57 protein-coding genes and 1 tRNA gene (2 of these 58 running past the window's edge) are annotated in these 54891 nt (G+C 64.6%); 36 read left to right on the top strand and 22 right to left on the bottom strand.

Annotation, left to right across the window (positions count from 1 at the left end):
* The 3 genes from BRA471DRAFT_RS33630 to BRA471DRAFT_RS33620 form a co-directional block, all read left to right on the top strand.
* A protein-coding gene (locus tag BRA471DRAFT_RS33630) for a TRAP transporter permease (RefSeq protein WP_007615408.1) crosses the window boundary here: on the top strand, window positions 1–899 show its final stretch. Its footprint begins 1213 nt before the window's first position; the window shows 899 of its 2112 coding nt (coding positions 1214–2112); its start codon lies off the left edge, out of view; its stop codon occupies window positions 897–899.
* Window positions 896–1273: a DUF1850 domain-containing protein gene (locus BRA471DRAFT_RS33625; protein WP_007615406.1), complete on the top strand. Its 378-nt coding sequence runs from the start codon at window positions 896–898 to the stop codon at window positions 1271–1273. Before BRA471DRAFT_RS33630 ends, BRA471DRAFT_RS33625 begins: the two co-directional genes overlap by 4 nt.
* A 94-nt stretch (window positions 1274–1367) precedes the next feature.
* Window positions 1368–2174 (top strand): SDR family NAD(P)-dependent oxidoreductase, encoded by an 807-nt coding sequence (locus BRA471DRAFT_RS33620; protein WP_007615404.1) that lies wholly within the window; start codon window positions 1368–1370, stop codon window positions 2172–2174.
* Between the two features lie 132 nt (window positions 2175–2306).
* Here the strand turns inward: BRA471DRAFT_RS33620 and BRA471DRAFT_RS33615 are convergent, their stop codons facing one another.
* Both BRA471DRAFT_RS33615 and BRA471DRAFT_RS33610 read right to left on the bottom strand, forming a co-directional pair.
* Entirely contained in the window at window positions 2307–3077 is a 771-nt protein-coding gene (locus BRA471DRAFT_RS33615; RefSeq protein WP_007615402.1) for a hypothetical protein, read from the bottom strand.
* Window positions 3078–3155: 78 nt separating this feature from the next.
* Window positions 3156–4733 carry a sodium:proton antiporter gene (locus tag BRA471DRAFT_RS33610; RefSeq protein ID WP_088931262.1) on the bottom strand — a complete coding sequence of 526 codons (1578 nt, stop codon included), beginning with the start codon at window positions 4731–4733 and terminating at the stop codon, window positions 3156–3158.
* Window positions 4734–4828: 95 nt separating this feature from the next.
* Here BRA471DRAFT_RS33610 and BRA471DRAFT_RS33605 point away from each other — a divergent pair, with 95 nt between their 5' ends.
* The 5 genes from BRA471DRAFT_RS33605 to BRA471DRAFT_RS33585 all read left to right on the top strand — a co-directional run bounded on the left by BRA471DRAFT_RS33605 (window position 4829) and on the right by BRA471DRAFT_RS33585 (window position 10535).
* On the top strand, window positions 4829–5587 hold the full coding sequence (locus BRA471DRAFT_RS33605; RefSeq protein WP_007615398.1) for a tetratricopeptide repeat protein: 759 nt from the start codon (window positions 4829–4831) through the stop codon (window positions 5585–5587).
* Window positions 5588–5732: 145 nt separating this feature from the next.
* Complete coding sequence (locus tag BRA471DRAFT_RS33600) at window positions 5733–7118, top strand: tetratricopeptide repeat protein (protein WP_007615397.1); 1386 nt, start codon at window positions 5733–5735, stop codon at window positions 7116–7118.
* A gap of 144 nt (window positions 7119–7262) precedes the next feature.
* On the top strand, window positions 7263–9197 hold the full coding sequence (locus BRA471DRAFT_RS33595; RefSeq protein WP_007615396.1) for a propionyl-CoA synthetase: 1935 nt from the start codon (window positions 7263–7265) through the stop codon (window positions 9195–9197).
* 169 nt (window positions 9198–9366) lie between these two features.
* Window positions 9367–9627 (top strand): hypothetical protein, encoded by a 261-nt coding sequence (locus BRA471DRAFT_RS33590; RefSeq protein WP_007597509.1) that lies wholly within the window; start codon window positions 9367–9369, stop codon window positions 9625–9627.
* Window positions 9628–9788: 161 nt separating this feature from the next.
* A complete protein-coding gene (locus BRA471DRAFT_RS33585; RefSeq protein ID WP_007615395.1) occupies window positions 9789–10535 on the top strand; it encodes an OmpW family protein in 747 nt (248 codons plus the stop codon).
* Between the two features lie 87 nt (window positions 10536–10622).
* Here the strand turns inward: BRA471DRAFT_RS33585 and BRA471DRAFT_RS33580 are convergent, their stop codons facing one another.
* The gene (locus tag BRA471DRAFT_RS33580; RefSeq protein WP_007597507.1) at window positions 10623–11318 is read right to left on the bottom strand and encodes a DUF1013 domain-containing protein; all 696 of its coding nucleotides are present in this window, start codon (window positions 11316–11318) and stop codon (window positions 10623–10625) included.
* Window positions 11319–11571: 253 nt separating this feature from the next.
* Between BRA471DRAFT_RS33580 and ispH the strand changes: the two genes are divergently transcribed.
* From ispH to rnhA, 3 genes are read left to right on the top strand one after another with little or no spacing between them, the layout of a single operon-like run.
* Window positions 11572–12540 carry a 4-hydroxy-3-methylbut-2-enyl diphosphate reductase gene (gene ispH / locus BRA471DRAFT_RS33575; RefSeq protein WP_007597506.1) on the top strand — a complete coding sequence of 323 codons (969 nt, stop codon included), beginning with the start codon at window positions 11572–11574 and terminating at the stop codon, window positions 12538–12540.
* A gap of 6 nt (window positions 12541–12546) precedes the next feature.
* Window positions 12547–13530 (top strand): homoserine kinase, encoded by a 984-nt coding sequence (locus BRA471DRAFT_RS33570; protein ID WP_007615394.1) that lies wholly within the window; start codon window positions 12547–12549, stop codon window positions 13528–13530.
* Window positions 13527–13991, top strand: coding sequence for a ribonuclease HI (gene rnhA, locus BRA471DRAFT_RS33565; protein WP_007615393.1), 465 nt, complete (start codon window positions 13527–13529; stop codon window positions 13989–13991). The genes BRA471DRAFT_RS33570 and rnhA overlap by 4 nt, the downstream gene beginning before the upstream one ends.
* A gap of 163 nt (window positions 13992–14154) precedes the next feature.
* On the opposite strand, the gene BRA471DRAFT_RS33560 is transcribed toward rnhA, so the two are convergent.
* The 6 genes from BRA471DRAFT_RS33560 to BRA471DRAFT_RS33535 form a co-directional block, all read right to left on the bottom strand.
* Window positions 14155–14640, bottom strand: a complete 486-nt coding sequence (locus tag BRA471DRAFT_RS33560) for a peroxiredoxin (protein WP_007597501.1) — start codon at window positions 14638–14640, stop codon at window positions 14155–14157.
* A gap of 118 nt (window positions 14641–14758) precedes the next feature.
* A complete protein-coding gene (locus tag BRA471DRAFT_RS33555) occupies window positions 14759–15313 on the bottom strand; it encodes a DUF924 family protein (protein ID WP_007615392.1) in 555 nt (184 codons plus the stop codon).
* Between the two features lie 15 nt (window positions 15314–15328).
* Window positions 15329–17014: a long-chain fatty acid--CoA ligase gene (locus BRA471DRAFT_RS33550; RefSeq protein WP_007615391.1), complete on the bottom strand. Its 1686-nt coding sequence runs from the start codon at window positions 17012–17014 to the stop codon at window positions 15329–15331.
* A 190-nt stretch (window positions 17015–17204) separates the two neighbouring features.
* Complete coding sequence (locus tag BRA471DRAFT_RS33545; protein WP_007615390.1) at window positions 17205–18662, bottom strand: D-alanyl-D-alanine carboxypeptidase family protein; 1458 nt, start codon at window positions 18660–18662, stop codon at window positions 17205–17207.
* A gap of 214 nt (window positions 18663–18876) precedes the next feature.
* Window positions 18877–20673 carry a glucan ABC transporter ATP-binding protein/ permease gene (locus BRA471DRAFT_RS33540; protein WP_007615389.1) on the bottom strand — a complete coding sequence of 599 codons (1797 nt, stop codon included), beginning with the start codon at window positions 20671–20673 and terminating at the stop codon, window positions 18877–18879.
* Window positions 20674–20762: 89 nt separating this feature from the next.
* Window positions 20763–21809 carry an ABC transporter substrate-binding protein gene (locus tag BRA471DRAFT_RS33535; RefSeq protein WP_007615388.1) on the bottom strand — a complete coding sequence of 349 codons (1047 nt, stop codon included), beginning with the start codon at window positions 21807–21809 and terminating at the stop codon, window positions 20763–20765.
* Window positions 21810–22035: 226 nt separating this feature from the next.
* Between BRA471DRAFT_RS33535 and BRA471DRAFT_RS33530 the strand changes: the two genes are divergently transcribed.
* The 7 genes from BRA471DRAFT_RS33530 to BRA471DRAFT_RS33500 all read left to right on the top strand — a co-directional run bounded on the left by BRA471DRAFT_RS33530 (window position 22036) and on the right by BRA471DRAFT_RS33500 (window position 27512).
* The gene (locus tag BRA471DRAFT_RS33530) at window positions 22036–22392 is read left to right on the top strand and encodes a hypothetical protein (RefSeq protein ID WP_007615387.1); all 357 of its coding nucleotides are present in this window, start codon (window positions 22036–22038) and stop codon (window positions 22390–22392) included.
* Between the two features lie 117 nt (window positions 22393–22509).
* The gene (gene hisE, locus BRA471DRAFT_RS33525) at window positions 22510–22914 is read left to right on the top strand and encodes a phosphoribosyl-ATP diphosphatase (RefSeq protein WP_007615386.1); all 405 of its coding nucleotides are present in this window, start codon (window positions 22510–22512) and stop codon (window positions 22912–22914) included.
* 45 nt (window positions 22915–22959) lie between these two features.
* The gene (locus tag BRA471DRAFT_RS33520) at window positions 22960–23562 is read left to right on the top strand and encodes a YqaA family protein (RefSeq protein WP_007615385.1); all 603 of its coding nucleotides are present in this window, start codon (window positions 22960–22962) and stop codon (window positions 23560–23562) included.
* A 47-nt stretch (window positions 23563–23609) separates the two neighbouring features.
* A complete protein-coding gene (locus tag BRA471DRAFT_RS33515; protein WP_007615383.1) occupies window positions 23610–24146 on the top strand; it encodes a hypothetical protein in 537 nt (178 codons plus the stop codon).
* Window positions 24147–24177: 31 nt separating this feature from the next.
* Entirely contained in the window at window positions 24178–25578 is a 1401-nt protein-coding gene (locus BRA471DRAFT_RS33510; RefSeq protein ID WP_007615381.1) for an aspartate ammonia-lyase, read from the top strand.
* Between the two features lie 149 nt (window positions 25579–25727).
* Window positions 25728–26696, top strand: coding sequence for a nitronate monooxygenase family protein (locus BRA471DRAFT_RS33505; protein WP_007615379.1), 969 nt, complete (start codon window positions 25728–25730; stop codon window positions 26694–26696).
* A 42-nt stretch (window positions 26697–26738) separates the two neighbouring features.
* Entirely contained in the window at window positions 26739–27512 is a 774-nt protein-coding gene (locus BRA471DRAFT_RS33500; RefSeq protein WP_007615377.1) for a thioesterase family protein, read from the top strand.
* 37 nt (window positions 27513–27549) lie between these two features.
* Here BRA471DRAFT_RS33500 and BRA471DRAFT_RS33495 read toward each other — a convergent pair whose 3' ends face one another.
* Complete coding sequence (locus BRA471DRAFT_RS33495) at window positions 27550–29112, bottom strand: AMP-binding protein (protein WP_007615375.1); 1563 nt, start codon at window positions 29110–29112, stop codon at window positions 27550–27552.
* Window positions 29113–29220: 108 nt separating this feature from the next.
* Here BRA471DRAFT_RS33495 and BRA471DRAFT_RS33490 point away from each other — a divergent pair, with 108 nt between their 5' ends.
* The 4 genes from BRA471DRAFT_RS33490 (at window position 29221) to BRA471DRAFT_RS33475 (ending at window position 32236) form a co-directional block, all read left to right on the top strand.
* Window positions 29221–30195, top strand: a complete 975-nt coding sequence (locus BRA471DRAFT_RS33490) for a nitronate monooxygenase family protein (RefSeq protein WP_007615373.1) — start codon at window positions 29221–29223, stop codon at window positions 30193–30195.
* A gap of 139 nt (window positions 30196–30334) precedes the next feature.
* On the top strand, window positions 30335–30583 hold the full coding sequence (locus tag BRA471DRAFT_RS33485) for a hypothetical protein (protein ID WP_007615367.1): 249 nt from the start codon (window positions 30335–30337) through the stop codon (window positions 30581–30583).
* A gap of 132 nt (window positions 30584–30715) precedes the next feature.
* Entirely contained in the window at window positions 30716–31423 is a 708-nt protein-coding gene (locus BRA471DRAFT_RS33480; RefSeq protein ID WP_007615364.1) for a hypothetical protein, read from the top strand.
* 102 nt (window positions 31424–31525) lie between these two features.
* Window positions 31526–32236: a hypothetical protein gene (locus tag BRA471DRAFT_RS33475; protein ID WP_007615361.1), complete on the top strand. Its 711-nt coding sequence runs from the start codon at window positions 31526–31528 to the stop codon at window positions 32234–32236.
* Between the two features lie 98 nt (window positions 32237–32334).
* Here the strand turns inward: BRA471DRAFT_RS33475 and BRA471DRAFT_RS33470 are convergent, their stop codons facing one another.
* A complete protein-coding gene (locus tag BRA471DRAFT_RS33470; protein WP_231170997.1) occupies window positions 32335–32640 on the bottom strand; it encodes a cysteine rich repeat-containing protein in 306 nt (101 codons plus the stop codon).
* Window positions 32641–32792: 152 nt separating this feature from the next.
* Between BRA471DRAFT_RS33470 and BRA471DRAFT_RS33465 the strand changes: the two genes are divergently transcribed.
* Entirely contained in the window at window positions 32793–33074 is a 282-nt protein-coding gene (locus tag BRA471DRAFT_RS33465; protein WP_007615357.1) for a hypothetical protein, read from the top strand.
* A 117-nt stretch (window positions 33075–33191) separates the two neighbouring features.
* Here BRA471DRAFT_RS33465 and BRA471DRAFT_RS33460 read toward each other — a convergent pair whose 3' ends face one another.
* Both BRA471DRAFT_RS33460 and BRA471DRAFT_RS33455 read right to left on the bottom strand, forming a co-directional pair.
* Complete coding sequence (locus BRA471DRAFT_RS33460; RefSeq protein WP_007615355.1) at window positions 33192–35129, bottom strand: ATP-binding protein; 1938 nt, start codon at window positions 35127–35129, stop codon at window positions 33192–33194.
* Entirely contained in the window at window positions 35126–35809 is a 684-nt protein-coding gene (locus BRA471DRAFT_RS33455) for a response regulator transcription factor (RefSeq protein ID WP_007615353.1), read from the bottom strand. Before BRA471DRAFT_RS33455 ends, BRA471DRAFT_RS33460 begins: the two co-directional genes overlap by 4 nt.
* Window positions 35810–36214: 405 nt before the next feature.
* Here BRA471DRAFT_RS33455 and BRA471DRAFT_RS33450 point away from each other — a divergent pair, with 405 nt between their 5' ends.
* Entirely contained in the window at window positions 36215–38119 is a 1905-nt protein-coding gene (locus BRA471DRAFT_RS33450) for a diguanylate cyclase (RefSeq protein WP_007615352.1), read from the top strand.
* A 78-nt stretch (window positions 38120–38197) separates the two neighbouring features.
* Here the strand turns inward: BRA471DRAFT_RS33450 and BRA471DRAFT_RS33445 are convergent, their stop codons facing one another.
* The 3 genes from BRA471DRAFT_RS33445 to BRA471DRAFT_RS33435 form a co-directional block, all read right to left on the bottom strand.
* On the bottom strand, window positions 38198–38431 hold the full coding sequence (locus tag BRA471DRAFT_RS33445) for a hypothetical protein (protein ID WP_007615351.1): 234 nt from the start codon (window positions 38429–38431) through the stop codon (window positions 38198–38200).
* 156 nt (window positions 38432–38587) lie between these two features.
* Window positions 38588–38890, bottom strand: a complete 303-nt coding sequence (locus BRA471DRAFT_RS33440) for a hypothetical protein (RefSeq protein ID WP_007615350.1) — start codon at window positions 38888–38890, stop codon at window positions 38588–38590.
* A gap of 158 nt (window positions 38891–39048) precedes the next feature.
* Window positions 39049–39133 (bottom strand) — tRNA-Leu (locus tag BRA471DRAFT_RS33435).
* A 154-nt stretch (window positions 39134–39287) separates the two neighbouring features.
* On the opposite strand from BRA471DRAFT_RS33435, the gene BRA471DRAFT_RS33430 reads away from it, so the two are divergent.
* Window positions 39288–39827 (top strand): disulfide bond formation protein B, encoded by a 540-nt coding sequence (locus tag BRA471DRAFT_RS33430; RefSeq protein WP_007615349.1) that lies wholly within the window; start codon window positions 39288–39290, stop codon window positions 39825–39827.
* Between the two features lie 3 nt (window positions 39828–39830).
* Here the strand turns inward: BRA471DRAFT_RS33430 and BRA471DRAFT_RS33425 are convergent, their stop codons facing one another.
* Window positions 39831–40916: an AbrB family transcriptional regulator gene (locus BRA471DRAFT_RS33425; RefSeq protein WP_007615348.1), complete on the bottom strand. Its 1086-nt coding sequence runs from the start codon at window positions 40914–40916 to the stop codon at window positions 39831–39833.
* A 97-nt stretch (window positions 40917–41013) separates the two neighbouring features.
* Window positions 41014–41298: a PsiF family protein gene (locus BRA471DRAFT_RS33420; protein ID WP_007597424.1), complete on the bottom strand. Its 285-nt coding sequence runs from the start codon at window positions 41296–41298 to the stop codon at window positions 41014–41016.
* 202 nt (window positions 41299–41500) lie between these two features.
* On the opposite strand from BRA471DRAFT_RS33420, the gene BRA471DRAFT_RS33415 reads away from it, so the two are divergent.
* A complete protein-coding gene (locus BRA471DRAFT_RS33415; protein ID WP_007615347.1) occupies window positions 41501–41992 on the top strand; it encodes a hypothetical protein in 492 nt (163 codons plus the stop codon).
* A gap of 47 nt (window positions 41993–42039) precedes the next feature.
* On the opposite strand, the gene BRA471DRAFT_RS33410 is transcribed toward BRA471DRAFT_RS33415, so the two are convergent.
* Complete coding sequence (locus tag BRA471DRAFT_RS33410) at window positions 42040–42588, bottom strand: TetR/AcrR family transcriptional regulator (protein ID WP_007615345.1); 549 nt, start codon at window positions 42586–42588, stop codon at window positions 42040–42042.
* Window positions 42589–42697: 109 nt separating this feature from the next.
* Between BRA471DRAFT_RS33410 and BRA471DRAFT_RS33405 the strand changes: the two genes are divergently transcribed.
* The 4 genes from BRA471DRAFT_RS33405 (at window position 42698) to BRA471DRAFT_RS33390 (ending at window position 45073) form a co-directional block, all read left to right on the top strand.
* On the top strand, window positions 42698–43126 hold the full coding sequence (locus tag BRA471DRAFT_RS33405) for a thioesterase family protein (RefSeq protein WP_007615343.1): 429 nt from the start codon (window positions 42698–42700) through the stop codon (window positions 43124–43126).
* 97 nt (window positions 43127–43223) lie between these two features.
* Window positions 43224–43607: a CidA/LrgA family protein gene (locus BRA471DRAFT_RS33400; RefSeq protein WP_007615341.1), complete on the top strand. Its 384-nt coding sequence runs from the start codon at window positions 43224–43226 to the stop codon at window positions 43605–43607.
* Window positions 43604–44326 (top strand): LrgB family protein, encoded by a 723-nt coding sequence (locus BRA471DRAFT_RS33395; protein ID WP_007615340.1) that lies wholly within the window; start codon window positions 43604–43606, stop codon window positions 44324–44326. Before BRA471DRAFT_RS33400 ends, BRA471DRAFT_RS33395 begins: the two co-directional genes overlap by 4 nt.
* Window positions 44327–44413: 87 nt before the next feature.
* Entirely contained in the window at window positions 44414–45073 is a 660-nt protein-coding gene (locus BRA471DRAFT_RS33390) for a DsbA family protein (protein WP_007615339.1), read from the top strand.
* A gap of 81 nt (window positions 45074–45154) precedes the next feature.
* Here the strand turns inward: BRA471DRAFT_RS33390 and BRA471DRAFT_RS33385 are convergent, their stop codons facing one another.
* From BRA471DRAFT_RS33385 to BRA471DRAFT_RS33375, 3 genes are all read right to left on the bottom strand, one after another.
* On the bottom strand, window positions 45155–45361 hold the full coding sequence (locus BRA471DRAFT_RS33385; protein ID WP_007615338.1) for a hypothetical protein: 207 nt from the start codon (window positions 45359–45361) through the stop codon (window positions 45155–45157).
* Window positions 45362–45443: 82 nt separating this feature from the next.
* Window positions 45444–46514, bottom strand: a complete 1071-nt coding sequence (locus tag BRA471DRAFT_RS33380; protein WP_007615337.1) for a phospholipase — start codon at window positions 46512–46514, stop codon at window positions 45444–45446.
* Between the two features lie 28 nt (window positions 46515–46542).
* Window positions 46543–47514, bottom strand: a complete 972-nt coding sequence (locus tag BRA471DRAFT_RS33375; RefSeq protein ID WP_007615336.1) for a S1C family serine protease — start codon at window positions 47512–47514, stop codon at window positions 46543–46545.
* A 283-nt stretch (window positions 47515–47797) separates the two neighbouring features.
* On the opposite strand from BRA471DRAFT_RS33375, the gene BRA471DRAFT_RS33370 reads away from it, so the two are divergent.
* The 6 genes from BRA471DRAFT_RS33370 to BRA471DRAFT_RS33345 all read left to right on the top strand — a co-directional run.
* The gene (locus BRA471DRAFT_RS33370) at window positions 47798–49216 is read left to right on the top strand and encodes a M20 family metallopeptidase (RefSeq protein WP_007615335.1); all 1419 of its coding nucleotides are present in this window, start codon (window positions 47798–47800) and stop codon (window positions 49214–49216) included.
* A gap of 262 nt (window positions 49217–49478) precedes the next feature.
* Window positions 49479–51269 carry a peptide ABC transporter substrate-binding protein gene (locus BRA471DRAFT_RS33365; RefSeq protein ID WP_007615334.1) on the top strand — a complete coding sequence of 597 codons (1791 nt, stop codon included), beginning with the start codon at window positions 49479–49481 and terminating at the stop codon, window positions 51267–51269.
* A 28-nt stretch (window positions 51270–51297) separates the two neighbouring features.
* A complete protein-coding gene (locus tag BRA471DRAFT_RS33360) occupies window positions 51298–52257 on the top strand; it encodes an ABC transporter permease (protein WP_007597394.1) in 960 nt (319 codons plus the stop codon).
* Window positions 52223–53140 carry an ABC transporter permease gene (locus BRA471DRAFT_RS33355; RefSeq protein WP_007615333.1) on the top strand — a complete coding sequence of 306 codons (918 nt, stop codon included), beginning with the start codon at window positions 52223–52225 and terminating at the stop codon, window positions 53138–53140. Before BRA471DRAFT_RS33360 ends, BRA471DRAFT_RS33355 begins: the two co-directional genes overlap by 35 nt.
* Complete coding sequence (locus BRA471DRAFT_RS33350) at window positions 53140–54135, top strand: ABC transporter ATP-binding protein (RefSeq protein ID WP_007615332.1); 996 nt, start codon at window positions 53140–53142, stop codon at window positions 54133–54135. Before BRA471DRAFT_RS33355 ends, BRA471DRAFT_RS33350 begins: the two co-directional genes overlap by 1 nt.
* Window positions 54132–54891, top strand: partial view of an ABC transporter ATP-binding protein gene (locus BRA471DRAFT_RS33345; RefSeq protein WP_007597389.1) — the 5' portion only. It continues 209 nt past the right edge of the window; only the first 760 of its 969 coding nucleotides appear in the window; its start codon is at window positions 54132–54134; its stop codon lies beyond the right edge, outside the window. The genes BRA471DRAFT_RS33350 and BRA471DRAFT_RS33345 overlap by 4 nt, the downstream gene beginning before the upstream one ends.

Below are 54891 nucleotides of genomic sequence, written 5' to 3'. Positions count from 1 at the left end.
CGACGGCCATCCGCTACATCTTCTGGATCGGGCTCGCGCTCGTCGTCGCCGCGCTCTCGCGCGACGGTCTTCAGATCGTGCCGGTCGCAGGCGTCGTCGTCGCGCTGATCGTGATCACTGCGTTCGTGCGCGGCGGGTTTTCCGCCCTGCGCGCCTGCCGCGATGCGCTGGCCGAAAGCGCGAAATCCGCCATCACCGTCGGCATGGCCTGCGCCATCGTCGGCGTCATCATCGGCATGATGTCGCAGACCGGCGTCGGCACCATCTTCGGCGGCTGGGTGATCGGCCTCGGGGAGAAGAGCCTGTTCCTGGCGCTGATCATGACCATGCTGCTGTCGATCCTGCTCGGCACCGGCATCCCGACCATCCCGACCTACATCATCACGGCAGCGCTCGCGGCGCCCGCGCTGGCGAAACTCGGCGTTCCCCTGATCGCGAGCCACATGTTCGCGTTCTATTACGGCATCATGGCCGACCTCTCGCCGCCGGTAGCGCTGGCAGCGTTGGCCGCAGCACCGATCGCGAAGGAGAATCCGGACAAGATCGGCTGGGAGGCGATGCGCATCGCGCTCGCCGGCTATGTCATCCCCTTCATCTTCGTCTATTCACCGGCGCTGATGCTGCAGGCCGGCGATCCCATGGCCGCCAAGCTCGGCTTCTACGGCGCGGTGGCGCTGGCGACCTTGAAGGCCCTGGTGGCCATCGCGCTGTTCGGCATGGTCGCGATCGGATTCCTGTTCACGCGCCTGATGTTCCTCGAACGTGTGGTCGCGCTCGGCGCCGCGCTGTGCCTGCTCGGCGACTTCCCGTTCAGCGACACCGCGGGCTTCCTGCTCGCCGCGGCGATCGTGCTGTGGCAGTGGCGGCGGCGTCCGCCGGCGCCGGTCGAGGCGGTGTGAGCCTCTGCTTCGTCACAGCCTCAGGCGTGAAGGCGCTGGCGCTGTCCGCATTCACGCTGGTGTGGACGCATTCGATCGCGAAGGTCGACTGGCAGGAAGACTGGCGCGTCACCCCCGCCGGGCTCGAACTGATGCAGGCACGCGTCAAGGGCACCGGCCCCGGCATGGAGCCGCCGCCTGAGGCGCGGCTCGTCGACGGCTGGTTTCAATGGAGGCTCGCGCGCGCGCCGATGCCGGAGGTGGTACTGGGCAATTCAGGCGCGGCTGGCGAATGGCGGCTATGCCATGACGGCAAGTGTCGGACGTTGTCCGAGATTGTCGGTCATCCCATTGGTGCTAACGTCACCACGATGAAGGTCTGCAACGATCCGTAGCCCGGATGGAGCGCAGCGCAATCCGGGAACAGTGGCCCCGGATTACGCTGCGCTACATCCGGGCTACAAAGAACAACAACAAGGGAGACACGCGATGGATCGGCTCGAGGGCAAGGTTGCAATGGTGGTGGGCGCCGGCTCGATCGGGCCGGGTTGGGGCAACGGCAAGGCCACCGCGGTGACGTTTGCGCGCGAGGGTGCACAGGTGTTTTGCGTCGATCGCAACGGCGCGGCCGCCGAGGAGACCGCGAAGATCATCACCGGCGAAGGCGGCAAGGCGACTGCCTTCACTGCTGACGTATCTCGCGCGAGCGAGGTCGAGGCGATGGTCGCGGCGTGCCTGAAGGCCTATGGCCGCATCGATGTGCTCGACAACAATGTCGGCATCGCCGAGATGGGCAGCGTTGTCGAAGTGACCGAGGAGAGCTGGGACCGCGTCTTCAGCGTCAATCTCAAGAGCGCCTACTTCGCCATGAAGCACGTCATCCCCGTGATGGTGAAGCAGGGCGGCGGCTCCATCATCAACATCTCGTCGATCGCCTCGATCCGCCACATGGGCATCTCCTACGTCACCTACGGCACCTCCAAGGCGGCGATGAACCAGATGACGCGCACCACTGCGATCGAATTCGCGCGCCACCATGTCCGCGTCAACGCGATCCTGCCCGGTCTGATGAAGACACCGATGGTGGAGCATTCCGCGGGTCTCGCCGCCAGTTACGCCAAGGGCGACGTCGAAGCGATGTGGCGCGCGCGCGATGCGCAAGTGCCGATGGGCCACATGGGCGACGCCTTCGACGTCGCCAACGCCGCGCTGTTCCTGGCCTCGGACGAAGCGAAATATGTGACGGGGATCGAGCTCGTGGTGGACGGCGGGATCACGTGCAAGGCAGGGGCGTAGCTCCTTGCTCGTCGCCCTGGCGAAAGCCAGGGCCCATTACCACAAGGCTCGGTTTGGCGAAGGCTGCCGGCTCCAGCCTCTGTCAACAATTCGCATTCGGGGTGATGGGTCCTGGCTTTCGCCAGGACGACATTACTGCGCCAGCGCCAGAATCCCGCCGGCAAACGAATGCCACGCCGCGGTCTCGCTGACCGGCCAGTTCAGCACCTTCACCGCCAGCATCGCGAGTATGCCGGCGATGTAGACCGGGTGCACCCGGCCTTCGGTGCGCCAGTCGCGTACCATCGCGACGACGAGCAGCAGCGAGGCGACCATCGCAGGCGCTATGGTGACGGGCACCGGCGGCGGCCCGGGCGGTCCCGGAGGCGCGAGGAAAGTGAGAAACCAGCGCGCGATCGCGGCATCGAGGATGGAGACCGCCGCGAGCAGCATCAGGCGTTTGTGAATCTCGGGCTTTCGCGTGTTCATGATCGCGAGCACGAACACCATTGCGAAGAACGCGATCCCGCTCATCGGCACGATCGAGAAGGCGATGCCGGCCTCTTTCTGTCCGAGCGCCGCGGAATGCTGCATCACATGGACGGAGGCGAGGAAGCCGAAGATCGTCATCGCGGTCGCGAGCGAAACGCCGGCGATGCCGAGCGCACGGTGATTGACCACGCGGCCTGAGGCGGCGAGCCAGGTCTGGATCACGAAATAGAGTGACCACGTGAAGAACAACAGGCCGTGGAAATGAATGACGGGGCTTGCGGACAATGTCCGGTTGGCGAGCGGCACAAAATAGGTCGGTGCGAAGCCGAGAAAGGCGGTGGCCGCGCAGGCCAGTGCCATGTGGAGATAGAAATATCGTGCGGGCGACGCATCTCGCGCGCGCACACGACGGTCGTCGATCAGGGTCGTCATGAGGGATGAGTCTGGAGAGGCGGCGTTTGGTTCAAAAGCCCTAGCCACCTGTGCAGGGCTCTTGTCGGGGACGGGGATTTAACCCCCCGCGCTCAATTCCGCGCGATCGAGCTCCTCCTCAACCCTGTGGAACGCATCGTCGCCGATCACCTCGGTTGCCCGGAGGTCGAAGATCGACTTGCGCGCGGCCTCAATGGCGCGGCGGCGCAGCGGATCGGCCGGCAATTCGCCGTTGGTGATGCCGCCATGGGGATCGTCGTCGGCCTGCATCAGGATGGCGCGATATTCGAGCCGCAGGATTTCCGCTTCCTCCGACGGATCGTCCTCGATCGCGTCGAGCGCCGCGCGATAGGCGACGGCGCGGGCGCGCGCGACCTCGATGCCGACGGGATCGTCGTCCTTGAGGCCGAACGCCAGGATCAGCGGCCGCAGCGTCAGGCCCTGCACGACCAGCGTGCCGAGCACGACCGCGAACGCCGAGAAGACGATGAAGTCACGATGCGGAAAGTTTTCCGGCAAGGCAAAGGCGGTGGCGAGCGTGACGAGGCCGCGCATGCCACACCAGGAGATGATGAGGCCGCCCTTGGCCGAGGCGACCTGCTTCGGGTCCTTGGGGTGATAGATCCCGTGCGCCACCAGCGTGCGCAGCGTCGTCCGGTAGAACGTGATCCAGGCCAGCCGGACCAGGACCACGGTGAGCAGGATCCAGGCCGCGGCCGCGCAATATTCCCAGCGCACGTCCGCGTTCAGCCGCGTCCAGATCGGCCGCATCTGCATGCCGATCAGCATGAAGGCGAGCACGTTGAGCACGAACACCATGGTCTCCCATACCGCATAGGAAGGTACCCGCAGCCGCGCAGGCATGCGTGCCCCCGCCGTGCGAGCGATGGTGATGGCGTAGACCACAATGGTGAGGATGCCGGAGAGACCGAGATGCTCGGCGGCAATCCAGACCATGAAGGTGGTGGCGAACTGTACGATGATCGCGCTCGGCGCTTCCTTCACGCGTTCCATGAACAGCGGGATGATGCGGCCAGCGACCAGCCCCGCGACGACGCTGCCGACCAGCGCCAGCGCCATGGTCGGCGCGACCTGATTCCATGTCAAATGTTCCGTGGCGACCGCGCCAACGGCGATGCGATAGATCAAAAGCGCGGTCGCATCGTTGAGCAGGCTTTCGCCTTCCAGGACCTTGACCATGCGGTAGGGCAGTTTCACCTGGCTCAGGATCGCGACCGCGGCGGCCGCGTCCGGCGGGGCGACGATGGCGCCGAGCGCAACCGCGGCGGCCCAGGGCATGTCAGGCATCAGCCGGTGCGCTGCGTAGGCCACAGCGACCGTGGTCAGGCCGACGGCGGCGACCACCAGAGTGGAGACCGGAACCCAATTGTTGCGGAGATCGCGCAGCGAGGTGTCGAATGCGGCATCGAGCAGGACCGGTGCGACAAAAAGAGCCAGTGCCAGGTCGGGCTCCAGCGTCCAGGACGGGCTCGAGGGCACAAAGGCGATCAGCGCGCCCCCAATCGCGAGAAAGGTCGGATAGGGGACCTTGATCCGCCGCGCCAGCGCCGATAATGCAACGGCGCCGAGCAGAAGCACGATGATCCATTCGAATGTCGACACCTTGATCCCCGAAACCGATTTGAGCGGCGCCACAAGCTAGCACCAATCCGGCCGTATGATGGATAGTGCGGCCCCAAGGCAAGACCTCAACCCGGACCTTAACTCAAGACTTTCCGACTGTGACGAGCATGCGTTTTCTCATTCAATGGTCCGGCGCCGCGGTGCTCTTCGCGCTCTCGTTCGTCGTGGCTCATGCCGCGACCGGCGGCGAACCGGCCGCGGTCCCGCAGGTCGACATCGCGCCGTGCCTCGCGGCTGCCGCAACCGACGATATTGACACGGCCGTCACGGCCTGCGCCGCCGTGATCGACAACGAGAAGACGGCGAAAGGCGACCTGATCAAGGCGTTGATCGCGCGCGGCGCGCTGTTTGCTCGGCATGATCAGGTCGACCGCGCGATCGCCGACGACAGCCGCGCCCTGGAGCTCGATTCCGGTCTCGCCGATATTTTCAACGCACGGGGCGAGCTCTGGCTGAGGAAGGGCGACAAGCCCAAGGCGGTGCAGGATTTCGGCGCGGCATTGAAGATCGATCCGAACCACGAGAAGGCCAAAGTCAATCACAAGGCGATGGCGCGCGAGATCGAGCGGATCGGCGCGCAGATGGCGGTCGCGGGCAAGCCCAGCTTCAATTGCAGAGGGGCCCGCCGCCCCATAGAGAAGGCAATCTGTGCCAACCGCGAGCTCGCTGACCTCGACCGCGAGGTCTTTGCCGCCAACGCGCGCGTGTTGCGCGAAGCGCGCAATGCGGGCGAAGCGAAGGCGTTTCAGCGCGAGCAGGACGATTTCATCGCCCGTCGCAATGCCGGATATGGCCGGCCCGGCTACGATCTGAAGAAGGCGATGCAGGAGCGGCTGCAGCGGCTGAACGGAGTGGACGGGTATTGAGGCCTTAAGGCCTCCACAACCTCAAGCCTGGGCATGACGACTTTTCGTGAGAAGGGCGCTGGTGCGCCCCTGGCTGGCTCAATTTTGAACCCATCGCTTCCCCGCCGCGACAATGGTGAAAGCCTGATGTCCCGGAGCCTATGCCATGTGCGGCACGCATCCTTCCGCGCAAATGTTTTCGTTGGCAAAAATCTCGTTTCGCTCGCTCCTGCTCAGCGCGGCAATGAGCGTCGTCCTCGTCGCCCCTGCCTTGGCCGGCGTCGATTGCGTGATGGGGAGCAAGGCCGCCCCGGCTGAGCTGATCCCGGCCTGCAGCGCCATTGTGGACCAAGCCTCAAATCCATCCTCCGATCGCGCCGCGGCATTGCTGGTGCGCGCCGACGCCAATGCGCGGACCTCGGGCGGCCTCACGCAGGCGCTGCGAGATATCGATCGCGCGATTGCGCTCGACGGGAAAAATGCAAAAGCCTGGCGCCTGCGCGGCGATCTTTTGCGCGAAGCCGGCGGCGATCTCAACCGCGCCGCGGCGGACCTCAGCAAGGCCATCGAGCTCGATCCGCAGAATTCGGAGTCCTACGAGCTGCGCGGCGTCGTCTACACGAACCAGCGCCGGCTCGACCGTGCGCTCGCCGATTACGACCAGGCGATCAAGCTGAAGCCTGACAATGCACAGGCCTGGTCCGACCGCGGCGTGACCTATTATCTCGGAGGCGACAACGAGAAGGCGATCCGCGATCTCAGCGAGGCGTTGCGGCTCGATCCGAACGGGCCGCGCAGCTACACCAATCGTGGCGCCGCCTACAAGAAGCTCGGCCAGCTCGCCAAGGCGGTTTTCGACGACGGCGAGGCGATCCGGCTCGATCCGAAGGTACCCGAATATTACGACAATCGCGGGCTGTCGCTGGCCGCGATGGGCGAGTACGACAAGGCGATTGCCGATTACGATCAGGCGCTGCGGCTGGCGCCGCGGCCGAATTTCTTCACCAACCGCGGCGACTCCTACCACCTGAAGGGCGAGCTTGGCGCGGCTCTGAGCGATTACGAGGCCGCGCTGAAACTCGATCCGAATTTCGCGCAGACCTACAACAATCGCGCCGTGCTCTACAAGAAGATGGGCGAGCGCAAGAAGGCCCTGGCCGACTACGAGACCGCGCTGCGGCTCGATCCCGGCAACGACAACGCCGCCGCCGGCCGCCGCGCCATGATCGCGGAGATCGCGAAATTCGGCGGCGAGCCGCTGCGGCCGCTCGCGGCGAATTCCGGCAATGGCCCGTCGTTCGATTGTGCCACTACGAAGCGCGAGGTCGAGAAGGTGATTTGTGCCGATCCGCAGCTGGGTGTGCTCGATCGCCAGATCGCCGAGACCTACGAGCGCGTGCTGAAGTCGGCCGGGTCCCGCTCGGCCGGCGACCTCCGTCGCACCCAGCGCGATTTCCTCGCCACCCGCAATACGAGATTCGGCCGCCCGGGCTATGATCTGAAGAAGGTCATGCAGGAGCGGCTGCAGCGGCTGAATGCGATGGATAGCTGAGCATTGTTCTTTTCAGCTTGAACCGCGGCCCGTTCCCGGGAAAATACCCCTCAAACATGGCCGGTACTTGATCCCTGTCATGGCGGGACGTTTGTCCTGCCACAAGGTCTAGGCTAGGCGAATAAAGGGAACGGGAGCGCCGGAATGAACGTCCAAGGAAACGTCCAAGGAAACGTCGACGGAAAGAGCCTCTATCACGAGGTTTATGCGCGCTCGCTGTCCGACCCTGAGGGCTTTTGGGCCGAGGCGGCCAAGGAGATCGACTGGATCGAGCCACCGAAAAAGATATTCGACCCCTCGCTGGGCGTCTACGGCCGCTGGTTCAGCGGTGGCGTGGTCAACACCTGCTACAACGCGCTCGATCGCCACGTCGAACGCGGCCGCGCCGACCAGATCGCGCTGATCCATGATTCGCCGCTGGCAAATAGCGTCACCAAATTCACCTACGCCGAACTGCTGGCCGAAGTGCAGGCGCTCGCCGCCATCATGCAGGATTTCGGTGTCGCCAAGGGCGATCGAGTCATCCTCTATATGCCGATGGTCCCGGAGGCCGTCGTCGCGATGCTCGCCTGCGCGCGCATCGGCGCGGTGCACTCCGTGGTGTTCGGCGGCTTTGCCGCGAAAGAGCTCGCCACCCGCATCGACGATGCGCAGCCAAAGCTGATCCTGTCGGCGAGCTGCGGCATCGAGCCCGGCCGGATCGTGCAGTACAAGCCGCTGCTCGACGAGGCGATCAGGCTTGCGGGCGCAAAGCCGAAGGCCTGCATCGTGCTGCAACGTCCGCAGCTCGTCTGCGCCCTCGCGCCCGGCCGCGACTATGATTGGGCGGGCCTGCGCCGCAAGGCGATGAACGACGGCAAGCAGGCGCCTTGCGTGCCCGTCGCCGCTACCGATCCGCTCTACATCCTCTATACGTCAGGCACGACCGGCATTCCCAAGGGCGTCGTGCGCGACAATGGCGGCCATCTCGTCGCGGTGAAATGGTCCATGTTCAACCTTTATGGCGTCAAGCCGGGTGAGGTCTGGTGGTGCGGCTCCGACATCGGCTGGGTGGTCGGCCACAGCTACATCGTCTACGGCCCGCTGCTGCACGGCGCGACCTCGATCATGTATGAGGGCAAGCCGGTCGGCACGCCCGATGCCGGCGCGTTCTGGCGCGTGATCAGCGAGCATCAGGCTGTCGCCTTCTTCACTGCGCCGACCGCGTTCCGCGCGATCCGGAAAGAAGATCCGGAAGGAAAATTCATCCGGCAATACGACCTCTCGACCTTCCGTACGCTGTTCCTGGCCGGCGAGCGCGCCGATCCGCCGACGGTGGAATGGGCGGAGCAGCAGTTGAAAGTGCCGGTCATCGACCATTGGTGGCAGACCGAGACCGGCTGGTGCATCGCCGGCAATCCGGTCGGCTTAGGCCAGCTGCCGGTGAAGCATGGCTCGCCGACGGTGCCGATGCCGGGCTATCAGGTCGACGTGGTCGACGAAGCGGCAAAGCCGGTCGGCCCGAACACCATGGGCTCGATTGTCATCAAGCTTCCGATGCCGCCGGGCTGCCTGCCGACATTGTGGAATCAGGACGAACGTTTCAAGGAAGCCTATCTCACCGAATTCCCCGGCTACTACAAAACGTCGGACGCCGGCTACAAGGACGAAGACGGCTATGTCTTCGTCATGGGCCGCACCGACGACATCATCAACGTCGCCGGCCATCGGCTCTCCACCGGCGGCATGGAGGAGATCCTGGCTTCGCATGCCGATGTCGCCGAATGCGCCGTGCTCGGCGTCAAGGACGCAATCAAGGGCGAGGTCCCCTGCGGCTTCCTGGTGCTCAAGGCGGGTGTGAAGCGGGCCCCCGCCGAGATCGAGAAGGAGATCATTGCTCTGGTGCGCGACAAGCTCGGCCCCGTTGCCGCGTTCAAGCTCGCCATCACCGTCGGCCGCCTGCCCAAGACGCGCTCCGGAAAGATCTTGCGCGGCACCATCAAGAAGATCGCAGATGGTGAAGCTTGGACCATGCCGGCGACGATCGAGGACCCCAAGGTGCTCGACGAGATCGGCGACGCGCTGAAGGGGCGGGTGTGAGGTTTGCAATGGGGCTTGAATAGGCCGCATTTTTCCGCTCAATCCTCATCCTGAGGAGCGCGCCTGGCGCGCGTCTCGAAGGATGAAAGGCCCGCTGCTGCAGCTTGGCCTGCATGGTTCGAGACGCCCGCTACGCGGGCTCCTCACCATGAGGGATGAAGGGCCTGCCATGAATTCGAAGCCGTTTCTAGCGATTGCATTTGCGGGCCTCATTCTCTCCGCCTGCTCCGCGCGCTACCAGACGCCGGTGGCGATGGGCGGCGATGATGACGACGCGGTCTGCCAGAGCCGCGGCTATGCTGCCGGTTCGCCCGAATACGTGGCCTGCCGCAAGGACCGCGACGTCCAGCGCAGCGCTGCGACCACCCGCGCCGACCGCCGCCAGCGCGACCTCGGCGAATACATGCTGAACCATCCGGACCGGCCATGATGTAAGCTGCAGCATTATCCTGCCGCGACACATCTGCAACGCCGCAGCCAAATCGCAATCGCATTTGTCCTGATTTGATCGGCATCAAATCCTTCACCATTGGCTTTCTGCTCTGACGCTGATGTCGCGCAACGAAGCGCACATGGCCGAAGGGGAATGCAATGGACGGAATGATAAGAAACATGGCGCGGCTCGCGGCGCTGGGTGCGGCGCTGGCGGGGGCTTTTGCCTCGGCACAGGCCGCCGATTTGCCGCTCTACAAAAAGGCGCCGCCGCCGGTAGAAGCATTCAATCCCTGGATGGTGCGTTTGCGGGTGCTTGGCGTGTTGCCGGATGCGGGCGGCTCAACCGTCAATGTCGCCGGCGTTCCGTCGCTGTCGTCGCCGAATTCGGGCCTCTCGATCAGCGACCAGGTCGTGCCTGAGCTCGACATCAGCTATTTCTTCACCAGGAACATCGCGGCCGAGTTGATCCTCGGTGTGACCCGGCATTCGATCAGCGGCACCGGCTCGCTCGCAAATCTGCCGATCGGCAAGACCACGCTGCTGCCGCCGACGCTGACCCTGCAATATCACTTCGACAATTTCGGCGCGTTCAAGCCGTATATCGGTGCCGGCGTGAACTACACGGTGTTCTTCAACAACTCGGCCGCCAATACGCCGGCCGCGATCGTCGGTCCGCCCGCGATCGTCGCCACCACCACGAGCCTGCATGTCAGCAACGCCTTCGGTGGCGCGGTGCAGTTCGGCTTCGACTACATGCTCGATCGGCACTGGGGCCTCAACGTCGACGTCAAGAAGCTCTGGTTGCGGCCGGACTATTCGGCGACGGTCAGTGGTCTGCCTGTGACCGGCACCGCGCATATCGACCCGTGGCTGGTCGGCGGTGGTGTGACGTATAAGTTCTGAAGTTTGGCGGGAGCCACAGACAAAAACGCGGCGGGTTTGGCCCCGCCGCGTTCGCATTCCCATTCAATGACCAACGGGAGCGAAGGATTACTCCTCCTCCTGGTCCTGCTTCTTGCCACCGAGCGTCTTCAGCTTGGCGAACACGGCATCGACGTTGAGATCGTCGCTGGATCTCTCCGCGGGTTCGTACTCGTCCTTCTTGGTGGTTTCGGAGGCCGGCAGCAGGGTGGCGCCGCCATAGGCTGCGTCGATCGGCTTTTCCTTGGCTGCGCGGGCGACCTCGAAATCGAGCTCGATCTGCGAGCAGAGGCCGAGGGTGACGGGATCAATCGGCGTCAGCTGGGACGTGTTCCAGTGGGTGCGATCGCGGACACTGGCGATCGTGCTCTTGGTCGTGCCGACCAGGCGCATGATCTGGGCGTCCTTGAGCTCGGGATGGTTGCGGAGCAGCCAGAGGATGGCGCTCGGGCGCTCGTGGCGGCGCGAGACCGGGGTGTAACGCGGGCCCTTGCGCTTGGGCTGCGGCGGCAGCACCACCTTGCTCTCCTGGAGGCGGAGCCGGTAGTCCGGGTTGTTCTCGCCCTTCTCGATCTCCTCGCGGGTCAGCTGGCCATTGGAAAGGGGATCCATGCCCTTGATGCCCTGGGCGGCGTCGCCATCGGCGATCGCGCGCACCTCGAGGGGGTGCATTTTGGTGAAATCGGCGACCTGATCGAAGGTCAGCGCGGTGTTGTCGAGCAGCCAGACGGCGGTCGCCTTGGGCATCAGAGGTGCGTTGCTCATGGCAAATCTCCTTTGTGCTTCGCCCACCCCTTTGGAGGCGAAACCGGTGGTCATCAGCGATGACTGGGAATTCGGGCTATATAAGCCCGGAGGGGGTAGCCACGCAATGGTTCTGCTATAGATAGTGCCTTGACAGCGCCCGAAAGGGGGCCCAATTCCCTCTGAAGTCCCTGTAAGACCGTACCCAAGCCCTATTCATCCATCGACCGCTGCCCGCCCATTTGGCGAGGTGATTCGGTCCCGAGATCGCTCAATGTCAGCCAAACCAGACCTCAAGATCGTGCTTTGTTCTCCCCGTGGCTTCTGCGCCGGGGTGGTCCGGGCGATCGACACCGTGGAACGGGCGCTCGATAAATACGGTGCCCCCGTCTATGTTCGCCATGAGATTGTGCACAATAAGTACGTCGTCGATGGGTTGAAGAAGAAGGGCGCGATCTTCGTCGAGGAACTCGCCGAAATCCCGGAAAATACCACCGCGCCGGTGGTGTTCTCGGCTCATGGCGTGCCGAAATCGGTTCCGGCCGACGCCACGTCCCGTAACTTGTTCTCGCTGGATGCGACCTGCCCGCTGGTCACCAAGGTCCACCGCGAAGCCGCGATCCATTTCAAGCGCGGCCGCGAGATCTTCCTGATCGGCCATTCCCATCATCCGGAGGTGGTGGGCACGCTCGGCCAACTCCCGACCGGCGCCGTGACCCTGATCGAGACCGCCGAGGACGCCAAGACCATCGCCCCGAAGGACCCGAACAACCTCGCCTTCGTGACCCAGACCACGTTGTCGATCGACGACACCGCGGAGATCGTGGCGCTGCTGAAGGAGCGCTTCCCGAACATCAACGGGCCGCACAAGGAAGACATCTGCTACGCCACCACCAACCGCCAGCTCGCGGTGAAGAAGGTGGCGCCGGTGGTCGACGCCTTGATCGTGGTCGGTGCGCCGAACTCGTCGAACTCGCAGCGCCTGCGCGAAGTCGCCGAGCGTGAGGGCTGCCCGATCGCCGTGCTGGCGCAGCGCGCCACCGAAATCGACTGGAAGCGGTTCGAGAACATCACCAGCCTCGGCATCACCGCGGGCGCCTCGGCACCGGAAGTGATCGTCGAGGAGATTATGGACGCGTTCGCCGAGCGCTTCACACTGCATGTGGAGACGGTCTCGGCTGCGGAAGAGAACGAGTTCTTCCCGCTGCCGCGCCAGGTGCGCCCCGAAGCCGCCGCCGAGTAGACCTTCATGGCGGTCTACACCGACGTTGCCGCCGACGAGCTTGCGGACTTCCTCAACCAATACGATCTCGGCGGGTTGCTCTCCTACAAGGGCATCGCCGAGGGCGTTGAAAATTCCAACTTCCTGCTGCATACGACCAAGGGATCGTTCATCCTCACGCTCTACGAGAAGCGCGTGGCGAAGAACGATCTGCCGTTCTTCCTCGCGCTGATGACGCATCTGGCCGAGCACGGCGTCAACTGCCCGCTGCCGGTGAAGGGAACGGACGGCGAGGCGCTGCGCGAGCTGTCGGGCCGGCCGGCCGCGATCATCACCTTTCTCGAAGGCGTCTGGCCGCGCAAGCCGAACGCGGCCCATTGCGCCGGCGTCGGCGAGGGGCTCGCCAGGATGCATCTGGCAGGTGCGAATTTCGCGATCAGGCGTGCGAACGCGCTGTCGGTCCCGGGCTGGCGGCCGCTGTTCGATGCCGCGTCACACCGGGCCGACGAGGTGCAGCCCGGCCTGCGCGCGTTCCTGAGCCACGAGCTCGACTACCTCGAGAGCGGGGTCTGGCCGACGCAGCTGCCCGAAGGCGTGATCCACGCCGACCTGTTCAACGACAACGTCTTCTTCCTGGGCGACAAGCTCTCCGGGATCATCGACTTCACTTTCGCCTGCAATGATATGCTGGCTTATGATGTCGCGATCTGCCTCAACGCCTGGTGCTTCGAGCCGGATCATTCCTTCAACGTCACCAAGGCGCGGGCCTTCCTCAATGCCTATGGCCGCGTGAGAAAGCTGTCCGAGGCGGAAGAGGCCGCGCTGCCGCTGCTCGCGCGCGGCGCTGCGATGCGCTTCCTGCTGACGCGGCTGGTCGACTGGCTCAACGTTCCGCCCGGCGCGCTGGTCAAGCCGAAGGATCCGTTGGAATATGTCCGCAAGCTGCGCTTCCATCAGAGCGTTTCCAGCGTGCGCGACTACGGGCTGTCGCCGTCGGGGCTGGTGGCGTGAGCGAGCTCCCGATTGTCACAATCTACACCGACGGCGCCTGCTCGGGAAATCCGGGGCCCGGCGGCTGGGGCGCGATCCTGAAGTTCGGCGACAAGGAAAAAGAACTGAACGGTGGCGAGCGCCACACCACCAACAACCAGATGGAATTGATGGCGGCGATCTCAGCGTTGGAAGCGCTGAAGAAGCCGTGCACCGTCGATCTCTATACCGACAGCCAATATGTCCGTCAGGGCATCACCGGCTGGATCCACGGCTGGAAGCGCAACGGCTGGCGTACCGCCGACAAGAAGCCGGTGAAGAATGTCGAGCTATGGCAGCGCCTCGACGCCGCGCTGAAGGCCCATGACGTGCGGTGGCACTGGGTCAAAGGTCACGCAGGCCATCCCGAGAACGAACGCGCCGATCAGCTCGCGCGCGACGGGATCGTGAAGGCGCGGTTGCAGCAGCGGGTGGCGGAGTAGCGCGGATCCGCGCTGCTTCCTCATGCTCCGCCGTCATCGCCCGGCTTGACCGGGCGATCCAGTACGCGGCGGCCTCTCGATTCAACAAACTGTCTCTGGAATACTGGATGCCCCGCTTTCGCGGGACATGACAGTGTCGTTTGTGGCTGAAAGCGGTCGCCGCTTACAGCTGCCCGAGCAGCGTATCGCCGCCGGACACTTCGACCTTACCCGGCATCGCCTCGAGGTTCAGCTTCTTGACCACGCCGTCCTCGACCAGCATCGAATAGCGCTTGGAGCGGATGCCGAGACCATTGCCGGAGGCGTCGAGCTCCATGCCGATCGCCTTGGCGAAGTCGGCATTGCCGTCGGCCAGGAAAATGGCTTCGTCGCGCTGGTCGGTGTCGCGCTTCCACGCGTTCATGACGAAGGCGTCGTTGACGGAGACGATGGCGATGGTGTCGACGCCCTTGTCCTTCATGGCGTAGGCGTTGAGGAAGATGCTCGGCAGATGCATCTTGTGGCAGGTCCCGGTATAGGCGCCGGGCACCGCGAACAGCGCCACTTTCTTGCCCTTGAAGATATCGTCGGTGGTCTTCACCTGCGGGCCTTCCGCCGTCATCACGCGGAATTTCGCCTCGGGCAGCTTGTCGCCAGTCTGGATCGCCATCGTCAGTCTCCCTGAAAATCGATCCCGCTTTTTAGACCTTGCGGCGGGCCTGCACAATATTGCCGGCAAGGATAGTGACCCGGAAGCGGTGAGGGCGGGACCCTTCACTATGATGTCATCAGCCGGCGAACCCGCCGCCATCGAGGAAGGCCTGCTCGTCCGCCGTGGTCTCGCGGCCGAGCAGGCGGTTGCGGTGGGGGAAGCGGCCAAACCGCCGGATGATATCGGCGTGCTCCCGCGCGTATTTCAGGTTTTCGGCATTCTCGGTGTTCTGAAACAGCGCGACGCAGTGCAATTGGTCGGGCAGGTGCTCGGAATGCATGAAGGGCAGATAGAGGAATTCGACCAGGATGGGATCAATCCTGCGATCCGTGCCCCTCTCGATTGCGCGGCGGGCGACGTCGCGCGCCAACGCGTCGCTGGCAAAGGCCTGCGACGTGCCCCGAAACATGTTGCGCGGAAACTGGTCGAGCACGATGACGAGCGCGAGTGCGCCCTCGTCGGTCGCCTCCCATGACGAGAGCTCGCCAGCGACCGCCTTCTGCCACAGCGTAAGAAAGCGGCGCCTGACCTCCGCGTCGAATGCGTCGTTACGCTCGTACCAGGCATCGCGGCCGGCCTCGCGCCAGAAGGCGAGGATGCCGGCCGGGCTGATGTTGCCGAAATCAGTCATGAACCGAAGAGGCGCTTACGCCGCCTCCGCCTTCTTCTCGTCGCGCAGCTGCCGGCGCAGGATCTTGCCGACATTGGTCTTGGGCAGGTCGGTGCGGAATTCGATGTGCTTGGGCACCTTGTAGCCCGTCAGCTGCTCCTGGCAGAACTTGACCAGGGCCTCCGCCGTGAGGTTCGGGTCCTTCTTGACCACGAACGCCTTCACGGCCTCTCCCGACTTGGAATCGGGAATGCCGATGACGGCGCATTCGAGCACCCCCGGGTTGCTCGCGATCACTTCCTCGACCTCGTTCGGATAGACGTTGAAGCCGGAGACCAGGATCATGTCCTTCTTGCGGTCGACGATCTTGGTGTAACCCTTTTCGTCCATGATGCCGATGTCGCCGGTGCGGAAATAGCCGTCCGCGGTCATCACCTTGGCGGTCTCCTCCGGCCTGTTCCAGTAGCCCGACATCACCTGCGGGCCCTTGGCGCAGATCTCGCCGGGCTGGCCGAGCGGCAGCTCGTTGCCGTCGTCGTCGCGGATGGAGATCCAGGTCGAGGGCACGGGGATGCCGATGGTGCCGTTGAACTCCGGATTGGTCGTGGTGTTGCAGGTCAGCGTCGGAGATGTCTCCGACAGGCCGTAGCCTTCGGCGATGGAGCAGCCCGTGATCGCCTTCCACTGCTCGGCGACGGGGCGCTGCACCGCCATGCCACCACCGTTCGAGATCTTCAGCTTGGAGAAGTCGAGCTTCTTGAAGTCGGGATGATGCATCAAGCCGTTGTAGAGCGTGTTCACGGCCGGGAAGTTGTTGACTTGGTACTTCGCCAATTCCTTGATGAAGCCCGGGATGTCGCGTGGATTGGGGATCAGGAGATTGCAGCCGCCGGCGCGCACCGCGAGCAGGTAGCAGGCCGTCAGCGCGAAGATGTGATAGAGCGGCAGCGCGCAGACGACCATGAGTTGATCGACATGCGGCGGCGCGGCCATCGCCGGCTGCAGCCAAGCGTCGTTCTGCAAGACGTTGGCGACGATGTTGCGATGAAGCAGGGTGGCCCCCTTGGACACGCCGGTGGTGCCGCCGGTATATTGCAGGAAGGCGACGTCGCCGGGCGACAGCTTGGGCTTATTGAACGTCATCCCGCGGCCGGCGGAGATCGCGTCGTTGAAGGACACCGCGCCCGGCAGCGACCAGGCCGGCACCATTTTCTTGACGCGGCGGACGACCAGATTGACGATCACGCCCTTGAAGCCGAGCAGGTCGCCCATGCTGCCGACGATGACGTGCTTGACTTGCGTCTTCGCGATCACCTGCTCGACGGTGTGGGCGAAATTCTCCAGCACGATGATGGCTTCGGCGCCGGAATCCTTGAGCTGGTGCTCGAGCTCGCGCGGCGTGTAGAGCGGATTGACATTGACCACCGCGAAACCGGCGCGCAGCACGGCCGCGGTCGCGACCGGATATTGCAGCACGTTCGGCATCATGATCGCGACGCGGGCGCCGCGTTGCAGGCCCCGCCCTTGCAGGTAGGACGCCATCGCCAGCGACATCTGGTCGAGGTCGCGATAGCTGATCGACTTGTCCATGCAGATGAACGCCTTGCGGTCGGCGAACTTGGCGAAGCTCTCCTCCAGGAGGTCGACCAGCGATGAATATTGCGTCGGCTCGATATCGGCGGGGACGCCGGGCGGATATTGCTTAAGCCAGATGCGCTCCATGGAAACTCCCCTCATTGACCAGAGCCCGTTGTGTCTCGGGCTTGCCTCATTGCCGTCAGTATCGAGCCTGCCGGAACGGGTGGCAAGCGGTCGAGGCTTAAGACAAACGTCAGGGAGTGGCTACCGGAATCCTCGCAAATGGCGCTGCCGCAACTGCGAAGCGCGGCGCGGTCTCGCCTCGCGTCGGCCGTTAACTGTTGTTGGCCGGCTTGGCGGGCTTGGTCGCGGCCTTGGGCTTGGCGGGCTTGGCCGCCTCGCCGCTCACCGCAGGCTTTGCCACCGCATCGGGCTTGGCTGCGGCATGCTTGTTGCCGGCCGGCTTGGCTGCGGACTTGCCGTCGGCCGGCTTTGCGGCAGCCGCCGGCTTGGCATCGGACTTCGCCGCCGCCGTCTTGGTATCCTTCGGCTTGTCTGCTGGCTTGTCTGCCGCGTCGGGCTTTTTGGCGACGCGCGACTTCTTGCCACGCGGCTTTGGCGTGGCCTGCTGGTCGGCATCGGCCGCGACCGCGGCGATCAGGGCGGTCCCGGTGCGGGTCGGGCCGGTATAGACCAGCACGGGCTCGGCCGCCGCCGGGGCCGAGGCCATCAGCTCGGAGGCCTTCACCAGGGGCGGCTGCAGCCCGGCCGTGAAGAAGGTGACCTGGGCTTCGCCGCCGGTGGTCGAGGCCGATCCGGACGTGCCGCCATTGGTCGCGATCAGTGCGTCGTCATCGTCGCTGGCCGGCCGCTTGCGATGGCCGCCGCACATGTCGTCTCGCAGGTTCGGCGGCGAGGCGTCGACCGGCACCAGCCTGTCGACGGTGCCGAGCGAGGGGCGGAGCCAGGTGAGATTGTCTTGCGAGAAGCCGCGCTCCAGCAGCTGCGCCGCCTTCACCGCGCGCGCCGTCCCGGAGCTGGCGCCCAGCACGACGGCGATCAGCCGGCGGCCGTTGCGGGTGGCCGATGCGACCAGGTTGTAGCCGGAGGCGCAGATGAAGCCGGTCTTGAAACCGTCGGCGCCGGGATAGCGGCCGATCAGCTTGTTGAAATTGCCGGTGACGCGCTTGCCGAAGCGGATTGCCGGAATGTGCACGAAGTACTCGTACTCGGGCAGGTCGCGCAGGAACGAGCGCGCCAGAATGCCGAGATCCCGCGCCGAGGTGATCTGTCCGTCGGCGGGCAGGCCGTTCGGATTGACGTAGCTCGTCTGCGTCATGCCGAGCTTCTGCGCGGTGTCGTTCATCAGCGCCGAGAAACCGTCGATCGAACCGCCGACGCCTTCGGCGAGCACGACGGCCATATCGTTCGCCGACTTCACCATCATCATCTTGAGTGCGTTGTCGACGGTAAGCTGCGTTCCCGGGCGAAAGCCCATCTTCGAAGGCGACTGCGAGGCTGCCGTCGGCGACACCGTGAGCAGTGTGTCGAGTGTGAGCTTGCCGTCCTTGACCGCCTTCAGCGTCACATAGGCGGTCATGATCTTGGTGACGGAAGCCGGATACCAGGGAATGGTCGCGTTTTCCGCCTGCAACACCTTGCCGCTATCGGCCTCGATCAGGAGCAGCGCTTCCGCGCTCGCCGCTCGCGGCGCGAGCAATGCGCCGCATGCGAGTGCCGCGGCGAGCAGGTTGAACAGGGATTGACGAAGCAGCGGGCGAAGAGCGTGCACTATCCGATTCCGGTCCTTGGAGACCCGCCGGTTCCGGTCGGCTCTCGTGATCTGATGTTCGGTTCTGAATCCAGCGCCGCCGCTTGCGGCGCCGCAAACCTATACCGGCTCGTGCGTCGGGAATAGGGGCATCAGCGGGGTATTCCGCAATGAAATGGGCCGAATTTCGACGGTACTATGGGGACTTGCCAAGGCGACTTGCCAACGCGACCTGCTAAGGCGACTTGGCGGCCGTCGCGGCAGCCTCGGCCGCTGTCACGCTGGCCCGTGCGTTCTCCTGAACCATGAACTGGGCCCTGGCGAGGTCGGCGAAATGGCCGCCTTTGGCCACGAGTTCGTCGAAAGTTCCGCTCTCGATCACACGCCCGTTCTCGAACACCAGGATCCGCGTGGCATTGCGGATGGTGGAGAGACGGTGGGCGATCACGAAGGTGGTGCGGCCCTTCATCACTTCGTCGAGAGCGGTATTCACCTTGGCCTCGGTGACCGCGTCGAGCGCGCTGGTCGCCTCGTCCAGGATCAGGATCGGCGGATCCTTCAGCAGTGCACGCGCGATAGACAGTCGCTGGCGCTCCCCGCCGGACAGCATGCGGCCGCGCTCGCCGGCATTGGTCTCGAAGCCGCCGCTGCGCTCGATGAATTCGAGCGCCTGCGCGCGCTCCGCCGCCTTGCGCATCTCGGCCTCGGTGGCGTCCGGCTTGCCGACGCGCAAATTCTCCGCGATCGAGCGGTTGAACAGCAACGCCTCCTGAAAGACCACGCCGATGTTCCGCCGCAACGATGTCAGCGTGATCCCGCGTACGTCCATGCCGTCGATCCTGATGAAGCCGGACTGCGGATCGAACGCGCGGTGCAGCAGCGCAATCGCGGTCGACTTGCCGGCACCGGTTGCGCCGACCAGCGCGATGGTCTGGCCGGGAAGCGCGGTGAAGGAGAGGTCCTCGACCGCCGGCCGCTTGCCGTCATAGGAGAAGGTGACGTCGTTGAATTCGACGAGGCCGGAGAGCCGACCCGCATCGATCGCGTCGTGCCGGTCGTGCACCGCAGGCACCGCATCGAGCACGTTGAAGAACTCGCGCAGGCGCGGGGCTTCCATGAACACGTTGTTGATGAAGCTCACGACCTGCTCCAACTTCTGGATCAGAAGCGTCGCGAAGCTCACGAACATCACGATGTCGCCGACCGAGGTCAGCCCCTGGTCGTGCAGCGCGATGCCGAAAGTGAAGATCGCGAGCACGGTGATCGTGGTGGAGGCGCGCGTGATGACGGTGACGAGTGCCCACCACGACAGCACCGGCATTTGCGCCGCTAGCAACTGGTCGGCGACGGAGCGCAGGCCCTTCACCTCGGATTCGACGCGGACGAAACTCTGCACCAGCGCGACGTTGCCAAGGGCGTCGGACGCGCGCGCGGAGAGCTCGCTGTAGTGCTCCTCCACTTCCATCTGCATGCCGAAGGTTCTGCGCACCACGAAGGTGGTCAGCGCGGTGAAGACGATGCAGAGCACGAACAGCAGGATTGCAAGCCGCCAGTTCAGGTAGAGCGACAGCGGCAGCAGCACCACGACCGAGAGGATGGCGGCAAAATGCTCGCGGAAGAAGCCCAGCCACAGCCGCCACAATGCATCGGTGCCGTTGAGCATGACCTTCATCAGCCGGCCCGAATGGGTGCCGGAATGGAAGGTCAGCGGCAGTTGCAGGATGTGCTCGAAATAGTCCGTCAGGACCGCCTGCCGCTGGCGGTGGGAGAGACGGTCGGCCTGCAACGCCACGAGCGCGCTGCAGGCGATGGTGAACAGCCCGAACGCGACCCATGCAACCAGGAACGGCCAGGCCGAGTTGGAGCCTGCGACCGTTTTGCCGGAGAGCACGTCGACGATCCGGCCGAACAGCACCGGCTCGGCGAATTGCGAGCCCGCAAGCAGGAGATTGACGACCGCGAGCAGCCAGCCCAGCCGTGCCTCTTTGCCGAGCAGCTCGAGAACGCGGGTGTAGAGGCGGAGAATGGGCATCGGCGAGGAGCTCGGGCGGCTGGAACGGAGTGAGCGCATACTCTAATCAGGGATCGCCTGTGAGATATAGCGGAAGCTGTCGGTTTTGCTCAGTTGATCAGCCGCCCTGCGACTGGCGGCAAGAACCCGCCGTCGAAGATGTCGCCCGCCACCGGCCGTTTGCGGAATTTGAAATCCTGCCCGATCTGGTCGATCGAGCGGTCCATGCGCGCCGGGTCGATGTCGCCGAGGCCGTTGCGACGGACCTCGTCGGTCAGGATGTTGTCGACGAGGACGGTGCGCAGGCGCTCCAGCTCAAGATCGCGGTCGCCGCCGTCGATGCGGCTCGCGGCCTCGTCCGCCGCACGCGCGGGGTCCTTGACGGTCGCGTTGATGCCGGCGATCAATGCGCGGATGAATCCTTTCACGGTGTCCGGCTTGGACGCGGCGAAGGCCGGGTTGACCACGACGGCAAAGCCATAGGCCTCGCAACCATAATCGGCATAGCGAAGCGCGACGAGATCACCGCCTGGTACGCCGCGGTCGCGCAGGTTCACTGCCGAGAGATAGCTGAAGCCGGCGACGGCATCGACCTGTCCCGCGGAGAGGATCGGCTCGCGCACCGCGGCGCTGATCTTGTGGAATTTCACGTGAGCCGTGTCGATGCCGTTCTGCTGCGCCAGTGCCGGCCACAGCCGCATCGACAGATCGCTATCGGCAACGCCGACGGTCTTGCCGTCCAGGTCGGGCAGGAGGTGGATGCCGCGGCTCCTGCGGGCGACGATCGCGTAGGGCGCGCGGTTGAACAGCACGAATACCGCCCTGACCGGTGTCGCATCCTTGTCGCGGAAGCGGATCAGCTCGTTGATGTCTACGAGCCCGAGCTCGCTATCGCCCTTGGCGACGCGCGCAAGCGCCTCCGGCGATCCGGCCGCGCTGCTGAAGGAGACGTTGAGACGTTCGGCGCCGAAGCTGCCGTCCTTTGCGGCAAGAAAGAACGGCGCCATGCTCGCATCGATCGGGCGGTCGAAGGTGAAGTGGATCGCAATGGAAGGCGCGGGGGTTTCGGCCGCCGAGACATCGCGCGCCGTCAGCGAGGCAAGCGAGATTGCAGCGGCGAGCAGGCCGCGAAGAGCGGTTGTCGTGAATTCGAACATCAGTCGCGCCGGTCCGGTGTTGTGATGGCTTGGTGACGCTCGGAGCGCCGGCTGGCGACAAGCTTGTCCGCGCCAACATGAACGGCGGATGAGCGGCGGTTGCGTCACGATCACGCAACCCCGTTCAGCTTGTGTTTAGCTTGGGGAACCCAACATGGGATGTGGGTGTTTGAAAGGCATGAGCCTGTCGTCAGGCACCATTCGGGTCCCAAGGAGGGTCCAGACAATGTTCGACAGATTTTCGAGATTTGCCGGCCGCAAGGCCGTTCTCGCTTCCGCCGCGGTGCTGGCGCTGACCGCAATGACCCCGACCGCTTCACAAGCAGGCGGCCGTCACTGGCATGGCGGTGGCGGCGGAGCCGCGGCCGCCGCAGCCTTTGCCGGCATCGTCGGTACCGGTCTTGCGATCGCCGCAAGCCGTAACGCCTACGCCTATGACAGCGGTCCGGGCTATTATTACGGCGGCGGCCCGGTCTACTACAGCAACCCCGGCTACTACTACGGCCCGGGCTATCCGCAAGAGCGCTATGGTGGGTACAACAACGTTTGCGCCCACGGCTATTCCGGCTACAGTTGCTATTGACCGATCCGCCCTGGGCCACCGACCAACAGGCTGTCGCGCTTGCCGCGGCGGCCTGTTTTCTGCTTTTATTGCCGTGTGTTAACACGCTTACAATGTGTTTCGAGTAGTTTGCGTACCATGAGTGATTCGCTTGAGCGGCTATATCTGGCTGTGCTCGCGGCCAGGGATCTTGATCCGGCAACATCGCGCACCGCGCGGCTGTTTCAGCGCGGTCCATCCAAAATGGCGAAGAAGCTGGCCGAAGAGGCGATCGAGGTCGTTATCGACGCGGTCAACGGCGATAGCGAAGCCGTGATCCGGGAAAGCGCCGATCTACTCTACAATCTGACCGTGCTCTGGGCCTCGGCCGGCGTACGCCCCGAGGACGTCTGGCGCGAGATGGCGCGGCGTGAAGACATGCTCGGCATCGCCGAGAAGCTGCCGAAGTCGGCGATGAAGCTGCCCAAAGTTGCGTCACCGCGGGTCGCCGCCAGGCGGCCTATCGTCGCGCTCGAAGGCCGCACCGCGCGCAAGCGCCACTAGTATTGGTACAAATCGGTCCCATCTCGGCATGGACAAATCCGTCCCATGGTGCTTCATCGCGGCGCCATGCTGAAACGTATCTACGACTGGTGCATCGACGCCGCTCACAAGCCTTACGCGCTCTGGATCATGGGCGCCGTGGCTTTCGCTGAAAGCTCCTTCTTTCCCGTCCCCCCGGACGTGATGCTGATCCCGATGTCACTGGCGCGTCCGCAGCGCGCCTGGGTCTATGCGGCGATCTGCACTGCGACATCGGTGCTGGGTGGCCTGTTGGGCTACGCCATTGGTGCGCTGCTCTTCGACTCGGTCGGCCATTGGCTGATCGAGGTCTATGGTCTCGGCGGCAAGGTCGACGCCTTCCGCGCCTCCTATGCCGAATGGGGCGCCGTGATCATCCTGCTCAAGGGCCTGACACCGATCCCCTACAAGCTCGTGACCATCACGTCCGGCTTTGCCGGCTACAATATCGGGCTCTTCATCCTGTGCTCGATCGTGGCGCGTGGCGGGCGCTTCTTTATCGTGGCGATCCTGCTCAACCGCTACGGCGACTGGATCCGGATCAAGATCGAGAAGCATCTCGGACTGGTGGTGGCAATCGGCGCCGCGGTGCTCGTGCTCGGCTTTGTCGTCGCAATCAAATTGATCTAACCCGAAGGCGCTTTGCCGCCGCGCCTCGTTCGGCTACGGTTGCCGTCATGATGCTTCGATCCGGCAATCCGGTCCTGCGGCTGGGCACGCTGATATTTTCGGTGCTGTCGGTCCTGCTCGCTGCCGGCGGTAGCGGATGGCCGCAATCTGCGCCGCCGGCGCTCGGCTTGCAGGAGCAAGGACCGCAGGCCGCACCGGCGCCCTCGACAGCTCCTTCGTCGCCGCCGGCGCATGAGGAAAATCCCGGGCTGATCAACGAAATGGGCAAGCTGTTCGACAAGCTGCCCTCGATCCTGCCGTCGATCAAAAGCCCGAGCGAGACCATGAACGATTTGTCGCGCCTGGCGAAGCCATCGACCATGGTGTCGGGACGCGTGGCCTGTCCGGCCTCGTCGAACGGCGCGCCCGACTGCAAGCTCGCCGCCGACAAACTCTGCCAGAGCAAGGGCTACACGGAAGGCAAGAGCCTGAATGCCGACTCCGCGGAAAAGTGCTCGGCCAAGGTTCTGATTCCGGGCAGGCAACGCAAACCGGATGACTGCCGCACCGATACCTTCGTCACCAGCGCGCTGTGCCAGAACTGAGGACACCGCGCGAGCTAAGCAAGGAGCGCCCATGAGCCGCACGGAGCAGGACTTCCTCGGACAGCGTGAGATCGCCGACGACATCTATTACGGCGTCCAGACCATCCGCGGGAAGGAGAACTTCCACATCACTGGCATTCCGATGAACCAGGAGCCTTACTTCGTGAAGGCGCTTGGCTACGTCAAGAAGGCCGCCGCCATGGCCAACCGCGATCTCGGCGCGGTAGACACCAAAGTCGCGGAAGCCATCATCGTGGGCTGCGATCGCGTCATCGCCGGCGATATGATGGACCAGTTCGTCACCGACTTCATCCAGGGCGGGGCCGGCACCTCCACCAACATGAACGCCAATGAGGTGATCGCCAATCTCGCGCTGGAATCGCTCGGCTTTGCCAAGGGCGATTACCAGCACGTCAGCCCCAACGATCACGTCAATTACGGCCAGTCGACCAACGACACCTATCCGACCGCCTTTCGGCTGGCGCTGATCCTGCGGCTGGAGAGCTACATGACGGCGCTGCGCCAACTCCAGGAGGCGTTCTTCGCCAAGGGCAGGGAGTTCGAGCGCGTGCTGAAGATGGGCCGCACACATCTCCAGGACGCCGTGCCGATGTCGCTCGGCGCCGAATTCCGCGGCTGGGGCACCACCATGGGCGAGGAGGTCGATCGCATCTCCGAGGCACGGGCGCTGCTGCGCGAGATCAATCTCGGGGCGACCGCGATCGGCACCTCCGTCACCGCGGCGCACGGCTATCCCAAGCTCGCGGTCCGGCATTTGAGCGCGCTCACCGGCGTCGACTTCATCCTTGCGGGCGACCTCGTCGAGGCGACGTCGGATACGGGCGCCTATGTGCAGCTCTCCGGCGTCCTCAAGCGCACCGCGAGCAAGCTGACGAAGATCTGCAACGACATCCGCCTGCTCGCCTCGGGCCCGCGTGCCGGCTTCAACGAGATCAACCTGCCGCAGCTTCAGCCGGGCTCCTCGATCATGCCCGGCAAGGTCAATCCTGTCATCCCCGAGGTCGTCAACCAGACCAGCTTCCTCGTCATCGGGCTCGATACCACGGTGACGCTCGCGGCGTCCGCGGGTCAGCTCCAGCTCAACGTGATGGAGCCGGTGATCTCGTTCGCGCTGTTCTTCTCGATTCGCACCATGGAGCGCGCGGTCAATAGCCTGCGCGAGAATTGCGTCGTGGGCATCACTGCCAACGAGGAGCACACCCGAAACATGGTGCTGAATTCGCTCGGTATCGTAACGGTGCTGAAGCCGCTGCTCGGCTACAAGCAATGCGCCGAGATCGCGCGCGAGGGCTACAAGAGTGGCAAGTCGCTGCACCAGATCGTCGTGGTCGAGCGTAAGCTGCTGACGCAGGAGACATGGGACGAGATGTTCTCGTTCGAGCGGTTGATCAATCCGGATTTGCTTGCGTAATGTCGTCGGTCCGCGCTGAATTCCGCGCGTTGGAATTGCGGTAACGGCGTCGTCCACGGCGCCAAAACGCAATACTTGACAGTGGAAAGATTGCCTTGTTGGTATGGCCCCCAACTTCGATGTGACCGCCAACAGAGGATCGTCTCGCAATGTCCATGCCTGCCTTGTTTAGGGGACGCCTGTCGATCCCCGTGATCGGGTCGCCGCTCTTCATCATCTCGGTGCCCGATCTCGTGATCGCGCAGTGCAAGGCGGGCGTGGTCGGCTCGTTTCCGTCGCTGAACGCGCGGCCGCCGGAGCTACTCGACGAGTGGCTGGCTCGGATCACCGAAGAGCTCGCGGCCTATGACCGCGCGCATCCGGACAAGCCGTCGGCGCCATTCGCGGTCAACCAGATCGTGCACAAGTCGAACAACCGGCTCGATCACGACATGCAGCTTTGCGCCAAGTACAAGGTGCCGATGATCATCTCCTCGCTCGGCGCACGCGAGGAGCTGAACCAGGCCGTGCACGGCTGGGGCGGCATCGTCTTCCACGATGTGATCAACCAGAAATTCGCGCACAAGGCGATCGAGAAGGGCGCCGACGGCCTGATCCTGGTCGCGGCCGGCGCCGGCGGCCATGCCGGCACGATCTCGCCGTTGGCGTTCGTCGCCGAAACACGAAAATGGTTCGACGGTCCGATCGCACTGTCGGGCGCGATCGGCAATGGCAAGGCGATCCGCGCCGCGCGCATTCTCGGCGCCGACTTTGCCTATATCGGCTCGGCCTTCATCGCCACCAAGGAAGCCAATGCGGTCGAGAAGTACAAGGAGATGATCGCGGGCGCGACGGCCGACGACATCGTCTATTCCAACCTGTTCACCGGCGTGCACGGCAACTATCTGAAGCCGTCGATTCTCGCCGCCGGTATGGATCCGGAGAACCTGCCGACGTCCGATCCCTCCAAGATGAACTTCGGCACCGACGCCTCCGGCGAGCGCGCCAAGCCAAAAGCCTGGAAGGAAATCTGGGGTTCGGGCCAGGGCGTCGGCAGCATCGACGGCATCGTGCCCGCCGCCGAAATGATCGCGCGCTTCAAGAAGGAATACGACGAGGCGGTCGATCCGCCGCTGTGAGCTTAGTCGTGCTGAACTCCGCACATGCACCACGGAGAAACGATGACCCCCATCTACCGCGTCGACGGCGACAGCGTCGTCACCAGCCCGGAGGCCGCGGGGCCGTGGGACCGGCGTATGCAGCACGGTTCGGCGCCGGCCTCGCTGGTGACGTGGGCGGCTGAGCGCATTCCGACGCCAGTTGCAATGGACATCGCGCGCGTCACCATCGACCTGATGCGCCCGGTGCCGGTGGCACCACTCACGATCGCGACCGAGATCTTGCGCGAGGGCCGCAAGATCCAGCTCTGCGAGGTCAAGCTGCTCGCCGACGGCGTACAGGTGGTCGGCGCCACCGTGCTCAAGATCAAGCGCCAGGCGCTGACGCTGCCGGAGAACATCAAGCCACTCCCGGTTACGCTGCCGTCGCCGGAGGACTCGCTGCTCGAGGACGGTCATGCCGCCACCAGCCCGTTCGTGCGATCGGTGTCGATGCGCGCCGCGCGCGGCCGCTTCGGCCAAGCCGGCGCCGGCGCGATCTGGTTTCGCGTCGACCATCCCCTGATCGCAGGCGAACCGCTCTCGCAGGCGATGCGCGCCGTGGTCGCGGCCGATTTTTCCAACGGCACCGCCTCGTCGCTCGATTTCCGCGCCTGGACCTACATCAACGCTGACCTCACAGTGAGCTTTGCGCGCCAGCCGGTCGGCGAATGGATCCTGCTCGACGGTGATTCCTGGATCGGTCCCGATGGCGCCGGGCTTGCGATGTCGCGGCTCGCCGACCGGCAGGGCTATTTCGGCCGCGCCGTGCAGAGCCTGGTGATCGAGAAGCGGTGAGGGGCGGCGTGAGACTGCGTGCCGTCCCGGGCAGGAACTACCCCACCATACGGTCCCGCCCGCTCCAGAATTCCGCGCGCAGCACTTTCTTGTCGACCTTGCCGACGCCGGTCATCGGCAAGTGCCTGACGAACTTGATCTGCTTGGGCGCGTGAGCCGAGCCCTTTCGCGTCCTCACCATGTTGATCAGCTCATCGGCATCGGGCTTAGCGCCCTCACGCGGCACGACGACGGCGGTGACGGCTTCGCCCCATTTCTCGTCGGGGATGCCGACGACCGCGACCATGGCTACGTCCGCATGCTGCGACAGCACGTCCTCGACCTCGCGCGGAAAGATGTTGAAGCCGCCGGAGACGATCATGTCCTTCTTGCGGTCAAGAATGAACATGTAACCGCGATCGTCCTTGCGAGCGATGTCGCCAGTGTGCACCCAGCCGTTCTTCAGCGTCTCGGCGGTGATGTCCGGCCGCTTCCAGTACTCCGCCATTGCGTGCGGGGCGCGCACGCAGATCTCACCGGCTTCGCCCGTGTTCACCTCCTGATCGTTGTCGTCGAGGATCTTGACCTCGCACGCCGCGATCGGGAAACCGCATGACAGGAACAACTCCGGCCTGTTGGGATCGTGATCCGCCTTGCGCAGCACCGAGATTGGATAGCATTCGGTCTGGCCGTAGAGTTGCGAGAACACCGGCCCGATGCGCTCGATCCCCTCGATCAGCCGGCTCGGCGACATCGCGGAGGCGCCGTAGAGCACCAGCTCGAGCGAGGAGAGATCGGTCCTGCTCAATGCGGGATGATCGAGCAGAACATAGATCATGGTCGGCACGAACAGCGTGAAGTTGATGCGCTCGCGCGCGATCGTCGCCAGCACCGCCTCGGGATCAAAACCCTTCAGCATGTGTACGGTGCCACCGCGCATCAAGGTTGGCAGCACCTTCGTGCCGGCGACATGGCTGATCGGTGCTACCGCGAGGTAGCGCGCGCCATCGGGGATCTCGAAGTCGGCAAGGATCGCGGCCGCGGCCCCGGCATTTTCGCGGTGGTAGCGCAACGCGCCCTTCGATTTTCCGGTCGTGCCACCTGTGTAATTCAGCGTGGAGAGATCGTCGGGGCCGGCGAGGCAATGCGCGCTGGCATGGCCTTCGATTTCGATCGCCTGCAAGAGGTCGACGCCATACTCGGCCGGTCCCATGGTGAAGACCGCCTTGAGCCAGCCCGCCTGTGCGGCGAGTTCGCCGCCGCGATCGCGGAAAGCGGCCGCATCGACCACCAGCACCTCGGCCTCGGCATCCTCGAGCTGGAACATCTGGTCTCCCCGCGATCCCAAAGGATGCAGCCAGGTGACGCAGAGCCGCGACAATTGCGCGGCGACGCCGGCGCACCAGGTGTCGGCGCGGTTCGCCGTGAGGAAAGCGACCCGCGCGCCGGGCTGCAATCCAAGCCGCATGAACACGCCCTGGATGCGCCCGATCAGGTCGGTGGTGCCCTGATAGCTCAGCGATCCGCCCGGCCACGCGAACGCGGTTCGGCCCGGATAGCGCGACAGCGCCCGCAGCGCCTGCGCGCAAGTCGGGGACGATGCATGGAGCGGATCGGACATATGTTTCCTCGCTGCTTTGTCATCGGCTTCTGGCGTGCCAATGTTTACCGCGACGCTAGCACAGGGCATGCGGGATGGAACGACCAAGCCCGCGCGAGGGAGGCATGCGTGACGTCAGATCGGCTGCAACATTTCCCCGGTCGTCTCGCCCTGCCGCTGATTGCCGCGCCGATGTTTCTGGTGTCGGGCGTCGAGCTCATGGTCGCGGCCTGCCGCAACGGCGTGATCGGCAGCTTCCCCACCGTGAATTGCCGCAGCACCGAACAACTCGACGAATGGCTCACCGACATCGAAGCGCGGCTGCTGCTGAATGAAGATCAAACCGGCCGCAAGGCCGCGCCGCTGTGCCCAAATCTGATCGTGCACCGCTCCAATGCACGGCTGGAGCAGGATCTCGCCGTGTTGCTGCACCACAGGCCGGAGATCGTCATCACCTCGGTCGGCTCGCCCGCGCCGGTGCTCAAGCCGCTGCACGACGCCGGCACATTGGTGCTTGCGGATGTTGCCTCGATCCGCCACGCCGAACGTGCGGCGGATGCAGGTGCCGACGGGCTCGTGCTGCTTACTGCGGGCGCGGGCGGGCAGACCGGCTGGCTCAACCCGTTCGCCTTCGTCCGCGCGGTGCGCGCGTTCTACGACGGCATCATCGTGCTCGCGGGGGGCATCAGCGACGGCCACGCATTGCGCGCGGCCGAAGTGCTCGGCTGCGATCTCGGCTACATGGGCACGAAGTTCATCGCGACGCGCGAGAGCATGGCGGATGAACGTCACAAGCAAATGCTGGTCGACGGCAGCGCGGACGACATCTTGCTGACCACCGCGTTCACGGGCCTGCAGACCAGCATGCTCAAACCGTCGATCGCCGCGGCCGGTCTCGACCCCGACGATCTGCCGGCGCGCGGTGCCATCGACATCGGCAAGGACATCGACGTCAACGCGCGCGAGAGCCGCCCCAAGCGCTGGCGCGATATCTGGAGCGGCGGGCATTCGATATCGGGTGTGACCGAAGTGATGGAGGTCAACGATCTCGTCGCGCGGACGGTCGCCGAGTATCGAGAGGCGGGTGGCCGCCTCTCCCCGTAAAAACGCGGAGACTGACAGCGCCCGTCGCCTCCATCGCAGTTAATCGAGCGCTCCTTAGAAGCCGTCACTTAACGGCAGATTAACCATCGATCACCCAGAATCCCCCTCAGGCGCCAATCAGGACCGAGAGGGACAGGCGATGGACTTCGACTTTCTCAACGCCAAGACGGCGGCTTCGCTGGACGAAATTCGCATTCGCGTGGCCCATGCGCTGGCCCGCCATCCGCTGTGCCGCAACGTGCGCTTCGACATCGTCAGCGTCCCCCGCACCCGCCGGGGCGGCAATTGGACGGTGGCGCTGCAATCGGTCGAGCCGCGTGGAGTCTGGGAGGCCTCGGAGATCGTAGCCGACATCCAGGACGCTTACGATCTGGCGCTAGCGGCCTGATTTTGTTGAGCTTTACAGGTAATGTCGCCGCAGTCCGCGCGATTGCCGCCGCGATGGCACGGTTAAGCCTTAATTTTCGCCCAGTTTCCGGGCAGTGATCACGTGGACTTGAAGCCGGTTGCGGAGAGACGTTTGTCGAAAGCCATCACCATCGTCGTGCTGACCTGCTTCCTCGTCCTCGGCGCCGCCACCACCGCCATTCTCGGCCGCGACAGCGTGCCCAGCGTCAGCGCTGAGATGATCTCGCAGACCCCGCCTAAGCCGCTTGCAACCAACCGGGCGGCCAAGGCCGACCGTCTGGTTCCGACGCTGGCGCTAGCCTCGGCCGCCATCGACCCGGTCCAGGTTCCGGCCGACAAGCTCTCGCAAATGCCCGTGCTGACCGAGCCGCTGCGCCAGGCGTTTGCCGCCGCCACGCCATCCGATTTCCCGATGCCCAAGGCGAGCGTGAACGAGGCTCCGGCCGCTGCAGAGATTCCCGCGGTCGAAGTCCCCGCCAAGCCGAAGGTCGTCGCCAAGCCGCAGCCGCAGAAATCCTATTCGCTGCTCTCTGACGTGCAGATTGCGGGCATCAGGGACCGTCTGAAGTTGTCGTCGTCGCAGGAATATTACTGGCCCTCGGTCGAAACCGCGCTGCGCAACGTTGTCCGCAAGATATCGGCCAACAAGCTGTCCAATCCGCACGTGCAGGGCGTGCCGATCGATCCCAATTGCGACGAGGTCCAGCAGTTGAAATCGGCCGCGATGCCGCTGCTGTTCCAACTGCGGGACGACCAGAAAGAGGAAGTGCGCAAGCTCGCCCGCATCATCGGGCTCGAGAAGGTCGCGCAGCAGATCTGACGCGCAAGTTTCTTCCGAACCAAGTTCCTCCCGGAACTGCGCCTGTATCGGGAACATCAGGCAATCGACAAGCGTTGCCCGCTCCAAAGAGGGAGTGGACCAATGCGCGCCTCGACAGCCTATTTCGTCGGTGCAGGAACCATCGTCGCAGCCATCGCCATTGGTCTCGGCGGCGGCATTGTCGCCGGCAATATCATGAATCCGGTATCGCCCAAGCAGGGGCCTGATACCAGCAAGATCGCGCAGCGCGCTGACGCCAAGCCCGCCACGACGGACGCGCCATCCGAGCGCCTGCAATATCTCACCGGCTCGCAAGCCTTCGGCGCCATGCTCGCCGCGCCAGCGCAGACCGAAGCCAAATCCGATGCCAAGGCCGAGTCCAACCCTGAGGCAAAGTCCGAAGCGGTGAAGGCCGACACGCAGACCACTCAGGCCAGCGCACCGCCAGCGCAACAGCCTTCGCGAGCGGCCGCGGTGGAGCCCCCGAAACCGCCACCGGCGTTGCCTCCGCAAGTCGCAAAGCCTGCCGAGCGACAAGCATCGACAGAGCCGTCATCCTCGTCGGACAACGCCTATGCCAAGGCCAGGGATTCTGACGTCAAGCGCGCCACGTCTGAACGGCGCCGGACGGAGCGCCGTGAGCGCTGGGCCGAGCGCCGTCATTACGATTCCCGCGAGCCGCGTGTGATGCGCGACCGCACCGATTGGGACGACGTCGCGCGCAACATCCGTGAGGATGCCGATGCGCGCGAGGTCCCGAGCGGGCCGCGCGGCGGCTTTCCGCAGATCAGGCTATTCGGCGATGACGATTAGCGTCCATCCTCGCCGTCGTGCGCTCGCCCGACTTATAACCGGCGCATCGACGTCTATGGCCTGACGGCATTGGCGCCGGTGCTGTGGACGGCGACCACTCACCCGCCGTGCGACTCCACGACCTTGCGGCAGCCGTCCGAAAGCTTCGACTTGTTCTCGCGCAGGCAGGCATTCATCTGCGGTGGCTTGCCGATGTGTTCGGCGCAGAATTTGCTCGCGTCGCTTCGGCAGGTCATCTGCTCCTGCGGCGTCGGACCGGATTGCGCAGCGGCGGTCTGGGCGGTAGCGGCGAGCAGCAGCACGGCAAGAATCGAAATCTTCATAAACACCTCCTTGGGGATGTCGTTGGTCCGCCTGGGATCAAGCGGGCCGGACCATCTCGCGAGCGCCGGGCGCAGGTCCATGCCATGTTCATGGCATCGGCCAGTCCACCCCGCCGCCGTACCCCCATTTTCATGGCATGTATCAGCGCGCCGTCTTTTGTCATTCAGGCTGCACGTTGGCTGCGAGACCCGGTGATCGCATCGGGACGCCGAACGGGAAGCAGGAGAGCAAGATGTCGAAAAGAGCGGGAGCGCTGAGTGCCGGGCTGGCGATTTTGGCGCTGGCAGGCGTGGTGATGGTTTCGCTGGGCACGAGCCCGGCGCAGGCGGTGGTCTATTGCAAGACGGTCGGCATACCCAAGGGCTGCGTGGTGCGGCCGACAGCGGCAGTGGTGGTTGCGCCGGCCGCCGCGGTCGCGGTCGCGACACCCGGGGTCGGTGCGCCCGGTGTCGGCGTGCGCGCGGGCACGCCGATGAATCGCGGTGGTCCGGTCAATCGCGTCGGCGTGCGCTGAGAAAGACGAAAGAGTTCGGGCGAAGGAGCATTGCGGACGAACCCCCCGTCTTCCGCAGGCAAATCATCCGGCCCGTCCCTCTCTCCGCGCGCCCCATACGTTCGGAGAGGGGGCTTTTCAGCCAACGGCGGCACCGCTGTCGGGGAAAATCTGCGGCAATTGCAGCCGCACGCGCGTGCCTGAGGAATTGGAGCTCAGATCGAGCATCGCCCCGCAGCGCGCGGCACGGCTCCTCATGTTGCGAAGGCCCCGCGCGGTCTGGCTCGCGTTGGTGGCCCCGCCACTGCCGACCGGCGCAGAACCGTTCGCAAAGCCCTTGCCGTCATCCGCGACCTTGATCACACCGTACGGTCCCTGACCTTCGTCGACCGTCTCGATGGTGACTGCGATGCGGCGGGCCTCTGCGTGCTTGACCGCATTGGTCACGGCCTCGTCGAGGATGCGCACGATCTGGATGACATGCCATGGCCTGAGCTCGGGATGCAGCGGCAGCCCCTGCGGCGTGGCCACGTTCCAGTCGAGCGCGATGTCGTGCGGTCGCAATTGCGCGGTCGTGCGCTCGCGCCAGGAGCCGAGTGCAAGCATCAGGTCGCCGCCGATGTCGTCCATGGAGTCGATGACGAGGCGGAGGTCCTTCAGCGCCGCACGGGCGGCGTCGGTGATGGTCGCGCCCTCGTGCCCGCGCTCGGACAGTGCCACGATGCTGATGAGCTGGCCGCCGAGGCCGTCATGCAGGTCGCGCATCAGCCGCGTGCGCTCATTGGCGAGCGCGGCGGCCCGTGCACGCTCCTCCTCGCGGGCAAAGCTCGCCTTCAGCCGCTCCTCTGCCTCGCGTACGCGTGTCACGAGCTGGTCGGCAAAGCTGTCTACCTGGTTCAGCGCGCGCGCGAACCGCCAGGTCAAGCCGGCGCCGATCGCGACCAGCATCGCCGAATAGGACAGGCGCGAGAGGAAGATGCGCTCGTCGGTCACGACCTCGAACACCGACAGAATATCGTGGACCCAGCAGATCAGCACGATGGTCACCGCGCAGCCGAGCGTGAAGCTTGCCGCGTCCTGCCGCCGCACCACCGCGGCGGCGGTGACGCAGGCCATCAGCAACAGGCAGAGCCCAACGGTGGGAATCCCCAACAGGAGAAACAGAATGCGCGGCAGCGGCGGGCCGGCGATCAGTCCGACAATGAACACGACGAGCCCCGGCGCGAACAGCAGCATGCCGTAACGCGGCCAGCGCCAGCCGAAGAACAGCACGCCAAAGACGACGACCAGGGCGCTCTCGATCGGTGCGGACGCGAGCAACACCGCGGCGAGCCGGGACGTGTTGACGGGGGGCACCGGTGGCGGCGCGAAGGCCTGCACCACGCCGAGGACCATCGCCACGGCCAGCACGCCGTAAACCGGCTCGCGGCGGCGCATCAGCCACATGATCGCCAGGATGACGGCGAGTATCGATTGCCAGGCGGAGAACACCACGGGCAACGTGACGAACATCAGCGTGCGTGTCTCGAAGGCCGGCCGCAAGGCCGCATCCGGCCCGACATAGACGGTGTCCAGAAAGCCCTTGAGCGGTCCCCAAACCAACAGCCGCACCGTGATCTCGTTCGCGCCCTCGCGCAGCAGCGAGGACGGGATTGTCGCGATCTGCGGGGTGTTGCGGTCGGGCCGGTTGGCGTTGGCATCGCGCCGGGAATCCAGGATGACGACGCCGTTGACTGCGACCTCCACCGCGTTGCTGAAGCGCGGCAGGAATACCGACCATCCCGACGCCACATCGCCACGGCGGAACGTGAAGGCGCCGGTGTAGAGCGGCGGGTCGGCCAGGGAGTAGCGTGACGACGTGAAATGCGGGAGCGTCACGGGACGCGCCACGCCGTCCTCGCGCAGCGAGAATTCGCTCAGGGCAAAGTCGTCGGGGTCGCTGGGCTGGAGCAGCCGCAGCCCGAGGATGGTCGCGACCACTATCAGCGCCTGGAGCAGCAGATAGGGCACGAGGCGCGAGACCAGCAGCCGGCGCCGCGCGGGTTTGACCGGTGCCTTCGCCGCGATCTCGCTCACAGCTTGATCAGGCCCTGCTGCACCGCTTCGAACACCGCTTCGCTGCGGGTGTGCACCTCGAGCTTGCGATAGATGTTCTTGATGTGGCCGGGCACGGTCTGCCGGGACAGGCCGAGATGGCTCGCGATCTCGGCGTAGCTGAAACCTTTGGCGATGCCCCAGAGGATGTCGATCTCGCGTGGGGTGAGCCTTGCGGTGTTGAGCGCGGGACCCGGCGGAGGCTCGGCCGCATTCTGCGCGGTACCTTGTGTTCTGCGCACGATGAAGCGGGCGATCGAGGCCGAGATCGGCGAATGACCGGCGACCAGATCGCGCACGGTGGTGGCGATATCGGTGGGGAACGCATCCTTCAGGAGATAGCCGGTGGCGCCGACCGTGATCGCGGAGATCACACTCTCTTCGTCCCCGAGCGCCGAGATCACCATGATCTCGGTGTCGGGAAAGCGTTGCCTCGTCTCGCGGATCAGCTCGACGCCGTGGCCGTCGGGCAACCGCAGATCGGTGAGCAGCACGCGCGGCGCCTGCTCGCCGAGTCCGGCGCGGGCCTCTGCGAGCGTGCCGGCGCTGCGGACCTCGTAGCCGGCCTTGACCAGCGCGTCGTGGAGCCGCCAGCAGGTCGGCGCGTCGTCCTCGACGAGGAGGATGGTGATGGCTTCACCCGTCTCGCCCTGTTCGGTCATGATCATCGTCCTGCACCCCGTGTCCCCCGCGGCGCAAAGCCAAGCTTAGCCGCGGTGCGGACGCCGCGACACCCATAATCATGGGGCAGAACGCTTGTCCCCCAAGGAGGTAAGAGCTGCGTCAGCCATTCTCCATTAACCAGCCATGGCAGAAGCTCGTTAACCAGTCTGATACATGCGCAAGCAGCCCGCCAAATCTCCCGCAGTTTGCCATTAGGCAAGCTTCGCTTTGATTCTGCTGGTCGAATGTTCGCTTGATGCCTGCGAGCCGCGCATTGCGACGACACACCCGCGCCGTAAGGCTTAACCGAATGGCGACATTTCGAGCCAAGGTTCCATGCGCTGGCAGCGTGCAATCTCGCGGTCCCGCACCGCGAGCATTTTTCATTGAAGGCGTTTGGCACCATGGCATTTAAATTGGCTGAGAAGTCTCTGAGCGTCTCGATCAAGAACTCACTGCTGACCTCCGTCTTTCTCCTCCTGCTGATTCTCGGCGGCGTTTCGGCGATGACCAAGATGCGGCTCACCGCGCTCCAGGATACGATCGAGGCTGTCGGCCGCGATCGGCTGCCAAAGCTGCGTGCGTTGGGCGAGATCAACCTCCTGGTCGCCCGCGTCCGCTCGGCCTCCTACCGCATTGCTCTGACCGCGACCCCCGAGCAGCGCGCGGATGTCGAGAGGGCCTTCAATGCCCGCATCGCGACACTCGACCAGCGGATCGCGGCGCTCAAGGCGACACTGAAGGATGGCAGCGCGCTCAAGCTGATCTTTGAGCAGTTCGCCAACAAATGGACGCAGTATGGCAAGTACCAAGCGCTGATCCTCGATCCCGAACTCGCAAAGGACCGCCTACGCTACTCCGAAATCGTGAACGTCGAGACCGAGGCGCACTTCCAGGGCGTGGTCGACCTCATCAACGACGGTATCAAGCTTGCCAACCAGGAGGCCGACGCTGCGATCGACGAGGCGATCGCAGAGAGCAAGTTCGATTCACTGATCCTTTGGGCCGTTAACGGCGTGTCCGTCCTGATCGGCCTTGCAACGCTGATATTCGTGATCCGCGACGTCTCCACGCCCATCCACCGCATCACCTCCAGCATGGAGCTGATAGCGAAAGGGCATCTTGATGCCGACATTCCGTATGCCGACCGCAGCAACGAGCTGGGCCTGATGGCCCGCGCGCTGACCGTGTTCAAGAAGAGCTTGGTGGAGAACGATCGCCTCAACGCGGCCACCCGCACCCTCTCGGAGCTCAGCGAATGGCTGCAATCGGCCAAGTCGGAAACCGAGCTCTACGACATGATCTCATCGGTGCTCGGCCGCCTGATGCCGGAATGCAAGGGCAGCCTCTTCATCTATGCCAATTCGCGCGACGTGCTGGAGGTGGCGACGGAGTGGAACGGCAAGTCGCACACGGCGAGCATCCATCCCGAGGATTGCTGGAGCCTGCGTCGTGGTCATGCCTATGTGCACGGCACCAGCGAGATCGAGTTTCACTGCGATCACGTCCATGATGGGGTCAACGACAACTATTGCTGCATTCCGATCGTTGCCCATGGCGACACTGTCGGCCTGCTGCACCTCGAATATACGTTCGACCAGTCGGAGACGGCCGAGGAAGCCAAGGCGCGCTTTGCCGATCGGGCGCGGCTGGGGCATGCCTGCGCCGAACATCTGTCGATTGCCATCGCCAACATGAAACTGCGCGAGGGCTTGCGCGACCAATCGGTGCGCGATGTGCTCACGGGACTGAACAATCGCCGTTACTTGCTGGAGATGGCACGTCGGGAGTTGCTGCGTGCCGAGCGCCACAAGACCCCGTTGAGCGTCCTCACCATCGACGTCGACCACTTCAAAAGCTTCAACGACAATCACGGCCACGATGCCGGCGACGCCGTGCTGCGTCATGTCGGCGAGATATTACGGACTCTCTTTGCCGACGATGCCGTGCCATGTCGCTTCGGCGGCGAGGAGTTCGTCGTCTTGCTGCCGAACACGGACATGGACGAAGCTGTGGCGCGCGCAGAAGCGTTGCGCGGCAAAATCGAGGCTCTCACCATCCGCTATGCCGAGGGGCATCTGCCGCGTGTCACGATCTCGGCCGGCGTCGCCAGCTTCCCGGAGGCAGGCGGCAATTTTACCGAACTGTTGCGTGTCGCCGACGATGCACTCTATCGCGCCAAGCAGAATGGCCGCAACCGCGTGGAAGGGCCTGACCACGCGCTGCCCGATGCCGACCGGATCGGCGACGAAGCCGTCGCTGCACTCGCAACGGTGCGTTCAGTCAAAAGCGAGAGCAAGGCCGCGTAGGCGCTTCGCTCATTCGACCGGTCAAGGCCGCGCCCTGTGGCAAGAGAACAGCGGGCGGCCTCTCACCGGATGGCGGCGCTAGGAGGGCTCAGCCCGCGGCGGCGGATATCGCCGGGCCAGCGCCGACAACGGCAAGTGTCGCTCGCCCTCCGGCAGCTCCAGATAGGCGAGCACGAGCGGCCGTTTCCAGTCACCGACGCCGAAATCCATCGTCATCCATTTCTGCGGTTCGGGGGCCTCAAGACCGCGCACCCAGACAAAATAGCGGGGGAGATCGTCGGCTTCCGTTTCCGTCGCGCGTCTCCTGGCCATCAAAGTTGCTCGCTGCATCAACATACGTTGCCGCACGATATAGGGACTGGCTCCGCGAAGTCGAACCCGTCGGAAGGTCATACCGGGAAGCACGCGGCCCTCTCCTGGCGAAGTGTCCGGGAATGCGGATGCGAGCCGTACGGCCGCCCGCTCTCGTCACTGCCAGAGTTCGCAGGTCGCAACCCGGTTGATGTCGGCGAGCCGCCGGCTGGTGTCGCCCTCGAGATCGAGGCTTGCGACCAACGTCAGCAGGCGATGATAGGCACTGTCAGCGACTTCGACGGGCAGCGGGGCCTCATCGAACGTCTCGACATAGCTGCCGACGAGACCGCTCAACAGACGGCACAGGCCGCGCTTTTCGGGGTCGTCGCGGCCGAGCGTCTCGAGCTTTTGCTGAAAGATCCGGAAAGTCCGCAGGCCGTGGTGCTGTTGCGAAAGCCACGTGTGCAGGTCGTTCATATGAGCTCCTTCGAATTGCGGAAGAAGCTACCGGTTTATACAGGCGGGATGTGACGATTGCTAGGGAGGGGGAGGTGGTCCGTCTTCGCCAAGAGGCTTCGCCGGACACGCTTCACCCTTTCGGGCTGCGCCACGCCGAAGCCCGAAAGGGCGAAGCGTGGTGCCCCTGGCCGGAATCGAACCAGCACTCCTTGCGGAACTCGATTTTGAGTCGAGCGCGTCTACCAGTTCCGCCACAGGGGCCCTCGGTCGGCCCCAAACAGGGCGTCGCGAAGCCGGCGGACTATAGCCATGGACAAAGCGGGGTCAACCCGCGCCAAAGTGATCCCGGCCGTTCTCGACAGCCGCATGAGCCGGGGTTACAGCCTTGGAAAGCACCCATCGAAAAGAGGCTGCCGTGACGACCCAGAGTGCCGCAATACCTGCGTTCAAACCGGCGGCCACGAGCCCCGCGCTGGCCGCTTCGCTCGCGGTCGCACTGACGGCAGCCGGGACCATCGCGGGCGCCTGGTTCTTCCAGCTGGTGCTCGGGATCGTGCCCTGTCCGCTCTGTCTGGAGCAGCGCTACGCGTATTACCTCGCGATCCCGCTCGGCCTGCTCATCGCACTTGCGGCGCGGGGCGGTGCGCCGAGACCGCTGCTGCTCGCGGGCCTTGCGATCCTTGTGCTGGCAAGCCTCGGCAATGCCGGGCTCGGCTCCTATCACGCCGGCGTCGAATGGGGCTTTTGGAAGGGACCGACAGACTGCTCCGGTCCCGTCGTCAATCTCGGCAGCGCCACCGACCTGCTGTCGCGGCTCGACACCGTGAAGGTGGTCCGCTGCGACGAGGTGCAGTGGCGCTTCCTCGGCCTCTCGCTTGCCGGCTACAATTTGCTGATCTCGCTCTTGATGGCTGCGATCGCCGCGTGGGGATTCGTTGCGACGGCGAAGCGCTGAGGCTCAATCATCCACATCGTCCTGCGTCCGGCCGAACAGGTGCACGATGCCCGGCGTCGCGATCGTCACGAAGACGAAACGCGAGAGGTGATGTGCGCCGACGAAGATCGGGTCGATGTGCAGCGTCAGGGCCAGCGCCAGCATGGCGTCCATCGCGCCTGGTGCGTAGGCGACCACGACGTCAGAGAATTTCACCTGCGTGGTGAGCGCCACGATGCCGACGAAGATCGCGGAGACGGCGATGGCGACGGCAAACGAGCCCAGCGCCGCGTTGATGTGGCCGGCGAGCGTCTTGATCCGCATCCGCGCGAAGCGGCTGCCGATCAGGGCGCCGATGCCGACCAGCGCCACGCCGCGTACCCAGTCCGGCAGGCCGCCCTCGACCCAGCCTGCGCCATGCAGCACGCTTGAGCCGATCATCGCGCCGAACATCCAGCTCGCCGGAAACTTTATCAGCCGCAGGACGAGTGCCGCGGCCAGCGAGGCCGCGACCAGCTCGACGAGGTCGAGCGGCGAGGCGATCGTCGTCGTCAGCGATGGCGCGACGGAGGGCGCGACGCCGGCGAACGCCAGCACCAACGGCAGCGCCGCGGTGAGGATGATGACGCGCATGGTCTGCACCACCGCGATGCCCGGCAAATCGGCGCCGCGCTCGACCGCCAAAATCGTGATCTGCGACAGCGCGCCCGGGCTGCCGGCGAGGAAGGCCGAGGTGCGGTCCCAGCCGTGGATGCGCTGGAGATAATAGCTGGAGCCGAAGGTCGAGCAGAAGGTCGCGAGCGCGAGCAGCCCGATGGTGAGCGGATAGGCACTGACCTGTTGAAGCAGGTGGCGCGAGACGACCGATCCTAACGAAATGCCAAGCAGCACCAGCACGGTCTGGGTCAGGATCGGCGGCAGCGTCAGCTGCCGACCGGCGATCGCGGCGATCCCGACCGCGATCATGGAGCCCGAGATCAATCCCCCCGGAAGGCCCGCGAGCAGAAACACGAGGCCCCCGGCAATGCCAATGACGAGCGTTTCCACCGTGCTCAAGATCTTGGCACGGCTCGGCCATTCGAACGGCAGGGAGGCGGTGATTTGCTTCACACCGTCTTATCGCAAATCGGCGAGAGGCGCACAATTGCGGCCACGTCATGCCGCAATGCGCGCGCCTCTCGCCGAAGCCGCGAGCAGGGGGAAAGACTTACTTCTTGTCCGCAGCCGGCGCGGCCATGCCGGCCTTGGCGGTCTTGATGCATTCGGAGCGGAATTTCTTGCGCTCCTTGCCGTGCAGGCCCTTGGCGTCGGCCTGCTTGGAGCATTCGAGCGACTCGGCCGAGTGCTCCTTCGGTGCCTTCTTGTCCATGGGGGCGGCGGTTGTGGTCTTGGTGTCGGTCTTGGCTGCCGGCGCGGCGGTCTGCGCGAAGGCAGTGCCGGTGGCGAGCAGGGAGGCGAGCGCGACGACGGCGAGGCGAGATGTGAAGGTCATGATGCTGCACTCTTCTTGCGGGAATTGCGAAGGGCGCGAAAGTCGGCTGGCCTTGCTGAACGCGACATGAATAATTCGAACGTGGAGGCTCACTATATTTTGGCGGCAGCAGCCATCGCTTCCTTGTCGCGAGCGGGCGGCACGCTAGGATAGCAATCCTCGGTTCACTTCCCTCGGGGGAAGATCAAGGAGGAGACCAAGGATGACCATTCAATCAAAGTTGCTTTGTGCAGTTGCGCTGTCGGGCTTTGCCGCGCTGGTGGCAAGTGCGCCGGCGCAGGCGCTGACCTCGCAGGAGTGCAGCGCGAAATACCAGGCCGCCAAGAAGGACGGGTCGCTCGGCACCACGAAGTGGAATGACTTCCGCAAGGCCCAGTGCGGCGCGGACGCGACGCCAGCGGCTGCACCGACCGCGGCCGCTCCTGCTGCGCCCGCCGCTCCCGCCGAGCCGAAGCAGGCGAAGAAGGAGGCCGCCCCGGCTGCTGCGCCGACCCTGCCGGCCGGCCCCGCGATCTATCCGAACGCGGTCGATCCGAAATACGCCAAGGAGACCCCCGGCAAGGGGCGCCTGCACACCTGCGTCGACCAGTACAACGCCAACAAGACCACCAACGGCAATGGCGGCATGAAGTGGATCGAGAAGGGCGGCGGCTATTACAGCGAATGCAACAAGAAGCTGAAGGGCGCCGCCTGACGCTTCAAGACGACGCAGAGGCCGGAGCCAAGCTCCGGCCTCTTGCTTTAATCCAGTAGCTTCTCGGCCGATTTCGCCACGAGCTGCGATCGCTTGCGCGGGCCGCGCTCGACGAACAGCAGGCTCTGGCCGAAGATGAAGCAGTAGAACAGGAAGGCCTGCGCTTCGGCTGCCTCGGTATCGAGGCCGGTCGCGCGATAGAGTTCGGCGACGTGCTTCAGCCGCGCCGCGTCCACGTTCGCCACCGCTGCCGCGGCGCCCTCGTCCGAGCGGGCCCATTGCCGGATCGCAAGCTCGATTGCCATCCCGTCCGGATTGAGCCGCTCGGAATAGAGCTGGATCACCGCCCGCAGCCGTTCACGGGGCTCCTGGCCATCAAGGCTCGTCTGCTGCGCGATCGCCGTTGAGCGCCCCTCGCGCCAGCGTTCCAGCATGGCACCGAGCAGCGCGGCACGGTCGGCAAAGCGGCGGTAGAAGCCGCCCTTGGTGACGCCCAGATTCTTGGCGAGCACCTCGACCCGCACCCCCTCGACCCCGGATCGGGCGAGCTCGATGAGCCCTGCCTCGACCCAGACATCGCCTTTGCCGTCACTCATGCAGGCAGCCTCGCCGATTCTTGATACGGTGCCGTATTGCTAGCGCGGGAGGAGGCTGATACGCTACCGTATCAATAATCAAAGGCACAAAAGGCCACGGAGAATTGCGATGGAGCAGGAGGCGACCTATCGCGGCACGGTCTATCCGTGGCAGTGCGATCACGTCGGCCATATGAACATCATGTGGTATGTCGGCAAATTCGACGAGGCCAACTGGAATCTGTTCGCCCGCCTCGGGCTGACGCCGAGCTATCTGCGTGGCTCCGGCCGCGGCATGGCCGCCGTGCAGCAGAACATCACCTACAAGCGCGAGCTGCTCGCGGGCGACATCGTCGAGATCCGCAGTCGCCTGCTCGAGATCCGCGACAAATCGATCCGCTTCCGGCACGACATGACCAATGCCGAGACCGGCGAGATCGCCGCGTTCTGCGAGATCACGGGCGTGCACATGGACCGTAGCCAGCGCAAATCGGTGCCGTTCACGGATGCCATCCGCGAGATCGCTTTGAGGCATCTCACCGAGCCGGCGGAGGCCTGAGCCATGGCCGCATACGAGCCGCTTCGCACGAGCCGCGCATGACCGTTGCATAGCAGTAATTGACAAGTCTGCCGGCGCATCCCTTGATACTCCGGTCATGCTTGCAAGTCTTGGTCTCATCCTGCTCTGCCAGTTGATCGGCGAAGCCGTCGTGCGCGGCCTCGGCCTGCCGATGCCGGGCCCGGTGCTCGGCCTCTTGCTGCTCCTCATCCTGCTGCTCGCGCGCGACCGCTTTGCGCTTCTCGCGCGCGGGCCGCTGGGCGATGATGGCGTCGAGAGGGCCGGCAAGGGTCTGCTGGCGCATCTGTCGCTGCTGTTCGTGCCGGCCGGGGTCGGCGTCGTGCAGAAACTCGATCTGCTCGCGTCCCACGGCATCGCTATCATCCTCGTGCTCGCGCTATCGGTGGTCGTCACGCTGCTCGCGACCGTACTCACCTTCCGCCTCGCCAGCCGGCTGTTGAGGCAACAGGACGCGCCGTGAAGGACAATCCGTTCTCGCTCTGGGTCTATCTCTCGCAGTCGCCGCTGCTTTGGTTGACCGTGACGCTGCTGGTCTATGCCGGCACGGACGCGGTGTCGCTGGCGACGCGGCGTCATCCGCTCGCCAATCCCGTGCTGCATGCGATGTGGATCGTCGGCGCGTTCCTGCTGTTGACCGGCACCTCCTACACGACCTATTTCGCCGGCGCGCAGTTCGTGCACTTCCTTTTGGGGCCCGCGACGGTCGCGCTGGCTGTTCCCCTCTACGAGAACCGCAAGCGCGTCGTCGCCTCGATCGTGCCGATGCTGGTGGCGCTGGTCGCGGGATCGGTCACCGCCGTGGTGTCCGTGGTGTTGCTGGCCGAGTTCGCCGGTCTGCCGCGCGACGTGGTTTTGTCGCTCGCACCGAAATCCGTCACGGCCGGCGTTGCCATGGGCATCGCCGAAACCCTGCACGCCGATCCCTCGCTGGCTGCGGTTGCCGTCATCCTCACGGGCATCATGGGAGCGATCATCGTGACGCCGCTGATGAACCGCACCGGCATTACCGACTTCCGCGCCCGCGGCTTTGCTGCCGGCCTTGCCGCGCACGGAATCGGTACCGCGCGTGCGTTCCAGGTCGACGAGATCGCTGGCGTCTTCTCCGGCATCGCCATGAGCCTGAACGCTTTGGTGACCTCATTCCTGGTACCTTTGGCGATCACGCTGTTGGTGCGATGACATCGGCGCCGCGACACTCTATATGACCTGTAACAATTCCCAGTCTCGAACCGTATCGACGGAGATGGGACCGAAACAGGACGAGATATGGCTGGATTCAGGAACAAGGGCCTTGTGCCGACGCGGCGCGCGGCGCTGACGCTGATCGGGGTGGGTGCCCTTGTCGCGGGTGGGATCACCTCGGCGCGCGCGGCGACCGACGAAGACGGAGTGCTCACCGAAGCCAAGGTGCTGCGCGATCCCGACGTTCCCGTCGCCGGTAATCCCGACGGGAATATCAGCATTATCGAATGGTCCGACTACAACTGCCCCTATTGCCGCAAGCTCGAGCCCGAGTTGCGTCAGGTCATCCAGGACGACGGCAAGGTCAGGCTGGTGATGAAGGACTGGCCGATTCTCGGTCCGGTTTCGGTCACGGCGGCGCGGACCGCGCTCGCGGCGAAATTCCAGGACAAGTACCACCAGGCCCACGACGCCATGATGGGCGTCAGCTCGCGCCTGACCGAGCCACGTATCAACGAGTTGCTCGCGGCCGCCGGCGTCGACATGGTTCGGTTGAAGCGCGATCTTGCCGATCACGCCAAGGACATCGACGCCGTGCTCAAGCGCAACAACGAGCAGGCCGAAGCCTTCGGTTTCCGCGGCACCCCGTCCTTCATCGTCGGCAAGTATCGCGTGCCGGGCGTGCTCAGCATGAACGAGTTCGAGCAGGTCATCGCCGACGCCCGCAAGGCCAAGATGAACTGAGGCGGGCGATATTCACAGCGCAACACAAAGGCGCCGCCGCGGACTCGCGACGGCGCCTCATTTCATCTTGATACCAAGTCGTTACTTCGAGGAGATGCGGACCCAGTCCTTGTGCGCGCGATCACGCAGCGCGTCCCAATCGGCCTTGGCGACATCCCAGTTCACGATGGTGCGATTGGTCGTCGCGACCTCGCCATTGGCGACCGACGACGTCTGCATGGAGTCATAGACGTACATGCCGCAGCCGAGCAGCAACGCGCCCAAAATCATTCCGAGAAACATCCGCATGGCGAAACCTCCGATGACGGGCGATAACGTCGACCCGGAGTGATTGTTCCGCGACAGTGCGGCGCAGGTAAGGACGATCCGTTCACGCTTCATTCAGCCACTCTACCAGCTCCGCGTTGATCTCGCGAGGATAGGTGTGGCTGAGGTCGTCGATCTCGCGATAGGTGACATTCGCGCCGGCGGCGGCGAGGGCCGCCTGTGTCTGCCGCGCGGTCTGCACCGGAAACATCCAGTCGAGCTTGCCGTGCGTGATGAAGATCGGAAGGCGCTGCAGGCGCGTGGCGTCAGCCATCTCTGCCATCAGGGGATGGAAGGTTGCCGACACCGGCGCGAGATGCGTGAAGGGCGAGGCGCCGTCGAGCCCGGTGACGTAGCAGAAGGTGCCGCCGTCGCTCATGCCTGTCAGCAGCATGCGCGAGGCGTCGATGGTCCAGCGGCTGCGCACGGTTTCGAGAATGCGGATGAGGTTGGGCGTGTCGGAATCGTCACCCATCAGTGCCCAGGTCGGGCCGGTCGCGGTCGGCGCCACCAGGATCGCACCAAGACTGCGGGCGTCGCGCAGCCAGCTCCACAGAAAACCGCGGCCGTTGCCGCTGCCGCCATGCAGTGCCATCACCAGCGGCATGGCGCGGTCGGGCCTGTAATATTCGGGCACGTAGACCGAAAAGCCGCCGCGGCTGCCAGGCTCGTTGTGATCGTGGATGATGCCGGTGTGCGCGTCCGCGCTGGCTTCGAGCCGCGACAACAGGTCGGCGTTCTCGCGCATGGCGGCGTTGAGGAAGAAGCTGCTGACCGGCGGAAACTGCACGGCCAGCGGATAGAGTGCCTCCTGCGCGCGCGGCAGATGGCGCAGCGCGCGGAAGACTGCGACGAGGTCGCCATTGCCACGCTCGACCTCGCGCAGGCCGGAAAAGGCGGCGAGCGTCTCGTCGCAGGCACGGTCGAGTCGCTCGCGCAGTCCGGTGAACTGTTCCGGCCATGCTCCGATTGCCGCGCGCGCCGTTTGCAACGCCTCGTCGGGCGCGCCGATCGCGTTCATCACGGAGCCGAAGGCCGGCGGGTGCAGGTTGCGCTGAAAGAAGCCGAGCGCTTCCAGCGCATTGAGCAGCGGCGGCAGCACGGCCACGATGTCGTCAACGACGGCCTCGCTCATCGTCGTTTCCCTGCTTCAGTTCGGCTTGTCAGTGCAGCTTCGGCGCCTTCAAGAGCTTAAAGCGATCGGTCGAGGTCACCGTGACGTCGAAGGTGACACCTTCATGATGTACCGTCAGCGGCACGTCGACGCCGGCGGCGCCGAGGCCCCACAGCTTGTTGTAGAAGCCGGTCTGGCTCGTGACCTTCTCGCCGTCGACCGCGAGGATGACGTCGCCGGTCTTGAGCTCGGCACGGGCGGCGGGACCGTTGGCGGAGATCCCGATCACCACCACGCGGTTGTCGATCTCGGTCGAAAAGAGTCCGAGCCATGGCCGTGCCGGCTTGTTGACGCGGCCGAATTTGCGCAGATCGTCCAGGATCGGTTTCAACAGGTCAATCGGCACGATCATGTTGACGTGCTCGGCCTTGCCGTCGCGCTCGCGTTCGAGCTGGAGCGAGCCGATGCCGATCAACTCGCCGCGCTCATTGAGGAGCGCCGTGCCGCCCCAGTTCGGGTGCGCGGGATGGGTGAAGATGGCCTCGTCCAGCAGATATTCCCAGTAGCCGGCAAATTCCTGCTTGGCCACGATCTGGCTCGCGACCGAGCGCGTGCGTCCGCCGGCGCCGCCGACCACGACGCGGTCGCCGAGCCGGGTCTCGGCCGAGATGCCGAGCGGCAAGGGATCGACGTCGAGCTGGCCGAGCGCCTGCACCAGGCCAAAGCCGGTGACGGCATCGAAGCCGAGCACATGTCCCTCCACCACGCGCCCCTCTCCGACATGCAGCCACACCGACTCTGCTTCGGTGATGAGATAACCGATGGTGAGCACCAGCCCGTTGTCGATCACGACGCCGTTGCCGGCGCGTTCGGTGCCCAGTGTCTCGGCACTGAAAGCGTCCGGCGGGATGATGGCGTGCAGGCCGACGACGGAGGCGAGCGCGTGGTCGAGATCGAAACCGTAATCGCTCGCACGCGGCTGATTGGCCGGCGGCACTCTCCATTCGGTCAGGGCGGGCATGGAGTTCTCCTGGCTGAGTGCATCGCTCCGCCGTGGGTAGCGGAGCGACGCGCGAAGCACGGATAATTTAGGGCGGAGGAGGCCGTCTTGAAAGCCTCGTTCCTAACTATTCCAGAGAACGCCGTGTGAAATCTTTGAAAGGCAGGGGAACGGTTTATGCACGGTCGGTCGGGCGGCCTCCGGCATTGGCCGCATGGCTGCTGTCCGGCGAGGTGCTAGGCGCCGTACAATGAAGCTGCTAACCATTGCCGCTTCGTTTGACCCAGGGATCACGGACCGAAGCATGGACAACCGCAGCGACATCTGGCGTGGCATCGACACGATCAAGGCACGTTTCATCGACCTCAGCGACAAGGTCTGGGGCATGCCCGAAGTCTGCTACACCGAGGCGCGGTCCGCCGCCGAGCATCTTGCCGAGTTGCGTCATCAGGGTTTTCGCATCACCGAGCAGGTCGCGGGCATTCCGACCGCAGTGATGGGCGAATGGGGCGAGGGCGGACCGGTCATTGCCTTCATGGGGGAATATGACGCGCTGCCGGGCCTGAGCCAGGAGGCGGGCGTCGCGGAGCATCGTCCGGTCGAGACCGGCGGCCACGGCCATGGCTGCGGCCACAATCTGCTCGGTTCCGCAGCTCTCCTGGCCGCGACGGCGGTGAAGGACTGGCTTGCCGAGAACAAGGTGCCGGGCCGCGTGCGCTATTACGGCTGCCCCGCCGAGGAAGGCGGCGCGGCAAAAGCCTTCATGGTGCGCTCCGGCGCATTTGAAGACGCCGACATCGCCATCACCTGGCATCCGCACAGCTTCTGGGAAGTCGCGGTGACGCCGTCACTCGCCAACACCCGCGCCGATTTCATCTTCACCGGCCGCACCTCGCATGCGGCAGCCTCGCCGCATCTCGGCCGCTCCGCGCTCGACGCGGTGGAGCTGATGAATGTCGGCGTGAACTATATGCGCGAGCACATGCCGAGCGACGCGCGCGTGCACTACGCGCTGCTCGACACCGGCGGCATCGCCCCGAACGTGGTGCAGGCGCATGCGCGCGTGCGCTATTCGATCCGCGCCCGTGATCTGCCCGGCATGAACGAACTGGTCGGACGCGTGAGCAAGATCGCGGACGGCGCGGCGCTGATGACCGAGACCAAGGTCGAGATGAAGATCATCTCCGCGGTCTCCAACATCCTGCCGAACACGCCACTGGAGCAGGCGCTGCACCGGGTCATGGAAGAGCTCGGACCGCCGCATTTCGACGACGCAGACAAGGGCTTTGCCACGGAGATACGCGCGACGCTGAGCGACAAGGACATCGAGTCGGTCTATTACGCGATCGGCATGGAGCCGACCGAACGGCCGCTGGCCGACTTCCTGGTGCCACTCGATGCCAAGCGCAATCCGCTGGTCGGCTCGACCGACGTCGGCGACGTAAGCTGGGTGGTGCCGACCGTGCAGGTCCACGCACCCACGGTTGCAATCGGCACGCCCTTCCACACCTGGCAGGTGGTCGCGCAGGGCAAGAGCGCGCATGCGCACAAAGCCATGGTGCAGGCCGCCAAGGCGATGGCCGGCATCGGCATCAAGGCGCTGACGGACCCTGAGCTGATCAAGGCTGCCAAGGCTGACCTCGAGAAGCGGACGGCCAAGACGCCTTACGTCTGTCCGCTGCCGGATCACGTCGCGCCGCCGCTCGACATGTCCGTGGCGTAGAATTTCGCCTCGATACTTCGTCTGATGCGGCGATCAAATTTTCTGCAGTGCAGCGCGGAATTCAGCGTGTTTTGATGCTGGATTGCCGAACGGATGGGCTGCGGAATATGGTTTTGCCCAACAGACAGTCAGAAGACCGTTTGCATACACACGGTCGTAGTTGACGCGCACCCCATTCGGTGTGCCATCTACCGCCAGCCAAGCCCGGTGGTCGTCTCGCGCGACCGCCTGCATCCATACGGGAACCAGACGGGGGACAACCATGCTGGATAAAGAACTGCGTTCGATGATCGGTGACGTGAAGGACGGGCGGATGGATCGCCGCGGCTTCATTCAGCGCCTGGCTGCCGTGGGTCTCACCGCGCCTTTGGCCAACCAGATCCTCGCGCTTGGCGGCGTCGCGATGGCCGAGGGCGTCTCGACCTACAAGCCGACCAAGCGCGGCGGTGGTGGTGCGCTCAAGCTGCTGTGGTGGCAGGGGCCGACCCTGCTCAATCCGCATTTTGCCACCGGCACCAAGGACCAGGACGGTGCGCGTCTGTTCTACGAGCCGCTCGCCTGTTGGGATCCCGACGGCAATATGAAGCTGGTCCTGGCTGCCGAAATTCCCTCGATCCAGAACGGCGGCCTCGCCGCCGACGGCAAGTCGGTCACCTGGAAGCTCAAACCCGGCGTCAAATGGCATGACGGCACGCCGTTCACAGCCGACGACGTCGTCTTCAACTGGGAATATGCCAAGGATCCGGCGACCTCCGCGCTGACCATTGCGACGCTCCGCGACATCACGGTCCAGAAGGTGGACGACCTCACGGTCCGCATCCTCTTCAACAAGCCGACGCCGTTCTGGGCCGACGCTTTTGTCGGGGCTCCCAATACCATCATCCCGAAACATCTGTTCAAGGACTATATGGGGTCCAAGTCGCGGGAGGCGCCGACCAACCTCTCGCCGGTCGGCACCGGCCCCTACAAGTTCGTCGAGTTCAAGCCGGGCGATCTCGTCCGCGGGGTGATCAATCCCGATTATCACATGGCGAACCGGCCCTATTTCGATTCGATCGAGATGAAGGGCGGCGGCGACGCCGTCTCTGCCGCGCGCGCGGTGATCCAGACCGGCGAATATGATTTCGGCTGGAACATTCAGGTCGAGGACGACGTGCTGCTGCGCCTGGAGAAGGGCGGCAAGGGAAAGACCGTCTACGCCGTCGGCGGCGACACCGAATTCATCGCGCTGAACTTCACCGACCCCAACACCGAGGTCGATGGCGAGCGCTCCTCGATCAAGACCAAGCACCCGCTGTTTTCCGATCCGGCAGTGCGCAAGGCGCTCTCGCTGCTGATCGATCGCGAGTCGGTCAAGAAGGCGATCTACGGCCGCGCCGGCCGCACCACCGCCAACTTCCTCAACGGACCGGAAAAGTTCGTGTCCAAGAACACCTCGTGGGAGTTCAGCGTCGAGAAGGCTTCGAAGATCCTCGACGATGCCGGCTGGAAGCCGGGCGCCGACGGCATCCGCGAGAAGGACGGCAAGAAGCTGAAGCTCCTCTACCAGACCGCGATCAACGGGCCGCGCCAGAAGACGCAGGCGATCGTCAAGCAGGCCTGCCAGAAGGCGGGCATCGACGTCGAGCTGAAATCGGTCGTCGCCTCCGTGTTCTTCTCCTCCGACGTCGGCAATCCCGACACCTATTCCAAGTTCTACGCCGACATGGAGATGTTCCAGATCCCGCTGAGCCAGCCCGATCCGTCGCAGCACATGCGTCGCTACCTTTCGAACCTCGTCGCGACCAAGGAAAACAAGTGGCAGGGCACCAACTTCCCGCGCTGGGTCAACAAGGAGTACGACGCGACCATCCTTGCCGCGGACGGCGAGATGGATCCGGTCAAGCGCGCGGCGTTCTACATCAAGGCCAATGACCTCATGTACCAGGACATCGTCTTCATCCCGGTGCAGCACCGCCTGAAGGTCGAGGCGGCCGCCAACAATCTGCGCCCGGTCGTTTCCGGCTGGGCCAACGAGACCGACAATTTGTTCGACTGGTACCGCGAAGAATGATGACGCACGCCTAGAGCGGTCCTTCTTCATGAGCCAGTATGTCCTGCGTCGCCTCCTGATCGCGATTCCGAGCCTGCTCGGAATTTCGCTCGTGCTGTTCGTCGTGCTCGCACTCGCCCCGGGCGATCCTTTCTCGGAGCTGGCGACCAATCCGAACGTGCCGCCCGAAGTCGCTCTCGCGCTTCGGGCGAAGTTCGGCCTCGACGATCCGATCTACCTTCGTTACCTGCACTGGCTCAACGCCATGCTGCACGGCGACTGGGGTTTCTCCTTCGTCAGTAGGATGAACGTCGACACGCTCATTCTCCAGCGACTGCCAACGACGCTCTACGTGATCGGCTCGGCGCAGATTCTGGCGCTCCTGATCGCGATCCCGGTCGGGGTCTATGCCGCGACGAAACCTTATTCGCTGTTTGACCAGGTCGCCAACACGCTCGCCTTTGTCGGCTTCTCGCTGCCGACCTTCTTCACCGGCATCCTGTTCATCCTGATCTTCTCGGTCACGCTGGACTGGCTGCCTTTCGTCTACACGACCGACATCAAGGGCACGGGTATTCACTGGGTGCTGGAGATGATCCGGCAGGCGATCATGCCGGTGGCGGTGCTCGGCCTGTTCCAGGCGGCGTCGATGACGCGTTTCGTGCGCTCGGCGATGCTCGACGTGATCCGGCTCGACTACGTCACCACCGCGCGCGCCAAGGGCATCGGCCAGCGGCGTGTGATCATCAAGCACGTGATGCGCAACGCGATGATTCCGGTCGTCACGCTGATTGCGTTGCAAATCCCGGCGGTGTTCGGCGGCGCCATCGTCACCGAGCAGATTTTTCGCATCCCCGGCATCGGCTCGCTGCTGATCTCCTCCATCCTTTCCAACGACACGCCGGTGGTGATGGCCGTCACCTTCGTCTTTGCGTGCCTGGTCGTGCTGTTCAATCTCATCGCGGACGTTCTTTATGGCTGGCTTGACCCTCGCATCTCCCTCCGCTGAGCGGCGCGTCTACTCGCCCTGGCGCGAGACGTGGCGGCGCTATAGCCGGCACAAGCTTGCCGTGGTCAGCGCGTTCCTGCTCCTCGTTCTGATCCTGGCGGTGGTGGTCGGCCCCTTCGTCTGGCGGGTCAAGATCGACGACATCGATATCGTGGCGGGCATGCAGGGGCCGTCGCTGGCCCATCCCTTCGGCACCGACGATCTTGGGCAGGACATCCTCGCCCGCATGATCTATGGCGGGCGCATCTCGCTCGCGGTCGGTCTCGCCGCGATGCTGGTCTCGGTCTTTGTCGGGGTGCTGATCGGCGCGCTCGCCGGCATGTCGCGCGGCGCGCTCGGCCATGGGCTGATGTGGCTCACCGATCTCTTCCTGTCGCTGCCGCAATTGCCCCTGCTGCTGCTGCTGATCTATCTCTTCCGCGACGGACTGAAGGCCGCTTTCGGCCCCGAGGGCGGCATTTTCATCCTGATCGTGCTCGTGATCGGTGGCTTGCGCTGGATGCCGGTCGCGCGCCTCGTTCGCGCCCAGTTCCTGTCGATCCGCGAAAAGGAATTCGTTGAAGCCGCGCGCGCGCTCGGGGCAAGCCCGGTGCGGCAGGTGGTGCGCCATATCCTGCCCAATGCGCTCGGTCCGGTGATCATCGCCGGCACCATCGACGTCGCCGCCGCCATCATCGCGGAATCCACGCTGTCCTTCCTCGGCCTCGGCTTCCCTCCGGATACGCCGACCTGGGGCCGGCTGCTTTATGACGCGAAAGACTTTCTCGACATCGGCCCGCACTGGGCGCTGTTCCCGGGCGGCGCAATCTTCATCGCGGTGGTCGCCATCAACTTCATCGGCGACGGCCTGCGTGACGCGCTCGATGCGCGCCGGGTGATCTGATGGCGCCGTTGCTCGAGATCAAGGGACTGAAAACCCACTTCTCCACCGATGACGGCATCCTCCAGGCCGTCGACGGTGTCGACATCTCCATCAACCGGGGCGAGACGCTCTGCGTCGTCGGCGAATCCGGTTGCGGCAAGACCGTCACCGCGATGTCGATCCTGAAGCTGATTGCGATGCCGCCGGGCCGCATCGCGGCTGGCGAGATCATTTTCGAAGGCCGCGATCTCGTGCCGCTGACGAGCAGTCAGCTCGACGAGATCCGCGCCAAGGAGATCGGCTTCATCTTCCAGGAGCCGATGACCTCGCTCAATCCGGTGCTCACCATCGGCGAGCAGATCGCCGAAAGCCTGCGCCGCCATGAGAACGTCACCAGGAAACAGGCGCTCGAGCGCACCATCGAGATGCTCAAGCTGGTGCAGATTCCCAACGCCGAAGGCCGCGTGCACAACTATCCCCATCAGTTCTCCGGCGGCATGCGCCAGCGCGTGATGATCGCGATGGCGCTCGCCTGCAAGCCGAAGCTGATCATCGCCGACGAGCCCACCACGGCCCTCGACGTCACCATTCAGGCGCAGATCCTCGACTTGCTCCAGGACATGAAGGAACGTTTCGGCATGGCGGTGATGTTGATCACCCATGCCATGGGCGTCGTCGCCGAGACCGCGCAACGCGTCGTCGTGATGTATGCCGGCAAGGTGGTGGAGGAGGCGTCTGTCGACGAGCTTTTCGGCAATCCCGGCCATCCCTATACCCAGGGACTGATCCGCTCGATCCCGCGCATCGATCTTGCCAGCGAGCACAAGGTACGTCTGGAGGCGATCGGCGGCTCGGTGCCGATCCTGATCAATCCGCCGGTCGGCTGCCGCTTCGCTCCGCGCTGCCGCCACGCCATGAGCGTTTGCACCGAGAGGGAGCCGTTGCTGCGCGAGATCGCGCCCGGCCACCGCATGGCCTGTCATCTGGGAGATACGCAGTTGGGAGGCGCAGCATGACCGAGCCTTTGCTCCGCGTCAGCGGCCTGAAGAAATATTTTCCCGTGCACGGCGGGTTGTTGTCGCGCCAGGTCGGCAGCGTTTATGCCGTCGATGGGGTCTCGTTCTCGGTCAACCGCGGCGAAACGCTCGGCCTTGTCGGCGAATCCGGCTGCGGTAAGTCGACGACCGGACGCTGCGTGCTGCGCCTGATCGAGCCGACAGACGGCGAGGTCGTGTTCGATGGCCAGGATGTCCGCCAGCTCGGCGGCAACGATTTGCGCGCGATGCGGCGGAACATGCAGCTGGTGTTCCAGGATCCGTTCGCCTCCCTCAATCCGCGCATGACGGTCGGCGCCATCCTCGGCGAAGCCCTCGTCATCCATAAGCTCGGCTCATCCGCCAAGGAGCGTGAGGATCGCGTCGCGAGCCTGCTGGTGAAGGTCGGGCTCAAGGCCGAGCACATGCGCCGCTATCCGCATGAATTCTCCGGCGGTCAGCGCCAGCGCATCGTGATCGCGCGTGCGCTTGCGGTCGAGCCGAAACTGATCGTCTGCGACGAACCGGTGTCTGCGCTCGACGTCTCGATCCAGGCGCAGGTCATCAACTTGCTGGAAGACCTCCAGGCCGAGCTGAACCTCACCTATCTCTTCGTTGCGCACGATTTGTCGGTGGTCGAGCACATCTCCGACCGCGTCGCGGTGATGTATCTCGGCCGCATCGTCGAGCTCGCCAAGGCCAGCGACCTCTACCGCAATCCGCAGCATCCCTACACGA

The organism is Bradyrhizobium sp. WSM471, assembly GCF_000244915.1.
Lineage (GTDB): Bacteria > Pseudomonadota > Alphaproteobacteria > Rhizobiales > Xanthobacteraceae > Bradyrhizobium.
The sequence above is the reverse complement of the archived record's forward strand: the minus strand, read 5'-3'. Positions and strand labels throughout refer to the sequence as shown.

Excerpts from the sequence above, each read along its gene's own strand:
- BRA471DRAFT_RS33620 (WP_007615404.1), top strand. The coding sequence starts at position 1,368 with ATGGATCGGCTCGAGGGCAAGGTTGCAATGGTGGTGGGCGCCGGCTCG.
- BRA471DRAFT_RS33615 (WP_007615402.1), bottom strand. The coding sequence starts at position 3,077 with ATGACGACCCTGATCGACGACCGTCGTGTGCGCGCGCGAGATGCGTCG.
- BRA471DRAFT_RS33605 (WP_007615398.1), top strand. The coding sequence starts at position 4,829 with ATGCGTTTTCTCATTCAATGGTCCGGCGCCGCGGTGCTCTTCGCGCTC.
- BRA471DRAFT_RS33600 (WP_007615397.1), top strand. The coding sequence starts at position 5,733 with ATGTGCGGCACGCATCCTTCCGCGCAAATGTTTTCGTTGGCAAAAATC.
- BRA471DRAFT_RS33595 (WP_007615396.1), top strand. The coding sequence starts at position 7,263 with ATGAACGTCCAAGGAAACGTCCAAGGAAACGTCGACGGAAAGAGCCTC.
- BRA471DRAFT_RS33590 (WP_007597509.1), top strand. The coding sequence starts at position 9,367 with ATGAATTCGAAGCCGTTTCTAGCGATTGCATTTGCGGGCCTCATTCTC.
- BRA471DRAFT_RS33585 (WP_007615395.1), top strand. The coding sequence starts at position 9,789 with ATGGACGGAATGATAAGAAACATGGCGCGGCTCGCGGCGCTGGGTGCG.
- BRA471DRAFT_RS33580 (WP_007597507.1), bottom strand. The coding sequence starts at position 11,318 with ATGAGCAACGCACCTCTGATGCCCAAGGCGACCGCCGTCTGGCTGCTC.
- ispH (WP_007597506.1), top strand. The coding sequence starts at position 11,572 with ATGTCAGCCAAACCAGACCTCAAGATCGTGCTTTGTTCTCCCCGTGGC.
- BRA471DRAFT_RS33570 (WP_007615394.1), top strand. The coding sequence starts at position 12,547 with ATGGCGGTCTACACCGACGTTGCCGCCGACGAGCTTGCGGACTTCCTC.
- BRA471DRAFT_RS33560 (WP_007597501.1), bottom strand. The coding sequence starts at position 14,640 with ATGGCGATCCAGACTGGCGACAAGCTGCCCGAGGCGAAATTCCGCGTG.
- BRA471DRAFT_RS33555 (WP_007615392.1), bottom strand. The coding sequence starts at position 15,313 with ATGACTGATTTCGGCAACATCAGCCCGGCCGGCATCCTCGCCTTCTGG.
- BRA471DRAFT_RS33550 (WP_007615391.1), bottom strand. The coding sequence starts at position 17,014 with ATGGAGCGCATCTGGCTTAAGCAATATCCGCCCGGCGTCCCCGCCGAT.
- BRA471DRAFT_RS33540 (WP_007615389.1), bottom strand. The coding sequence starts at position 20,673 with ATGCCCATTCTCCGCCTCTACACCCGCGTTCTCGAGCTGCTCGGCAAA.
- BRA471DRAFT_RS33535 (WP_007615388.1), bottom strand. The coding sequence starts at position 21,809 with ATGTTCGAATTCACGACAACCGCTCTTCGCGGCCTGCTCGCCGCTGCA.
- BRA471DRAFT_RS33530 (WP_007615387.1), top strand. The coding sequence starts at position 22,036 with ATGTTCGACAGATTTTCGAGATTTGCCGGCCGCAAGGCCGTTCTCGCT.
- hisE (WP_007615386.1), top strand. The coding sequence starts at position 22,510 with ATGAGTGATTCGCTTGAGCGGCTATATCTGGCTGTGCTCGCGGCCAGG.
- BRA471DRAFT_RS33520 (WP_007615385.1), top strand. The coding sequence starts at position 22,960 with ATGGTGCTTCATCGCGGCGCCATGCTGAAACGTATCTACGACTGGTGC.
- BRA471DRAFT_RS33515 (WP_007615383.1), top strand. The coding sequence starts at position 23,610 with ATGATGCTTCGATCCGGCAATCCGGTCCTGCGGCTGGGCACGCTGATA.
- BRA471DRAFT_RS33510 (WP_007615381.1), top strand. The coding sequence starts at position 24,178 with ATGAGCCGCACGGAGCAGGACTTCCTCGGACAGCGTGAGATCGCCGAC.
- BRA471DRAFT_RS33505 (WP_007615379.1), top strand. The coding sequence starts at position 25,728 with ATGTCCATGCCTGCCTTGTTTAGGGGACGCCTGTCGATCCCCGTGATC.
- BRA471DRAFT_RS33500 (WP_007615377.1), top strand. The coding sequence starts at position 26,739 with ATGACCCCCATCTACCGCGTCGACGGCGACAGCGTCGTCACCAGCCCG.
- BRA471DRAFT_RS33495 (WP_007615375.1), bottom strand. The coding sequence starts at position 29,112 with ATGTCCGATCCGCTCCATGCATCGTCCCCGACTTGCGCGCAGGCGCTG.
- BRA471DRAFT_RS33485 (WP_007615367.1), top strand. The coding sequence starts at position 30,335 with ATGGACTTCGACTTTCTCAACGCCAAGACGGCGGCTTCGCTGGACGAA.
- BRA471DRAFT_RS33475 (WP_007615361.1), top strand. The coding sequence starts at position 31,526 with ATGCGCGCCTCGACAGCCTATTTCGTCGGTGCAGGAACCATCGTCGCA.
- BRA471DRAFT_RS33470 (WP_231170997.1), bottom strand. The coding sequence starts at position 32,640 with ATGGACCTGCGCCCGGCGCTCGCGAGATGGTCCGGCCCGCTTGATCCC.
- BRA471DRAFT_RS33465 (WP_007615357.1), top strand. The coding sequence starts at position 32,793 with ATGTCGAAAAGAGCGGGAGCGCTGAGTGCCGGGCTGGCGATTTTGGCG.
- BRA471DRAFT_RS33455 (WP_007615353.1), bottom strand. The coding sequence starts at position 35,809 with ATGACCGAACAGGGCGAGACGGGTGAAGCCATCACCATCCTCCTCGTC.
- BRA471DRAFT_RS33450 (WP_007615352.1), top strand. The coding sequence starts at position 36,215 with ATGGCATTTAAATTGGCTGAGAAGTCTCTGAGCGTCTCGATCAAGAAC.
- BRA471DRAFT_RS33445 (WP_007615351.1), bottom strand. The coding sequence starts at position 38,431 with ATGGCCAGGAGACGCGCGACGGAAACGGAAGCCGACGATCTCCCCCGC.
- BRA471DRAFT_RS33440 (WP_007615350.1), bottom strand. The coding sequence starts at position 38,890 with ATGAACGACCTGCACACGTGGCTTTCGCAACAGCACCACGGCCTGCGG.
- BRA471DRAFT_RS33420 (WP_007597424.1), bottom strand. The coding sequence starts at position 41,298 with ATGACCTTCACATCTCGCCTCGCCGTCGTCGCGCTCGCCTCCCTGCTC.
- BRA471DRAFT_RS33415 (WP_007615347.1), top strand. The coding sequence starts at position 41,501 with ATGACCATTCAATCAAAGTTGCTTTGTGCAGTTGCGCTGTCGGGCTTT.
- BRA471DRAFT_RS33410 (WP_007615345.1), bottom strand. The coding sequence starts at position 42,588 with ATGAGTGACGGCAAAGGCGATGTCTGGGTCGAGGCAGGGCTCATCGAG.
- BRA471DRAFT_RS33405 (WP_007615343.1), top strand. The coding sequence starts at position 42,698 with ATGGAGCAGGAGGCGACCTATCGCGGCACGGTCTATCCGTGGCAGTGC.
- BRA471DRAFT_RS33400 (WP_007615341.1), top strand. The coding sequence starts at position 43,224 with ATGCTTGCAAGTCTTGGTCTCATCCTGCTCTGCCAGTTGATCGGCGAA.
- BRA471DRAFT_RS33390 (WP_007615339.1), top strand. The coding sequence starts at position 44,414 with ATGGCTGGATTCAGGAACAAGGGCCTTGTGCCGACGCGGCGCGCGGCG.
- BRA471DRAFT_RS33385 (WP_007615338.1), bottom strand. The coding sequence starts at position 45,361 with ATGCGGATGTTTCTCGGAATGATTTTGGGCGCGTTGCTGCTCGGCTGC.
- BRA471DRAFT_RS33380 (WP_007615337.1), bottom strand. The coding sequence starts at position 46,514 with ATGAGCGAGGCCGTCGTTGACGACATCGTGGCCGTGCTGCCGCCGCTG.
- BRA471DRAFT_RS33375 (WP_007615336.1), bottom strand. The coding sequence starts at position 47,514 with ATGCCCGCCCTGACCGAATGGAGAGTGCCGCCGGCCAATCAGCCGCGT.
- BRA471DRAFT_RS33370 (WP_007615335.1), top strand. The coding sequence starts at position 47,798 with ATGGACAACCGCAGCGACATCTGGCGTGGCATCGACACGATCAAGGCA.
- BRA471DRAFT_RS33365 (WP_007615334.1), top strand. The coding sequence starts at position 49,479 with ATGCTGGATAAAGAACTGCGTTCGATGATCGGTGACGTGAAGGACGGG.
- BRA471DRAFT_RS33360 (WP_007597394.1), top strand. The coding sequence starts at position 51,298 with ATGAGCCAGTATGTCCTGCGTCGCCTCCTGATCGCGATTCCGAGCCTG.
- BRA471DRAFT_RS33355 (WP_007615333.1), top strand. The coding sequence starts at position 52,223 with ATGGCTGGCTTGACCCTCGCATCTCCCTCCGCTGAGCGGCGCGTCTAC.
- BRA471DRAFT_RS33350 (WP_007615332.1), top strand. The coding sequence starts at position 53,140 with ATGGCGCCGTTGCTCGAGATCAAGGGACTGAAAACCCACTTCTCCACC.